The sequence below is a fragment of the Flavobacterium sp. 1355 genome (assembly GCF_017833415.1).
GTDB lineage: Bacteria > Bacteroidota > Bacteroidia > Flavobacteriales > Flavobacteriaceae > Flavobacterium.
Window position 1 is genome coordinate 1 of the sequence record NZ_JAFICC010000014.1, and the last position, 57,671, is coordinate 57,671.

At 34.0% G+C, this 57,671-nt stretch carries 55 protein-coding genes and 1 tRNA gene (1 of these 56 running past the window's edge); 28 read left to right on the plus strand and 28 right to left on the minus strand.

The features are described from left to right. The first annotated feature begins 226 nt into the window (after positions 1-226). Positions 227-1,843, plus strand: coding sequence for an alkaline phosphatase PafA (pafA, locus tag JOD96_RS17630; RefSeq protein ID WP_209565551.1), 1,617 nt, complete (start codon positions 227-229; stop codon positions 1,841-1,843). Between the two features lie 112 nt (positions 1,844-1,955). Here pafA and ald read toward each other — a convergent pair whose 3' ends face one another. Then, positions 1,956-3,074 (minus strand): alanine dehydrogenase, encoded by a 1,119-nt coding sequence (gene ald / locus JOD96_RS17635; RefSeq protein WP_209565552.1) that lies wholly within the window; start codon positions 3,072-3,074, stop codon positions 1,956-1,958. A gap of 189 nt (positions 3,075-3,263) precedes the next feature. Here ald and JOD96_RS17640 point away from each other — a divergent pair, with 189 nt between their 5' ends. Next, complete coding sequence (locus JOD96_RS17640) at positions 3,264-3,722, plus strand: Lrp/AsnC family transcriptional regulator (protein WP_041516998.1); 459 nt, start codon at positions 3,264-3,266, stop codon at positions 3,720-3,722. Positions 3,723-3,789: 67 nt separating this feature from the next. Here the strand turns inward: JOD96_RS17640 and JOD96_RS17645 are convergent, their stop codons facing one another. Beyond that, the gene (locus JOD96_RS17645) at positions 3,790-5,238 is read right to left on the minus strand and encodes a glyceraldehyde-3-phosphate dehydrogenase (RefSeq protein ID WP_209565553.1); all 1,449 of its coding nucleotides are present in this window, start codon (positions 5,236-5,238) and stop codon (positions 3,790-3,792) included. A 207-nt stretch (positions 5,239-5,445) separates the two neighbouring features. Beyond that, complete coding sequence (locus JOD96_RS17650) at positions 5,446-6,846, minus strand: trypsin-like peptidase domain-containing protein (protein WP_209565554.1); 1,401 nt, start codon at positions 6,844-6,846, stop codon at positions 5,446-5,448. A 140-nt stretch (positions 6,847-6,986) separates the two neighbouring features. On the opposite strand from JOD96_RS17650, the gene dapF reads away from it, so the two are divergent. The 4 genes from dapF to JOD96_RS17670 all read left to right on the plus strand — a co-directional run bounded on the left by dapF (position 6,987) and on the right by JOD96_RS17670 (position 10,631). Beyond that, a complete protein-coding gene (dapF, locus tag JOD96_RS17655) occupies positions 6,987-7,769 on the plus strand; it encodes a diaminopimelate epimerase (protein ID WP_209565555.1) in 783 nt (260 codons plus the stop codon). A 110-nt stretch (positions 7,770-7,879) separates the two neighbouring features. After that, positions 7,880-8,413: a GNAT family N-acetyltransferase gene (locus JOD96_RS17660; protein ID WP_209565556.1), complete on the plus strand. Its 534-nt coding sequence runs from the start codon at positions 7,880-7,882 to the stop codon at positions 8,411-8,413. A 12-nt stretch (positions 8,414-8,425) separates the two neighbouring features. Beyond that, a complete protein-coding gene (mltG, locus tag JOD96_RS17665; protein WP_209565557.1) occupies positions 8,426-9,466 on the plus strand; it encodes an endolytic transglycosylase MltG in 1,041 nt (346 codons plus the stop codon). Positions 9,467-9,983: 517 nt separating this feature from the next. Continuing rightward, positions 9,984-10,631 (plus strand): peptidoglycan-binding protein LysM, encoded by a 648-nt coding sequence (locus JOD96_RS17670; protein WP_209565558.1) that lies wholly within the window; start codon positions 9,984-9,986, stop codon positions 10,629-10,631. A gap of 44 nt (positions 10,632-10,675) precedes the next feature. Here the strand turns inward: JOD96_RS17670 and scpA are convergent, their stop codons facing one another. The 10 genes from scpA to dnaA form a co-directional block, all read right to left on the minus strand. Next, positions 10,676-12,814 (minus strand): methylmalonyl-CoA mutase, encoded by a 2,139-nt coding sequence (gene scpA, locus JOD96_RS17675; protein ID WP_209565559.1) that lies wholly within the window; start codon positions 12,812-12,814, stop codon positions 10,676-10,678. A 224-nt stretch (positions 12,815-13,038) separates the two neighbouring features. Then, a complete protein-coding gene (locus JOD96_RS17680) occupies positions 13,039-14,403 on the minus strand; it encodes a methylmalonyl-CoA mutase subunit beta (protein ID WP_209565560.1) in 1,365 nt (454 codons plus the stop codon). A 17-nt stretch (positions 14,404-14,420) separates the two neighbouring features. Continuing rightward, positions 14,421-14,750: an FtsB family cell division protein gene (locus JOD96_RS17685; RefSeq protein WP_209565561.1), complete on the minus strand. Its 330-nt coding sequence runs from the start codon at positions 14,748-14,750 to the stop codon at positions 14,421-14,423. Positions 14,751-14,848: 98 nt separating this feature from the next. Beyond that, complete coding sequence (udk, locus tag JOD96_RS17690; RefSeq protein WP_209565562.1) at positions 14,849-15,457, minus strand: uridine kinase; 609 nt, start codon at positions 15,455-15,457, stop codon at positions 14,849-14,851. Positions 15,458-15,710: 253 nt separating this feature from the next. Further along, entirely contained in the window at positions 15,711-16,592 is an 882-nt protein-coding gene (locus tag JOD96_RS17695) for an SDR family oxidoreductase (protein ID WP_209565563.1), read from the minus strand. 74 nt (positions 16,593-16,666) lie between these two features. After that, on the minus strand, positions 16,667-17,794 hold the full coding sequence (locus tag JOD96_RS17700; protein ID WP_209565564.1) for a methionine aminotransferase: 1,128 nt from the start codon (positions 17,792-17,794) through the stop codon (positions 16,667-16,669). After that, positions 17,778-18,311, minus strand: coding sequence for an energy transducer TonB (locus JOD96_RS17705; RefSeq protein WP_209565565.1), 534 nt, complete (start codon positions 18,309-18,311; stop codon positions 17,778-17,780). Before JOD96_RS17705 ends, JOD96_RS17700 begins: the two co-directional genes overlap by 17 nt. Positions 18,312-18,322: 11 nt before the next feature. Further along, positions 18,323-19,036: an SAM-dependent methyltransferase gene (locus tag JOD96_RS17710; protein WP_209565566.1), complete on the minus strand. Its 714-nt coding sequence runs from the start codon at positions 19,034-19,036 to the stop codon at positions 18,323-18,325. Between the two features lie 62 nt (positions 19,037-19,098). Then, positions 19,099-19,566: a low molecular weight protein-tyrosine-phosphatase gene (locus tag JOD96_RS17715; RefSeq protein WP_209565567.1), complete on the minus strand. Its 468-nt coding sequence runs from the start codon at positions 19,564-19,566 to the stop codon at positions 19,099-19,101. A gap of 9 nt (positions 19,567-19,575) precedes the next feature. Beyond that, the gene (gene dnaA / locus JOD96_RS17720) at positions 19,576-21,003 is read right to left on the minus strand and encodes a chromosomal replication initiator protein DnaA (RefSeq protein ID WP_209565568.1); all 1,428 of its coding nucleotides are present in this window, start codon (positions 21,001-21,003) and stop codon (positions 19,576-19,578) included. Between the two features lie 187 nt (positions 21,004-21,190). On the opposite strand from dnaA, the gene JOD96_RS17725 reads away from it, so the two are divergent. Next, positions 21,191-21,595 carry an acyl-CoA thioesterase gene (locus JOD96_RS17725; protein WP_163394513.1) on the plus strand — a complete coding sequence of 135 codons (405 nt, stop codon included), beginning with the start codon at positions 21,191-21,193 and terminating at the stop codon, positions 21,593-21,595. 31 nt (positions 21,596-21,626) lie between these two features. Here JOD96_RS17725 and JOD96_RS17730 read toward each other — a convergent pair whose 3' ends face one another. The 3 genes from JOD96_RS17730 to ribD are packed head-to-tail and all read right to left on the minus strand — an operon-like array spanning position 21,627 to position 23,913. Further along, a complete protein-coding gene (locus JOD96_RS17730) occupies positions 21,627-22,259 on the minus strand; it encodes an IMPACT family protein (protein ID WP_209565569.1) in 633 nt (210 codons plus the stop codon). Between the two features lie 9 nt (positions 22,260-22,268). Further along, a complete protein-coding gene (locus tag JOD96_RS17735) occupies positions 22,269-22,871 on the minus strand; it encodes an HAD family hydrolase (RefSeq protein WP_209565570.1) in 603 nt (200 codons plus the stop codon). Further along, on the minus strand, positions 22,864-23,913 hold the full coding sequence (gene ribD / locus JOD96_RS17740) for a bifunctional diaminohydroxyphosphoribosylaminopyrimidine deaminase/5-amino-6-(5-phosphoribosylamino)uracil reductase RibD (protein WP_209565571.1): 1,050 nt from the start codon (positions 23,911-23,913) through the stop codon (positions 22,864-22,866). The genes JOD96_RS17735 and ribD overlap by 8 nt, the downstream gene beginning before the upstream one ends. Before the next feature lie 141 nt (positions 23,914-24,054). On the opposite strand from ribD, the gene JOD96_RS17745 reads away from it, so the two are divergent. Both JOD96_RS17745 and prmC read left to right on the plus strand, forming a co-directional pair. Continuing rightward, positions 24,055-24,552 carry a GNAT family N-acetyltransferase gene (locus JOD96_RS17745; protein WP_209565572.1) on the plus strand — a complete coding sequence of 166 codons (498 nt, stop codon included), beginning with the start codon at positions 24,055-24,057 and terminating at the stop codon, positions 24,550-24,552. A gap of 75 nt (positions 24,553-24,627) precedes the next feature. Further along, a complete protein-coding gene (prmC, locus tag JOD96_RS17750) occupies positions 24,628-25,482 on the plus strand; it encodes a peptide chain release factor N(5)-glutamine methyltransferase (RefSeq protein ID WP_209565573.1) in 855 nt (284 codons plus the stop codon). Between the two features lie 47 nt (positions 25,483-25,529). Here the strand turns inward: prmC and JOD96_RS17755 are convergent, their stop codons facing one another. Beyond that, on the minus strand, positions 25,530-26,774 hold the full coding sequence (locus tag JOD96_RS17755; RefSeq protein WP_209565574.1) for an ABC transporter permease: 1,245 nt from the start codon (positions 26,772-26,774) through the stop codon (positions 25,530-25,532). 181 nt (positions 26,775-26,955) lie between these two features. On the opposite strand from JOD96_RS17755, the gene hisS reads away from it, so the two are divergent. The 12 genes from hisS (at position 26,956) to JOD96_RS17815 (ending at position 37,709) form a co-directional block, all read left to right on the plus strand. Next, complete coding sequence (hisS, locus tag JOD96_RS17760) at positions 26,956-28,383, plus strand: histidine--tRNA ligase (RefSeq protein WP_209565575.1); 1,428 nt, start codon at positions 26,956-26,958, stop codon at positions 28,381-28,383. A 119-nt stretch (positions 28,384-28,502) separates the two neighbouring features. Next, positions 28,503-28,573, plus strand: a tRNA-Trp gene (locus JOD96_RS17765). Between the two features lie 351 nt (positions 28,574-28,924). Next, positions 28,925-29,503 (plus strand): nucleotide exchange factor GrpE, encoded by a 579-nt coding sequence (locus tag JOD96_RS17770; protein WP_209565576.1) that lies wholly within the window; start codon positions 28,925-28,927, stop codon positions 29,501-29,503. 89 nt (positions 29,504-29,592) lie between these two features. Then, positions 29,593-30,702 (plus strand): molecular chaperone DnaJ, encoded by a 1,110-nt coding sequence (gene dnaJ / locus JOD96_RS17775; RefSeq protein WP_209565577.1) that lies wholly within the window; start codon positions 29,593-29,595, stop codon positions 30,700-30,702. Between the two features lie 162 nt (positions 30,703-30,864). Then, entirely contained in the window at positions 30,865-31,794 is a 930-nt protein-coding gene (locus JOD96_RS17780; RefSeq protein ID WP_209565578.1) for an ABC transporter ATP-binding protein, read from the plus strand. Positions 31,795-31,870: 76 nt separating this feature from the next. Beyond that, positions 31,871-33,187, plus strand: a complete 1,317-nt coding sequence (locus JOD96_RS17785) for an ABC transporter permease (RefSeq protein WP_209565579.1) — start codon at positions 31,871-31,873, stop codon at positions 33,185-33,187. A gap of 113 nt (positions 33,188-33,300) precedes the next feature. Further along, on the plus strand, positions 33,301-34,464 hold the full coding sequence (locus JOD96_RS17790) for a sigma-54-dependent transcriptional regulator (RefSeq protein ID WP_115846916.1): 1,164 nt from the start codon (positions 33,301-33,303) through the stop codon (positions 34,462-34,464). Positions 34,465-34,509: 45 nt separating this feature from the next. After that, positions 34,510-35,172 carry a DEAD/DEAH box helicase gene (locus JOD96_RS17795; protein WP_209565580.1) on the plus strand — a complete coding sequence of 221 codons (663 nt, stop codon included), beginning with the start codon at positions 34,510-34,512 and terminating at the stop codon, positions 35,170-35,172. 49 nt (positions 35,173-35,221) lie between these two features. Beyond that, the gene (locus JOD96_RS17800; protein ID WP_245188442.1) at positions 35,222-36,007 is read left to right on the plus strand and encodes an alpha/beta hydrolase; all 786 of its coding nucleotides are present in this window, start codon (positions 35,222-35,224) and stop codon (positions 36,005-36,007) included. Positions 36,008-36,031: 24 nt separating this feature from the next. Then, positions 36,032-36,250: a putative signal transducing protein gene (locus JOD96_RS17805; protein WP_209565582.1), complete on the plus strand. Its 219-nt coding sequence runs from the start codon at positions 36,032-36,034 to the stop codon at positions 36,248-36,250. A gap of 124 nt (positions 36,251-36,374) precedes the next feature. Further along, positions 36,375-37,178, plus strand: a complete 804-nt coding sequence (locus JOD96_RS17810) for a Cof-type HAD-IIB family hydrolase (protein ID WP_209565583.1) — start codon at positions 36,375-36,377, stop codon at positions 37,176-37,178. Between the two features lie 3 nt (positions 37,179-37,181). Continuing rightward, positions 37,182-37,709, plus strand: coding sequence for a GNAT family N-acetyltransferase (locus JOD96_RS17815; protein ID WP_209565584.1), 528 nt, complete (start codon positions 37,182-37,184; stop codon positions 37,707-37,709). Between the two features lie 98 nt (positions 37,710-37,807). Here JOD96_RS17815 and JOD96_RS17820 read toward each other — a convergent pair whose 3' ends face one another. Further along, positions 37,808-38,326: a hypothetical protein gene (locus JOD96_RS17820; RefSeq protein WP_209565585.1), complete on the minus strand. Its 519-nt coding sequence runs from the start codon at positions 38,324-38,326 to the stop codon at positions 37,808-37,810. 484 nt (positions 38,327-38,810) lie between these two features. Between JOD96_RS17820 and mtaB the strand changes: the two genes are divergently transcribed. Continuing rightward, complete coding sequence (mtaB, locus tag JOD96_RS17825) at positions 38,811-40,145, plus strand: tRNA (N(6)-L-threonylcarbamoyladenosine(37)-C(2))-methylthiotransferase MtaB (protein ID WP_209565586.1); 1,335 nt, start codon at positions 38,811-38,813, stop codon at positions 40,143-40,145. A gap of 163 nt (positions 40,146-40,308) precedes the next feature. On the opposite strand, the gene JOD96_RS17830 is transcribed toward mtaB, so the two are convergent. From JOD96_RS17830 to JOD96_RS17860, 7 genes are all read right to left on the minus strand, one after another. Continuing rightward, positions 40,309-40,818: a hypothetical protein gene (locus JOD96_RS17830; RefSeq protein ID WP_209565673.1), complete on the minus strand. Its 510-nt coding sequence runs from the start codon at positions 40,816-40,818 to the stop codon at positions 40,309-40,311. Positions 40,819-40,947: 129 nt separating this feature from the next. Next, positions 40,948-41,664: a 3-ketoacyl-ACP reductase gene (locus JOD96_RS17835; RefSeq protein WP_209565587.1), complete on the minus strand. Its 717-nt coding sequence runs from the start codon at positions 41,662-41,664 to the stop codon at positions 40,948-40,950. Between the two features lie 115 nt (positions 41,665-41,779). Beyond that, on the minus strand, positions 41,780-42,367 hold the full coding sequence (locus JOD96_RS17840) for a phospholipid scramblase-related protein (protein ID WP_209565588.1): 588 nt from the start codon (positions 42,365-42,367) through the stop codon (positions 41,780-41,782). Between the two features lie 53 nt (positions 42,368-42,420). Next, positions 42,421-44,589: a vWA domain-containing protein gene (locus JOD96_RS17845; protein WP_209565589.1), complete on the minus strand. Its 2,169-nt coding sequence runs from the start codon at positions 44,587-44,589 to the stop codon at positions 42,421-42,423. A gap of 70 nt (positions 44,590-44,659) precedes the next feature. Next, positions 44,660-45,622, minus strand: coding sequence for a hypothetical protein (locus JOD96_RS17850; RefSeq protein ID WP_209565590.1), 963 nt, complete (start codon positions 45,620-45,622; stop codon positions 44,660-44,662). Positions 45,623-45,624: 2 nt separating this feature from the next. Beyond that, positions 45,625-46,125 (minus strand): RNA polymerase sigma factor, encoded by a 501-nt coding sequence (locus JOD96_RS17855; protein ID WP_209565591.1) that lies wholly within the window; start codon positions 46,123-46,125, stop codon positions 45,625-45,627. A gap of 291 nt (positions 46,126-46,416) precedes the next feature. Next, entirely contained in the window at positions 46,417-47,253 is an 837-nt protein-coding gene (locus JOD96_RS17860; protein WP_209565592.1) for a DUF6929 family protein, read from the minus strand. Between the two features lie 119 nt (positions 47,254-47,372). Here JOD96_RS17860 and JOD96_RS17865 point away from each other — a divergent pair, with 119 nt between their 5' ends. From JOD96_RS17865 to JOD96_RS17875, 3 genes are all read left to right on the plus strand, one after another. Further along, positions 47,373-48,254 carry a PPK2 family polyphosphate kinase gene (locus tag JOD96_RS17865; RefSeq protein ID WP_209565593.1) on the plus strand — a complete coding sequence of 294 codons (882 nt, stop codon included), beginning with the start codon at positions 47,373-47,375 and terminating at the stop codon, positions 48,252-48,254. Between the two features lie 193 nt (positions 48,255-48,447). Then, positions 48,448-49,905: a hypothetical protein gene (locus JOD96_RS17870; protein WP_209565594.1), complete on the plus strand. Its 1,458-nt coding sequence runs from the start codon at positions 48,448-48,450 to the stop codon at positions 49,903-49,905. Positions 49,906-49,999: 94 nt separating this feature from the next. After that, on the plus strand, positions 50,000-51,775 hold the full coding sequence (locus JOD96_RS17875; RefSeq protein WP_209565595.1) for a cytochrome-c peroxidase: 1,776 nt from the start codon (positions 50,000-50,002) through the stop codon (positions 51,773-51,775). Positions 51,776-51,870: 95 nt separating this feature from the next. On the opposite strand, the gene JOD96_RS17880 is transcribed toward JOD96_RS17875, so the two are convergent. Then, positions 51,871-52,398, minus strand: coding sequence for a hypothetical protein (locus JOD96_RS17880; protein WP_209565596.1), 528 nt, complete (start codon positions 52,396-52,398; stop codon positions 51,871-51,873). 187 nt (positions 52,399-52,585) lie between these two features. Here JOD96_RS17880 and JOD96_RS17885 point away from each other — a divergent pair, with 187 nt between their 5' ends. From JOD96_RS17885 to JOD96_RS17895, 3 genes are read left to right on the plus strand one after another with little or no spacing between them, the layout of a single operon-like run. Further along, positions 52,586-53,971, plus strand: coding sequence for an MATE family efflux transporter (locus tag JOD96_RS17885; RefSeq protein WP_209565674.1), 1,386 nt, complete (start codon positions 52,586-52,588; stop codon positions 53,969-53,971). 28 nt (positions 53,972-53,999) lie between these two features. Next, positions 54,000-54,227 carry a hypothetical protein gene (locus JOD96_RS17890; protein ID WP_209565597.1) on the plus strand — a complete coding sequence of 76 codons (228 nt, stop codon included), beginning with the start codon at positions 54,000-54,002 and terminating at the stop codon, positions 54,225-54,227. Between the two features lie 38 nt (positions 54,228-54,265). Continuing rightward, entirely contained in the window at positions 54,266-56,197 is a 1,932-nt protein-coding gene (locus JOD96_RS17895) for an LTA synthase family protein (RefSeq protein WP_209565598.1), read from the plus strand. Positions 56,198-56,265: 68 nt separating this feature from the next. Here JOD96_RS17895 and meaB read toward each other — a convergent pair whose 3' ends face one another. Both meaB and JOD96_RS17905 read right to left on the minus strand, forming a co-directional pair. Then, on the minus strand, positions 56,266-57,363 hold the full coding sequence (gene meaB / locus JOD96_RS17900; RefSeq protein WP_209565599.1) for a methylmalonyl Co-A mutase-associated GTPase MeaB: 1,098 nt from the start codon (positions 57,361-57,363) through the stop codon (positions 56,266-56,268). A 206-nt stretch (positions 57,364-57,569) separates the two neighbouring features. After that, on the minus strand, positions 57,570-57,671 hold the 3' portion of the coding sequence (locus JOD96_RS17905; protein ID WP_209565600.1) for an NAD(P)-dependent oxidoreductase. Its footprint extends 540 nt past the window's final position; the window shows 102 of its 642 coding nt (coding positions 541-642); its start codon lies beyond the right edge, outside the window; the stop codon is at positions 57,570-57,572.

The following is a 57,671-nucleotide window of genomic DNA, read 5'->3' on the forward strand; positions in this document are numbered from 1 at the left end:
ACTTCAAAAGCTCTATAGGGGTCATATAAAATTCTTAGATTGCAAAGTTCTTGTTTTATTTTGACATTTCCTCCCCAAGCTTTGTGCTTCATCCATGATTATTCTTATTTCACATCTGGATATAAATTATATCTGTTAAATTACAGTCAATTTTTTGTTTTAAATTATACTCAATTAGCCATTTTAAATGCTAATCTGTATTTTTGTATTAAATATATAATTAAGTATGAAAAAAAGTATTGTATTGTTGACATTGTTTGTTCTTTCAAATTTAAATGCTCAACAACGCCCCAAACTAGTAGTAGGTATTGTCGTAGATCAAATGAAAATGGAATATTTATATCGCTTTTCAGATGATTTCTCACCAAATGGATTTAAAAGATTAATGGATAATGGATATACTTTTCAGAATATGCATTACAATTATATGCCAACATATACCGCTCCGGGGCATGCTTCAATTTATACAGGCACAACGCCTTCTACTCATGGAATTGTAGGTAATGAGTGGTTTAGCAGAGCACTTGGAAAAGATATGTATTGCACTGACGATGCAGGAGTGAAAACGATAGGGGATGGAACAGTGGAAGAAGGAGCTATGTCACCGAAAAATCTTCAAAGCACTACAATTACCGATGAAGTAAGAATGGCCACCAATTTTCAAGGAAAAGTAATTGGAATGAGTCTTAAAGATCGTGGTGCGATTCTTCCTGCCGGGCATTTTGCAAATTGGGCTTTTTGGTATAGCAAAACAGGATCTTTTATTTCAAGTTCTTTTTATGGTGAAAAACTTCCAGAATGGGTGAATCAGTTCAATAATGAGAAACATTATATGCCTTATATAAATAAAGGATGGGATTTATATAAACCAGTTTCAGTATATAATGAAAGCTTACCTGATAACAATCCCTACGAAGGAAAATTATACGGAAGCGCAGCTCCTGTTTTTCCATATGATCTAAAGAAAATGTATGAAAAGAATGATGCTGGAATTTTAAGATCGACACCTTACGGAAATGATTTATTGGCAGAGTTTGCCATGAAAGCTATTGAAAAGGAAGAATTAGGAAAAGATAATATAACAGACTTTTTAACGGTTAGTTTTTCATCTACTGATTATGTAGGACATTTATTGGGGCCTCGTTCTATGGAGCTTCAGGATACTTATTTGAGATTGGATAAGACTATAGCTGACTTTTTAAATTATTTGGACACTACTGTCGGTAAAGATAATTATTTGCTTTTCTTAACAGCAGATCATGCAGGTGCTGAGAATGTAATCTACTTAAAAGACCGTAAATATAATGTCGATAACTATCCTTCAAAAGACTTTAAGAAAAGCTTGCAGGATTTCTCGACTAAAACATTTGGAACAGATTTAATTCTTAATTATTCTAATTTTAATATTTTCTTTAACAAACAAATCATAAAAGATAAAGGATTGGAATTAGCAAAAGTAAAACAAACATTTAAAGAGTTTTTGATTTCATTACCACAGATCAAAAAAGTATATACTGAAGAAGAGATTTTAGCAAATTCAGGAAATGATTATTATTTAGATTTCGTAGCAAAAGGATATGATGTTACTCAGGACGGTGACATCGTGGTAATTAATAAACCTGGCGATATGGAATATTCTACAACAGGTACTTCCCACGGAACTCTATACAGTTATGATACACATGTTCCTGCTATTTTTTATGGTTGGCATATTAAAAAAGGAGAGTCTTATGATAAAAAGGCTATTACTGAAATTGCCCCAACTCTTGCCCAAAAAATTAAAGTTTCTTTCCCTAATGGAACTGAGGCCAAAGTTTTAGAAGAAGTTTTGGATGAAAAATAATCTTAATATAAAACCTGCCTTGACAAAGGCAGGTTTTTTTGGTATAAAAAAAAGACCTTTCAGTTAAGAAAGGTCTTTTTAGATTTAGTAAGCACTTATATAATGCTGGCAACTATGCGTTTGCTAGCACTAATTCTTCGTTAAAAGGAAGATTCCAAGCTTCTGCAACTCCCTTGTAAAGGATTTTTCCATTCGCTACGTTTAAACCTTTTTTCAATTCTTCATTTTCAGCACAAGCTTTTTCCCAACCTTTATTTGCCAATTGCAATGCATATGGTAAAGTTGCGTTAGTTAAAGCTAAAGTAGATGTATAAGGTACAGCTCCTGGCATATTAGCAACACAGTAGTGTACGATATCATCAATAATGAAAGTTGGATTTTCGTGTGTTGTTGGAGTACATGTTTCAATACAACCTCCCTGATCAACTGCAACGTCTACTACTACAGTTCCCGGACGCATTAGTTTTAACATGTCGCGAGTAATTAAGTGAGGTGCTTTTGCTCCTGGAATTAAAACGGCTCCAACAATTAAGTCAGCATCTTTAATTGCTCTTGTAATATTATAATGGTTTGACATCTCAGTATTTACGTTTGCTGGCATAATGTCATCTAATTGACGTAAACGTGGCAAGCTTAAATCCATGATAGTAACCTGAGCGCCTAAACCAGCAGCCATTTTTGCAGCTTGAGTTCCAACAATTCCTCCACCTAATACTAGTACTTTTGCCGGTGGAACACCCGGAACACCACCTAAAAGTATTCCTCTTCCTTTTAATGGTTTTTCAAGATATTTTGCCCCTTGTTGAATAGCCATACGACCTGCTACTTCTGACATTGGAACTAATAATGGTAAACTGCGGTCTGTTTTTTCAACAGTTTCGTAAGCTAAACATACTGCTCCTTTTTGCAACATAGCATGAGTTAATTCTTCTGATGAAGCAAAATGGAAATATGTGAATAATAATTGATCTTTTTTGATTAACGGGTACTCAGATGCAATAGGCTCTTTTACTTTGATAATCATTTCAGCTATAGCATATACTTCTTCGATAGTAGCTAAAACTGTTGCACCTGCACTTGTATACTCCTCATCGGCAAAACCACTGCCTATACCTGCGGTAGATTGCACATATACTACATGTCCGTGTTTTTTCATTTCAGAAACACCAGCTGGTGTTAATGCTACACGGTTCTCGTTATTTTTTATTTCTTTTGGAACACCTATTATCATTTTTTTTATTTTTTGTAATTGTTTTACAAATCTACTGATAGAGAAGATATTATTGATAATTCACTAATAAATAAGAAAATATTATTTTATTTTATATTTTTACAGAAAAATATTCTTTTTTGATAGCTTTGAACTTCTTAAAAAAGAAAAAAAGACTAAATTTTACTAATTTAAGAAAACGTTTTCGTTATGGCTTTAGATGAAATTGACAAAAAAATCTTACGACTTTTGCAGGAAAATGCCCATTATACTTTAAAGGACATTGCAAATAAAATAAATCTGTCTCTTACGCCTGTTCATGATAGAGTTAAACGTCTTGAAAAAGAGGGCGTTATAGAGAAATATGTTTCGATTTTGAATAAGAAAAAATTAGGAAATAATCTCACCGTTTATTGTCAGGTAACCTTAACTAAGCAGACTTATGATACCTCTGAAGGGTTTAATCAATCGATTTTGAATTTGCCGGAGGTTGTGGAGTGTAATTACGTTTCCGGAAATTTTGACTACATGTTAAAAATTATAATTCCGGATATGGAAAGCTATCACCATTTTCATCAAAAAAAATTATCAATTTTACCAGAAGTTTCTTTGATTAATACTGTTTTTGTTATTTCTGAGGTAAAAAGCACAACTGTATTACCTATTTAAAATTAAAAGAAAACCACCAGAAAAACTGGTGGCTTGCAAAAAAATACTGTGTTGTAAGTAAGAAATATTAATAATAAGTAAACCGTCTAACTTTGGCAATGTATTTTGCTAAACGAATTACCTGATGACTATATCCGTATTCGTTATCATACCATATGTAGAGTACAATATTTTTCCCGTCTTTAGAAACAATTGTAGCGTTGCTGTCGTAAATTGATGGAGCAGAAGTTCCTACAATATCTGAGGATACCAATTCATTATTCAATGAATATTTTATTTGTTCTACTAATTCACCTTCCAAAGCGTACTTTTTCATTATTTTATTAATCGCAGCTATGGTGGTCGCTTTTTTTATTTCTAAGCTCAATACAACTAGCGAGCCATTTGGAACAGGCACTCTGATTGCGTTAGAAGTTAGTTTTCCTTCCAATGACGGCAATGCTTTTGCTACAGCACTTCCTGCTCCGGTTTCAGTAATTACCATGTTTAACGCAGCAGCTCTGCCACGACGATACTTTCTATGCATATTATCAACCAAATTCTGATCGTTAGTATAGGCATGAATAGTTTCTAAATGACCTTTTGCAACACCTAATGTATCTTCTATTACTTTTAAAACGGGTGTAATGGCATTAGTTGTACATGAAGCTGCAGAAAAAATATCAACTTGATCAGGATTATATTCATTATGGTTTACACCGTGTACAATATTTGGAACTCCTTTTCCTGGCGCAGTTAATAAAACTTTGCTAACCCCTTTTGAAATTAAATGTCGTTTTAAAGCTGCTTCTGTAGTAAAAGCTCCGGTATTGTCTATAACTAAAGCATCATTGATTCCATGTTGAGTATAATCTATTTCTTCTGGTGAATTTGCTGTAATTATGTGAACAGTTGTTCCGTTAATTATGAGGGCATTATTTTTTGAGTCAGCAATAACCGATCCCTGAAAGTCTCCATGAATTGAATCATATCGTAATAAAGAAGCTCTTTTCTCTAAACTATTAATATCATTTGTATCTCTTGTTACAATCGCTCTCAGTCGCAATTGATTTCCTTTTCCTGTTTTTGACATTAATTCTCGCGCTAGCAAACGGCCGATCCTTCCAAAACCATACAGAACAACATCTTTTGGCTGAATTTCTTCTGATGATTTTGCCTTTTTCAATTTATCAAGCACAAAATACCTTGCATCAGGATACTTTTCATCTTCTAGACGATATTCATAAGTTAATTTCCCCAAGTCCAATTTAGCAGGAGGCAGATCTAATGATAAAATAACCTGAGCTATTTCTACTGAATCAAAAATTGTGATTGGTTTTCCGACAAATTCACCGGCATATTGATGCAGGTTAATAATATCGCTGACATTTTTATCCAATAATTGATTTTTAAATAAAACCATTTCAATGGATTTGTCATACCATAAATCACTTATAATTTTAATTAATTCGACGCCAGCTCTTCTTCGGTCGACTTGCAATGATACCTCTTTTTGGTATAAAGATTTTTTTGTCATAATTGATAAATTGAAAAAAATAAAATGCTCACTATTTTAAAATTTTGCGCAAAAGTATCCATTTCAATCGATTTCGTAAACTATTTTAGCATTTATTTTAAAAATAAAAAAGCCACCTTAAAAATTTCTAAGATGGCTTTTTTGAGTTTTCAGGCGCAGTCTCAGTTTTCAGTTTTTGATACTGAAGACTTAAACTGAAAGCTGTGACTAAATGATGATTCTAAAAATTTCTCCATTTTTATTGATCATTTCAATACGGATACTTTGACCCTCATCCTTTTTACTTAAAAGTTTAGAAACAGTTTCAACATTGGTTGCTTTAATATTATCGATACTTAATATAATATTACCTTGCAATTCATTTTGATACTGCATCAAATTTTCATTGGTAATGTTTTTGATTTTTACCCCGTAATCAATTCGGAACTTTTTCTTGTCAGCCGCATCAATATTTTCGAGTTCAATACCTTTAAATTCAGTACTAAAAAACTCGTTTTTACTTAAAGTTACCGGAGCAACTTTTGATTTGCCTTCTCGGATGTAAGTTACTTGTACCACGTCATTTGGTCTTTTGGTATTTATATAGCCTGAAAGATCTGCAAAAGTTGATATATTTTGATTGTCAAGTTTTACAATAATATCTCCTTTGGTAAGACCTGCTTTTTGAGCTCCTGATTTTGGAGTAACTTTATTAATGTAAAAACCTTGTGTTTCAGAGATACCTAATTCTTTAGACGCGCTACTGTTTAATTCGCCGCCTTCAACGCCTAAGATTCCTCTTTGGACATTTCCAAATTCCATAATATCCTCAATAATTTTACGGGCATTATTTGATGGAACTGCAAAAGAGTATCCAACATAAGACCCCGTCATTGAAGAAATCATAGTATTAATACCAATTAATTCACCACGAGTATTAACTAATGCACCACCACTGTTTCCGGGATTTACAGCAGCATCAGTCTGAATGAATGATTGTATTCCGCTTGTATCTAAGTTTCTGGCTTTCGCCGAAACGATTCCTGCAGTTACTGTCGAATTCAAATTATATGGATTTCCGACTGCCAAAACCCATTCACCAACTTTTACACTGTCAGAATTTGCAAAAGCAGAGTAAGGAAGTTTTTCATCAGCATCAATTTTTAATAAAGCAATATCCATTTTAGAATCAGTACCAATTAATTTTGCTTTATAAGATTTTTTGTTGTTCAAAGTAATTTCAATTTCGGTGGCATCCTTAATAACGTGATTGTTCGTTACAATATAACCATCTTCAGAGATAATGACACCAGAACCCGTTCCTACTTGTTCCTGCTGTTGTTGGCCTCCATAGCCGTAGAAAAACTCCAACATAGGATTGCTGACTGTTCGACGAGAAACATTTTTTACGTGAACAACAGTATGAATTGTTTTATCTGCAGCTTCGGTAAAGTCAACTGTTTCAGATGCTAAACCAACATTTTTTCCGTATGATTCGGGGGCAAGAGTTACAACAGAATTTCCTTTTCCAAAAAAAGAATTGTTACTCTCAAATAATAACTTGTATGCACCAAGAGTAGTAGCACCACTCATTAATGATACTAAAAATAAGGTTGAAAATCTTTTCATAATTAGAATATAGGTTTAAGTTATTTGTACGTAAAATTAATTGAAAAAATTATTTCGTAAAATGGTTTAACGCTCTTTAACAATGATTAACATTTCATTAATTAATAGTTCGTACTTTTGCACTTATTAATAGGATAAAAATGCAAATAGAATTTTATAAATATCAAGGTACTGGCAACGATTTTGTAATGATTGACAATCGTACTAATTTTTTCCCAAAAGAAGATATCAGACTAATTGAACGTTTATGCGACAGGCGTTTCGGAATTGGCGCAGATGGATTGATCTTGTTAGAAAACGATTCTGAAACCGATTTTAGAATGGTTTATTATAATTCTGACGGAAATCAAAGTTCTATGTGCGGTAATGGTGGCCGATGCTTGGTTGCATTTGCCAATCAATTGGGAGTTATTGATGATAAAACTACCTTTATTGCAACAGATGGTTTGCATCATGCATCTGTTGGTGATGATGCCATTATTTCCTTGCAAATGATAGATGTTGATGAAATCCAGAAAAAAGATTCTTATACTTTTTTAAACACAGGTTCTCCACATCACGTACAAATTGTAGATGATTTAGAGCACTATAATGTGAAAGAAAACGGAGCAGCAATTCGTTATGGCGAATTGTATGGAGAAAAAGGGAGTAATGTTAATTTTGTAAAAAAAGTTGACGACAGTACTTTTTCACTTCGCACATATGAAAGAGGCGTAGAAGATGAAACCCTGGCATGCGGAACCGGCGCTACTGCCGTTGCGATTGCCATGAATGCTACAGGACAAACAGACAAAACTTCAATTAACTTAAATGTTGAAGGAGGAAAATTGGTTGTATCTTTTGATAAAATGGGCGATCATTTTTCGAATGTTTTCTTAACCGGGCCGGCAAAATTTGTTTTTAAAGGTACAATCGAAATTTAATTAATGATGTCAGTCTGAGCGTGTAGTCGAAGACAAATTCAATTTTAAAATCCCAAATTCCAAAATCTGCAGCTTAAATCTACAGTCTAAAATCAACAATCTAAAATTAAATGATCACACTCAAAGGCGATTCAGTTTATCTTCGTGCATTAGAACCTAATGATTTAGAGTTTGTGTATGCTATGGAAAATGATCAAAGCATTTGGGAAGTCAGTAATACACAAACACCTTATAGTCGGTTTTTGGTTCGCCAATATCTTGAAAATGCACATCAGGATATTTATGAAGCCAAGCAATTGCGTTTGGCAATTTGCCAGGACGAAGATTTTCCTGCTGTAGGATTGATCGACTTATTTGAGTTTGATCCCAAAAATAACAGAGCCGGAATTGGTATAGTGATTCAAAATAAAGAAAACAGAAGCCAAAATATTGGTTCTGAGGCATTAGAGCTGTTAATCAAATATTCTTTTCATAATTTGAATCTCCACCAATTATATGCAAATATTAATGTAGGAAATGTAGCAAGTATAGCTCTTTTTACTAAATTTGGATTTGAGAAAATAGGAATTAAAAAAGATTGGATTTTGCTAAATGGCCACTATCAAGATGAAGCAATTTTTCAATTAATCAATAAACAAATTTAAAAATTTTTAGCTTTGAGTATAAAAAAAATTATCACGTTAAGTGCCGTTGCCGTAATTTCAGTTTTAATGATTTACGGATTTATTTTAATTAGCAAAATTTTTAGTGCAAACACTAAATTCGAAGAAAAAGAAGTCTATGTATATGTTCCGACAGGAGCAGACTATACTGATGTTAAGAAAATACTGGAACCTTATATAAAGAACTTTGATAATTTTGAAATGGTAGCCAATAAAAGAAGCTATCCTGAAAATGTAAAATCGGGTCGTTTTTTACTCAAAAAAGATATGAATAATATCGATTTGGTTCGTACTATGCGTTCGAATGTTCCTGTAAAATTAGCGTTTAACAATCAGGAACGTTTAGAAAATTTTGCGGGCAGAGTAGGTTCAGAAATCGAGGCAGATAGCTTATCACTAATGAAAGCCATTAAAGATTCTACTTTCTTAAAAGAAAACGGATTTAATGAAGAGAATGTTTTTGCCATGTTTATTCCGAATACTTATGAAATTTACTGGAATACATCGGCAGAGAAATTCAGAGATAAAATGATTAAGGAGTATCATAATTTCTGGACAGCAGAAAGAATTTCAAAAGCAGAAAAACAAGGATTAACTCCAGTTCAGGCTACAATTTTAGCTTCAATCGTTCATAAAGAATCAGTTAAAAAAGACGAAAGACCGCGTATTGCAGGAGTTTATTTAAACCGTTTGCGTTTGGCAATGCCTTTGCAGGCAGATCCAACGGTTATCTACGCATTAAAACTAAAAGCGAATGATTTTGATCAGGTAATAAAAAGAGTTTTTTATAATGACTTGATTATGAAATCGCCATACAATACTTATGTAAATGTTGGGCTTCCTCCGGGACCAATTGCAATGCCTGATATTACAGCACTAGAAGCAGTTTTAAACCCAGAAAAACACGATTATATATACTTTTGTGCAAGTATAGATCGTTTTGGTTATCACGAGTTTGCTTCAACCTATGAGCAGCATCAGATAAATGCAAAAAAATATTCAGACTGGATTGCAGGTCAGGGAGTAACAAGATAAAGAGTAAGAAATAGATAAAGAAAACCGGAGCCATAAGCTTCGGTTTTTTTATTTAAGTGAAAATTTGTCTTTATGAACTTCGTATTTTAAGTATAAATTTTTATGTGTTTTAATTTGAAATAACAATTCCTTAAACTTAAATTTGCTTTTTTGACAAGAAAATTAATTTTAATAACCTTTTTGTTTTGATATTTTAACCTTAAAATGAAAAAAAAAGTTACTCAATAATTCAAAATAAGCTTAAAAAACATTCTTTATTGTAAGTTTTTTATTTCATTTTTAACATAAATGCTAAAAATTTGATAAAAATGATGTTTTTCGAAATTTTTTTTTCAGCTTTTGAGAACAAAAAATGATTTTGTCCAATCTCCCGAAAAGTGCATCAATAAAGGGCTGAAAGAAATATTTTAATTTTAGAAAACCACTAAGTTATTGTAAATCAGTATTGTTTCGTATTTCTTATCTTTGCACCGTAGAAATTTCAAAAGGGTGACAGCGTTTTGAAGAAAAACAATTTATGATAAAGAAATGGTACTATTACACAAGTTTGATCGTTATTATTACATTTTTGAGCCTGGGTTTTAAACCCTTTAATCTAAAAACCAAACCTTGGTTTTTAATAGAAAAAACAGATGGATCCGAATACTTACTTCCATCTCCAGAAAAGGATGATTATCCTAATTTAAATTTAAATATCCCATACACCGGAAATCATCTTATAGGTTTTAAAGAAGCAGTTGCTTTTAAGGAATCTCAGGGGAAATACCGGTTAGTGAATTCCTTAGGATATATGGGGAAATACCAATTTGGTTCTAAAGCTTTGAGAGCAATTGGTATTGAAGACGACAAGGCCTTCTTAAAAAATCCTGCATTACAAGAAAAAGCTTTTATTGCGTTACTATCCAAAAACAAATGGATTTTGCGTTATGAAATTCAAAAGTATGAAGGAAAAGTTATTGATGGTATTGAAATTACAGAATCCGGAATTTTAGCTGCTGCCCATCTTGGAGGAGCAGGATCAGTAAAAAACTTTTTTAAAAACAAAGGGAACAGACATTTTAGAGATGCCTATGGTACTTCTTTAAAAAGTTATCTGAAAGCCTTTGGAGGTTATGATCTCTCTTATATTGAAGCAGATAGTAATGCAACAATCAACAAAGTCTAACAAGTCAAATAAAAACCTGCTTTTAAAGCAGGTTTTTCATTTTTTTAATCGATTAGGATGTCAAGAATTTTAATGGCAGCTTCACTAATTTTTGTTCCCGGACCAAAAACAGCTACAGCTCCGGCATCAAATAAATATTGATAATCCTGAGCCGGTATTACGCCTCCGACAATTACCATAATATCTTCGCGTCCATGTTTTTTAAGTTCTTCAATTACTTGAGGCACCAGGGTTTTATGACCAGCAGCCAGTGATGATACACCTAAAATATGTACATCATTTTCAACAGCTTGTTTGGCAGCTTCAGCAGGAGTCTGAAAAAGCGGACCTATGTCTACATCAAAACCAACATCGGCATAGCCTGTTGCTACTACTTTCGCACCGCGGTCATGTCCGTCCTGACCCATTTTGGCAATCATAATTCTCGGGCGTCTTCCTTCTTGTTTCGCGAATTTATCGGCTAATTGTTTAGCCTTTTCAAAACTCTCGTCGTTTTTTATTGCTGCACTGTACACACCGCTAAAAGATTTAATTTGAGCCTTGAATCTTCCAAAAACACTTTCAAGAGCATCGCTGATTTCTCCTAAAGTTGCTCTGTTCCTTGCAGCTTCAATTGCGATTTCTAATAAGTTGCCTTGTCCTCCTTTGGCACAAACGGTTAATTTTTCTAATGATTGATTTACTTTTTCAGTATCTCTGTTTGATTTTATTTCTTCAAGTCGTTCTATTTGTTGTTTACGAACCATTTGATTATCAACGTCCAGAATATGCAACGGATCTTCTTTTTCTAACCTGAATTTATTTACGCCAACAATAATATCCTGACCGCTGTCTATTCTTGCCTGTTTTCTCGCAGCAGCCTCTTCAATTCTTAATTTTGGAATTCCTGCTTCAATAGCCTTTGTCATTCCGCCCAGCTCTTCAACTTCCTGAATTAACTTCCAGGTATTTTCTATAAGTTCATTTGTTAAACTTTCAACATAATAGCTTCCTGCCCAGGGATCTACTGTTTTTGTTATTTTAGTTTCTTCCTGCAAAAAGATTTGGGTATTTCTGGCAATTCTGGCAGAGAAATCTGTTGGTAAAGCAATAGCCTCATCTAACGCATTGGTGTGTAAAGACTGGGTTCCGCCAAAAGCTGCAGCAGTTGCCTCAATACAAGTGCGGGCAACATTGTTAAAAGGATCCTGCTCTGTTAAGCTCCATCCGCTTGTTTGGCAGTGTGTCCTTAGCGCCAGTGACTTATCACTTTTAGGATTAAATTGTTGTATTAGTTTTGCCCAGATCATTCTGCCGGCCCTCATTTTTGCAATTTCCATAAAATGATTCATGCCAATTGCCCAGAAAAAAGACAAACGTGGAGCAAAATCATCAATTGTCATCCCGGTCGAAAGTCCTGTTCGTATATATTCCAAACCATCTGCCAGGGTATAAGCCAATTCAATATCGGCTGTAGCTCCGGCTTCCTGCATATGATATCCAGAAATAGAGATAGAATTGAATTTTGGCATTTTTTTGCTTGTAAATTCAAATATATCTGCAATAATTTTCATTGAAGGGGTTGGAGGATATATATAAGTATTTCGAACCATGAATTCTTTCAAAATATCATTTTGAATTGTGCCTGAAAGTTTACTTAATTCAACACCTTGCTCCTCTGCAGCCACAATATAAAATGCCATAATAGGTAACACGGCACCATTCATGGTCATTGAAACTGACATTTCATCTAGCGGAATCTGATCAAATAATACTTTCATATCTTCGACCGAATCAATCGCAACTCCGGCTTTTCCAACATCGCCAACAACTCTTTCATGATCAGAATCGTAACCACGGTGAGTTGGCAAATCAAAAGCAATCGAAAGACCTTTTTGCCCGGCAGCAAGATTTCTTCTGTAAAAAGCATTACTTTCTTCTGCAGTAGAAAATCCGGCATATTGGCGAATAGTCCACGGACGGCGGACATACATAGTAGCGTAAGGGCCGCGTAAATTTGGTGCATATCCTGCTCCAAAATCAAGAAACTCTAAATCTTCTATATCTTTTTCAGAATAGTTTTTTTTGAGCTCGATTCCTTCGGCTGTGGTGAAGTTTTGAGTTAAAGGTTCTGAGTTATGCGTCAGTTCGTTTAACTGCTCACTTTTAACTTCCAGCTTTATATGTTTAAGGTCTTTTCTCATTTTATTTATTAGATGACTAACGAAGATTCTTAAGAGCGCTAATTATATTATTCATTATCAAATAGTAAGGTAAGTAATAAAATAATATAGCTAAAAGCATACTTGTGATTGCTATAAAAATCTTTGTATAGTTTTTATATGTAATTCCGATTGTGAAATAAACTAAGCAGGTGATTATCATTACTAATGATAGTATCCAAAAAATGATGAAATAAATTCCCATTTTATTCTTGCTCTAATCTTTCCTGTTCCATTTTTTCCGCCAGTCTTTTTTCTATTATTGGCGTAATTAAGGTTTTTCTTGGTTTAATTTTTACAAAAGGAAACAATTCTAAATCGTGTTTCATTTTATCTTCCTTATTAGGATATTTATTAGTTCCAAGCAAAACTTCTTTTTTAGAATCGAATAGTGCTTGCTCTTTGTTGGCACTTTCCTGAATTTTCTTTTTTATAGTTCCGTCATTTAAAAGCTTTAAAAAACCGCCATTAGCTTCAATATCTTTAAATAACGTGAGACTTTTTTCTGCCAGTTGCATAGTTAAACTTTCAATATAATAACTTCCGTCAGCAGGATTATTTACTTTATCAAAATAGCTTTCATGTTTTAAAACCAATAATTGGTTTCTGGCAATTCTGTCTCCAAACTCATTGTCTTTGTGATACAAAGCATCATAAGGCAAATTGGCGACTGCATCTGCACCGCCAAGAATTGCAGACATGCATTCTGTAGTGGTACGAAGCATGTTTACATTATAATCATAAATAGTTTTGTTGCGTTTTGTGGGAGTGGCCAATATGTGACATTTTAAATCGGGATTATATTCATTTGCGATTAAATTAAAAAGCATTCTTAGGGCACGAAGTTTAGCAATTTCGAAAAAATAATTTGTTCCCACCGAAACCTGAAAGACAATTTGTTTTGGAGTAGCAATCAAACGATTCAGATATTCATTTGCATGTGCAAGACTGTAAGCAATCTGTTGCGTAATATTTGCTCCTGAATTTTGATATAAGCCTAAATCTATGCTTACTAAAGATAGATTTGTAGTTGATTTTGAAATAATATCAAGAGTTTCAAAATTATTTTTATCAGCAGTAACAAACCAGTTTCCTTCTCTTGCAAAATGGCCAATCGGATCCAGATTACAATAAAATACAGCTTTTTTTTGTATTGAAATTGAGTCTAATAACTTTACGAAATCGATTGAAATAAATTTCAAATTAAAGTAAACGATTCTGTTTTCTAAAGGAAGATTTTGTAATAATTTCTGAACGTCTGTTTTTTCGTTTTCAATAGTAAAACGAAGGTTTTCTGCTCCTCGTTCAATTGTATTTAGAGCTCTTTGGGCAGATTTTTCTACATCATAAACAAAAATGTTCTGACAGATTTTAAAATCAGCAGCTTTTGTTTCTACAGAAGCAACTTTTGAGAATTCATCTCTATGGTAAAAAGGCTTTACCTGAATATCCTCAGGAGAATTCCAGATTACTGTTTCGTTGTAATCTGCTCCATCCAATTCAAACTGAATTTTTTGTTTCCATTGTTTGGATGAAACCGGGTTAAAATCTTCGAATAGGGTAGTAGGCATTTGCTGGTTTTTTCTGTTTATTCTTTAGTGTCTTCGATGGTATCACCTTCAAATTGAATGATATATATGTCCTCGCTGTCTTTTTTCATAAAATACTTTTCGCGGGCATATTTTTCTATTTGCTCAGGATTTTTAAGCTGTTTAATCTGTTCCTGATCTTTTTTGATTTCTTCCTGATAATATTTTTTATTGTCCTGAAGTTCATTGATCTGATCGTCTAAGAAGCGATGATCAAAATAAGAGTAATTATCCAAAAATAACATCCACACTACAAAAAACAACAAAACCCAAACATATTTATTGCCAAGAAATTTGAACCAGGATTTATCTTTGTATGGATTTTTCATTTTAGCTTTTCAATTTTTAAAAACCAATATCCTTTTATAAAAAAGGATATTGGAGCGGGAACTCTCTTTATTTTTATGGAATAAATTTACAATAAAAATTATAAAATTCGCTGATTAATTACAGCACGTACAACATCAATTGCTACAGTATTATATTTATCGTTTGGTATAATGATATCTGCAAAAGCTTTTGATGGTTCGATAAATTGCTCATGCATAGGTTTTAATGTATTTTGGTATCGGTTTAAAACCTCGTCGATATCACGCCCGCGTTCTGAAATATCTCTTTTTAAACGACGGATTAATCTTTCGTCAGAATCGGCATGAACAAAAATTTTAATATCAAAAAGTTCACGCAATTCAGGATTTGTTAAAATTAAAATTCCTTCAACAATCATAACTTTTCTGGGATGCGTAGAAACAGTATCGTCAGTTCTGTTATGCTGTATAAAAGAGTACACAGGCTGGTCTATTGTTTCTCCGGCTTTTAAAGCTCTCAAATGTTTTTCCAACAATTCAAAATCTATGGCACGGGGATGATCAAAATTAATTAATGCTCTTTCGTCAAACGACAAATTATGGGTTTCTTTGTAATACGAATCCTGAGAAATTACTCCAACTTCCGTATCAGGTAATTCATTCATGATTTGGTGTACAACTGTTGTTTTTCCACTTCCTGTTCCTCCTGCAATTCCAATAATGAGCATAAAATTGATGTTATATATTTATGTGGCAAAAATAATAATTTAAGTGGATTGTCTAAACATATTACGCTATTTAACCATATAAGTAATGTAAGTAAATTTAATCAACAGGATATTCAGGTAAAACAGTACTTGGCTGAAGTTATATCACTTATATGGTGAAAAAGATAAAAAAATCCCGACAGCAATGCAGTCGGGATTTGGTGCAATCAGTATAGTTTTAATAAAATATTCTGAATTTAGTAAGCACTTGTAATTATTTATTCTTTTTTGCTTTTATCATCATTTCAAGCTGATCCCAAAGTTCTTCAGGAATTGCTTCTAATAAATTAAATTGTCCAGCACCTTTCAGCCATTCACCACCATCAATGGTAATAACATCGCCATTTATATAAGCAGAAAAATCAGAAACTAAATACGCTGCTAAATTGGCCAGTTCCTGATGATCTCCAACTCGCTTCAAAGGAACTTTTTTTGCCATGTCGAACTTTTCAGCAAGATCTCCCGGCAATAATCTGTCCCACGCACCTTTAGTAGGAAATGGACCCGGAGCAATCGCATTAGAACGAATTCCGTACTTAGCCCATTCTACAGCCAAACTTCTTGTCATTGCCAAAACTCCTGCCTTTGCCGTAGCGCTTGGAACTACATAAGCAGAACCTGTCCAGGCATAAGTAGTTACAATATTCAAAATTGTTGCCGATGTTTGTTTGCTGTCAATCCAGTGTTTTCCAAAGGCAAGTGTACAGTTTTTAGAACCCTTAAGTACAATATCGATAACAGTATCAAAGGCATTTGCAGATAAACGTTCTGTTGGTGAAATAAAGTTTCCGGCTGCATTGTTTAAAAGAACATCTACTTTGCCAAAAGCTTTTAAAACTTCCTGGAGCATATTTTCTACTTCTTCATAATGACGAACATCACATTGAAGCGGTAAACATTTTCCGCCAGTTTCACCTTCCAGTTCAGTTGCAGTAGTTTTAAGTTTTTCTAAATCTCTTGAGGTGATTGCTACCTGAGCGCCCAATTCTAAGAAATATTTAGTCATGGCTTTTCCCAAACCACTTCCGCCACCTGTAACCACAATGACTTTGCCTTTTAAGGCATCATCACGTAACATTTTATCTGTATAGCTCATACTTTTCTTTTTTACAATATTAGTTAAATAAAATAGGATGCATGCATAATAATGTTATAAAATTTTGAAAAATTTTATATGTTACATAATTTTTTGGCTGCTGACTCTAAAGTAATATCATCTTTGGCAAAACAAAAACGTATTAAATTCTGGTCTTTGTGATCGGAGTAAAAGGTTGAAATTGGAATTGCAGCAACACCATGATCTGTTATTAATTTTTTGCAGAATGTAACATCGTCTTCGTCTGAAATAGCAGCATAAGAAGCAACCTGAAAATAAGTTCCTTCGCATGGTTTTAATTCAAATCGGCTGTTTTTTAATAGTTTCTGAAAGTAATCTCGTTTTTCCTGATAGAATTTTCCTAATAGGCCCACATTTACAATATCTAAATATTGACTAATTGCTGCCTGAGAAACACTATTAACACTGAAGACCAAAAACTGATGTACCTTTTTTATTTCTTTCATCAAATATTCAGGCGCTATTGTATAGCCTATTTTCCAACCCGTAATGTGAAAAGATTTTCCAAATGATGAAACCATAACACAGCGATCTAAAAGAAAATCTTTGGTATGGGCTGAAATATGTTTTTCTTCAAAAGTGATGTATTCATACACTTCATCAGATAAAACAAGAAGATCAGGATGTTTAGAAAGTACCCTTTCTAATTGTAAAAAATCATCTTCTTTAAGAATTTTTCCTGTAGGGTTATGCGGATTGTTAATAATAATCAGTCTGGTTTTTGAAGAACAGGCTTTTTCAATCGTATCCCAGTTTGGGGTATAATCATCGTTTAAAGCAACTCTGACCGGTTTTGCATTACAAAGCAATACGGGAGATTCGTAAGAATCATAACTCGGGTCCAGAATAATTACTTCATCACCAGATTTCACCAAAGCCAGAATTGTTGTAAAAATTCCCTGGGTTGCTCCGGCAGTTACTAAAACTTCTAAGTCTGGATTTATTGTTCGTTTATAAGAATCGAAAACTAATTTCGCAATCTGGTTCATCAAAGGCGGATAACCTGCCATTGGTGTATACTGATGTACATTTTCTTTTGCCAGATTCGCCAAAATATCCGTCAATCTCTCATCAACAGGAAAATTTGGAAATCCCTGCGAAAGATTTATCGCATTGTATTCGGCAGCCATTTTTGACATTACCGTGAAGATGCTTGTGGTTACGTTAGGGAGTTTGCTCATAATATACATCTATTGGTATCGTTAAATAGTAACGAACTCTAACAAGTTTGTTGTTATGTGTTGCAGGAAACCATTTGGGACATTTCTTAAGAACGCGAATTGCTTCGTCTCCTGTGCCAAATCCTATATCTCTTGTAACTTTTATATCACTGAGTGAGCCGTTTTTTTCTACTACAAAATTTACATCAACTTTTCCTGTTAGTCCTTCTTCTTCAGGATATTTATAATTAAACCTAATAAATTTTTGAAGTTTTGCAATCCCTCCCTCAAAATCAGGTTTTACATCAATTGAGTCAATATCATATATTTTGGTGTCCTCTTTTATTTGGACTTTATTATTATTATTATTATTATTATTATTATTAGTTGTAGTTGTTTCTGAAACAGAGTCGTCAAAGTCATTTTCTTTAGAAATATTTTGTTCTGTTTTTTTGTCTTTTGAAGTTTTAGTTTCTGTGGAAGAATGACATTGTGTGAAACAGATCAAAATCAAAATTAGCATTGAAATCTTTTTCATTATCGGTTCAATTACATTTTATGAATAATAAAAATCGTTGGTCTGTTATGTAAGTCTACTTTTAATTTTTTCCAATCCGAAATTTTCATTGTCTTAATGAATTCCGTTGGTAATGTAATGTCAGTTGCAATACATAAATGTGTTGACGGATTTACGATCTGTAGAATATCTTCTACTAATTTATTATTCCTATAAGGAGTTTCAATAAAAATCTGCGATTGGTTTTTGTCCTGAGATAATTTTTCAAAATGTTTTAATGCCGATTTTTTTTCGTCTTTATCAATAGGTAAGTATCCATTAAAAGTAAAGCTTTGCCCGTTCATTCCAGAAGCCATCATGGCAAGAAGAATAGAAGAAGGGCCTACTAAAGGAACAACCTGAATTCCTTTTTCGTGTGCCAGTTTTACAATTACAGCACCGGGATCAGCAACACCTGGACAGCCGGCTTCGCTCATTAATCCCATATTTTTTCCTTCTAATAAAGGTTTTATAAAATCTAAATGCTCGCTCGGTTCTGTTCGTTTGTTAAGTGTAAAAAGAACTAATTCAGATTGTTTTTTTTCCGGGTAAACCGCCTTTATTGATTTTCTGGCTGTTTTGTCATTCTCAACAATATAATGATCTATAAGTTCGATACTTCTTTTTACAGTTTGTGGTAAAACATCCATAGGGTCGCTTTCGCCCATTGTAGTTGGAATTAAATATAGTTTTCCCAGAAGTTTCATTGGTATGTTATTTTAAATTAAAAAATTCAATTATCTCATTTTCTGAAACAATTGAATTTATATTATCCGTGTTTTTTAATAAGTTTTTCTGCAATCAAATCAGTTACTTCGTCCAGCATTTGATAAACGTTATCAAATCCATTTGCAGTACCATAATAGGGGTCCGGTACATCGACATTTTCGTTGGGAAATAATTCGTTTAGGATAAGACTTACTTTTGCTCTGTGTTCGGGAGTTTTTGCAAGATGAATAACATCGCGGAAATTAGAATTGTCCATTACAAAAATGTAATCAAATTCATCAAAGTCAGAATTTTTGAATTGTCTTCCTTTTTGGTTGCTAATATTTATGCCATTTTTTCTGGCTGTTTCTATAGAACGTTTGTCAGGACAATGCCCAACATGCCAGGAACCAGTTCCTGCGGAATCAACTAAAAATTTATCCTGAGGTAATTTTGATGCCAAGATGCCTTCGGCCAAAGGAGATCTGCAAATATTCCCCAAGCAAACCATTAAAATTTTTATCGACATGATTCGCGTTTATAGCGTTAGCTTTTTGTTGATATCCTCAACAAATTTCTTGAATTGTTTGTCTGTAGAAACTAAATTGTCAACTGTTTTACAAGCATGTAATACAGTAGCGTGATCGCGGTCGCCAATTTGTGAACCTATGTTTGCTAAAGAAGCTTTTGTGAATTTCTTTGCAAAAAACATAGCCAGTTGTCTTGCCTGTACAACGTGCCTCTTTCTTGTTTTAGATTGAAGTGTTTCTATATCAAGCTGAAAGTAATCTGAAACAATTTTTTGAATATAATCGATAGAAATTTCTCTCTTAACGTTCTTAACAAATTTCTCTACTACACTTTTGGCAAGCTCAATAGTTACTTCTTTTTTATTAAAAGAAGATTGGGCAATTAACGAAATAATTGCACCTTCTAATTCTCTAACGTTAGATTTAATATTACGGGCAACATATTCTAAAATGTCTTCCGGCATATCTACACCGTCACGATATAGTATGTTTTTTAAGATTGAAATACGGGTTTCATAATCCGGCTGATGTAATTCTGCAGATAATCCCCACTTGAAACGCGACAATAAACGCTGTTCAATATCCTGCATATCAACAGGAGCCTTGTCAGACGTTAAAATTACTTGCTTTCCGTTTTGGTGCAAATAGTTAAATATGTGAAAGAATACATCCTGAGTTCCGGATTTTCCAGATAAAAACTGAACGTCATCAATTATTAAAACATCAATTAACTGGTAAAAGTGAATAAAATCATTACGATTATTCTTTTTTACCGAATCGATATATTGTTGTGTAAAAATCTCGGCAGAAATATATAGAACTGTCTTTTCAGGATATTTGTCTTTTACTTCTACACCTATCGCGTGCGCTAAGTGTGTTTTCCCTAAACCAACTCCTCCAAAAATCAATAGTGGGTTAAAAGAAGTTCCTCCGGGTTTATTGGCAACAGCCATACCTGCAGAACGCGCCAAACGGTTAGAATCTCCTTCAAGAAAATTATCAAAACTGTAATTGGCATTTAACTGCGATTCAATTTTTAAATTTCTAATTCCCGGAATTACAAAAGGATTTTTAAGCTCAGGATTTAGGTTTTTAAACGGAGCATCAACCTCTTGCGGTTTCATCGGCACTCTGTTGGCACTTGGCAGCTGCTCGGTAAACGGCTGTTTATTGCCATAAGTGTTTTCCATTTTAATTTTATAGAGTAACTTTGCGTTTTTTCCCAGTTCTTTGGTAAGCGCAACTTTCAATAATTTTACGTAATGTTCTTCTAGCCATTCGTAGAAAAATTTACTTGGTACTTGAATATATAACGCATTGTCTGTTAGCTCAACTGACTTGATTGGTTCAAACCAAGTTTTGTATGCTTGATCTTGAATATTGTCTTTTATAAAGGACAAACAGTTTTCCCATACCGATTGAGCAGTTTTAGTCATAGATTCAAATAAATTTTTTTATTATTGATAAAGATTCTCCTAATAAAAAAGGAGCAATTTTATTCCGAATTTCGGGATAACAAATATGTGAACAAATTTCTGTAAAAAAAAATAATTTGGCCTCTAATTTTATAAAAAAATGTTGTAAGGCAGGTTTTAAAAACTAATTTTTTTTAATATATAAATAATGAAAAATCATCAAACTCAAGTACGTGTCCGTTACTCTGAAACTGATCAAATGGGAGTTGTATATCACGGAAATTATGTCCCGTATTTTGAGATAGGACGCGTGGAATGGCTTAGAAATAAAGGGATTTCGTATAAAAGCATGGAAGAAAGCGGTATTGGCCTGCCAATTGTATCCATGCAGATTAATTATAAAAAATCGGCGCGTTATGACGAGCTTCTTACTATTCATACCACTTTCAAAAGTCAATCATCTGTTAAGATTGAATTCGACTGCGAAATCTATAACGAAGCAAACGAGTTATTAACAACTGCAGTGTTTATTTTGGTATTTATTTCCTTAAAAACGGGTCGTCCTACAGCACCTCCGGATTATATTTTAGAGTTATTTAAAACCTTAGAATAATTGTTAAATCCGAATGGAATTTAATACTGATTTATAGCATTTTTATGTCAATTTCAAACATTAAATCAAAAATGTCGAATATCATTTCGGCATTTTTTTTTCTTGTTTTTGCGACAATTTTGCCTATTGGTAACCCAGAATTTTCATCAATTTCCATTTCCTGAGAAACGATGTCCAGTTTTTTTTCTTTAATTACACGCATCACCTTATTCATGTTTTTGTAATCAAAAGAGATCAAAAAATGTACGTCGATTGTTTTTTCAACAATTTCAGAAATCTCAAGAGCCATTTGTGCTGTAGTTTTATAAGCAGCGATTAATCCGCCAACACCCAGCTTGGTTCCGCCAAAAATCCGAACGACTACTACTAAAACGTTTGTTAACCCAAAAGATTGTATCTGGCCATATATTGGAGCCCCGGCCGTATTGCCAGGTTCGCCATCATCATTTGCACGATAAGAGATTTTCGGTGCAGTACCCAATTGATAGGCATAACAATAATGTACGGCGTGCGGGTGTAGTTTTTTTAAAGATTCGATAATTGGCTTTACTTCATCTTCGCTTTGTAGTGGGAAAGCATAACCAAAGAATTTGCTTCCTTTTTCTTTAAACAGCACTTCTTCAGACTCAGAAGCTATAGTTTGATACGTATCGTTATATTCCAAAAGTAAATTTTAAAGTATTTTTTTCTCAAATAAATCAACCACATCTTCTTTACCAACTTGTAAATTCCATACATGAAATCCAAGTGCAGCGGCAGAATCTGTGTTTTCTTTTTTGTCATCTACAAACAAAGTTCGTTTAGGAGACAATTCGTGTTTATTAATTAAGTATTTAAAAGAATCCGGATCCGGTTTTCTTTTTCCGATTTCAAATGAAAAATAAACCTTTTCAAAACATTGGTAAAAATCACTGTAAAAAGAAATTCCACTTTTATTTTCAAAAGTTTCAATATGGATAGAATCAGTATTACTCAATAAAAACAAACGATATTTGCCTGAAAGCATTTGCAGGAATTCTAAACGGTACAATGGAAAATCGGCCAATACGGCATTCCAGGCTGTCAGAATTTCTTCTTTAGAAGCGTTTGGAAGTTGTTTTTGAAAGCCCTCCAAAAAATCATCATGTGAAATTTCTCCAACTTCAAACATAAGATTCAGGCGGGCAAATTCAGAATTCCACTCTTTCATACCTAATTTCTCCAATCCCGAAATCGTAGCTTGTTTATCTAAATTGATAAAAATATCTCCAAAGTCAAAAATTATAGTATCAATCATGATTTCTAATTTGTATTAATTCATCACTTCCGATATTGATCTTAGACGAAATTCCCCCTGAAATCATTGGAGCTTTTGTTCCTTTTCCAAAAGAAATACTTCCTTTAAAAATCCGTGCTTCATCCCAGGCATTCTGATCTATAAAAGTCTGTAAAGTCTGTAAACCGCCTTCTATGATAACAGACTGAATTTGGTTTTGATATAAAATTTCTAAAATTTGAGGGACTATATTTTGGCTAAAATCAATTATCTCAAAGGTAGTATTTTCTTTTCCGCTGACAATTTCAGATTTTGTAAATACAATTGTTTTAACACTGCCATCAAAAACAGAGCTGTTTTTAGGAATTCTGCTATTTTGATCCAAAACAATGCGTACAGGATTGTTTCCGCTCCAGTCCCGAACATTTAATTTTGGGTTATCATCAATCACGGTTTGTGTTCCTGCTAAGATCGACTGTTCCTTACTTCGCCAATTATGAACCAATTGCCTTGAATAAGTATTGGTGATCCAGACTGGTTTTCGGTCCTGATTATTTTCTTTTTCAGGAGCCAGAAACATATCCAGGCTTTCTGCCCATTTTAATATAATATAAGGACGTTTTTTTTGATGAAAAGTAAAAAACCTTTTGTTGAGTTCATTGCACTCTTCTTCTAAAATCCCAACAGTAACATTAGAGCCGGATTCGATTATTTTCTTAATTCCCCTTCCGGCCACTTTTTCATTAGGATCTACAGTTCCTACAACAACATTCGGAATTTTATGCTCTATGATCAGATCGCAGCAGGGAGGCGTTTTTCCAAAATGGCTGCACGGTTCTAAACTGACATAAATAGTAGCTTTTTTTAATAATGACTTATCTTTTACAGATCGTATGGCATTTACCTCTGCATGTGGCTCACCGGCTTTTTTATGCCAGCCTTCGCCAATGATTTTATCCTCGAAAACAATTACACTGCCCACCATAGGGTTCGGATATGTTGTCCCGAAACCATTTTTGGCCAGCTCAATGCAACGTTTTATATATTTCTCATGTATGTTCACAGTGCAAAAATAAGTTATTTTTAATTTTTTGTGCGAATAGTAGCGTGATAGTTATATAATAGTTGTGAAACAATCCAAATAGTTATGAAACTATCGGAAAAGTATTTTTATTTTTGTATAGATATAATGTAAATAAAGGAAATGAAAAATTGGATTATCAGAAAAATAAAGAAAGAAGATAATAAGGCTGTTGCTGCATTAATAAGGTCAGTTTTTGATGAAATGGAAATTCCTAAAGTCGGAACTGCGTATGAGGATCCTTATCTGGATTTGATGTTTGAAGAATACAATAAACCTCAATCCGTTTATTTTGTTGTTGAAAATGATGGTGAAATTGTTGGCTCTGCCGGAATCGCACCTTTGGAAAATGGTGATCAGAAAATTTGCGAATTACAGAAGATGTATTTTTTACCTCAGACCCGAGGTTTGGGCATAGGAAGTGCCATGATGGAAAAATGTCTTCAGGAAGCAAAAGCTTTTGGTTTTGAAAAATGTTATATCGAAACAATGCCTTTTATGCACGCGGCTCAAAAACTTTATAAAAAATCGGGTTTTGAGTATTTAGATGAACCGATGGGATGTACCGGGCATAATTCTTGCCCTGTATGGATGCTGAAAGATTTACAAAATGAATTGTAACAAAATTTGTTTGTAGAATACTTATTTGTGGATTGCAATTGGCTTTAGCCTAAAATTAATGCTCAAACACCCAAAATGAAAATTAAACAATATCGCACTCAGTTTATACAGGAATTATCTCCTTTTTATGATGCATATGAAGCAGAAAGTTTTTTTTACCTGATTCTGGAAAATAAACACAGGTTAAGACAAATTGATCTTGCGCTAAATCACGAACTGACTTTTAGTGAGTCTGATTTTGTGGTTTGGGATTCTATTTTGGAAAAATTAAAAAAAGAAGTTCCGATTCAGTATTTATTAGGGAAAACTCATTTCTATGGTTTGGAATTCGATGTAAACGAAAATGTTTTGATTCCGAGACCCGAAACTGAAGAATTGGTAGAATGGATTATCAATGAAAATTTAAATACTGCAAAATCCAGAAAACTTAAAATATTAGATATTGGGACAGGAAGCGGATGTATAGCAATTTCATTGGCTAAAAATCTTCCAAACGCTGACGTACATGCAATTGATGTTTCTAAAAAAGCTTTGGAAACTGCCAAATGGAATGCCTTAAGTAACAAAGTAAATGTTACTTTTATGTATAAGGATATTTTAGAATTAGAAGCACTAAAATGTGATTTTGATATTATAGTTTCAAACCCGCCATATGTACGTAATTTAGAAAAAGCAGAAATCAAAAAGAACGTACTTGATTACGAACCGCACCTTGCACTTTTTGTAGACGATAATGATGCATTGATTTTTTATAAAAAAATTGCTTTACTGGCAAAAAAGAATCTTGCAGAAAATGGTCAGTTGTATTTTGAAATTAACCAATATCTGAGTAAGGAAATGACAGATTTGCTGGAAGAAATGAATTTTAAAAATATCGATTTAAGAAAAGATATTTACGATAACGACAGAATGATAAAAGGCACTCTCTAGTTTTTAGCCAATACTTTGGCTCTAAACAAATTCCTTAAATATTACAATTATTCATAACGCAAAGCTTCAATCGGGTCTAATTTTGAAGCTTTTATCGCAGGATATAAACCAGAAACAATTGCAACCATAAAACTGGTAGCAAAAGCTGCAAAAATGGCCATCCAGGGAATTACGAATGGAAATCCCATTCCCGATGCAAAAGCAAAACCAACCAGTAAGCCAAGAATAATACCTACGAGACCGCCAATCTGGCCAATCAGTAAAGTCTCAATAAAAAACTGAGTAGCGACAGTAGTTCTTTTAGCTCCTAATGCTTTGCGGACTCCTATTTCGCGTGTGCGTTCTGTAACCGAAACAATCATGATATTCATTAAGGCAATAGAAGAACCAAGAATTGTTATAATGCTGATAATCCAGGAAGCATAGCCCAGATATTTGGTAATTCCCAAAATTCGGTTTATTAAATCATCGCTTCGTCCTACGCCAAAGTTATTGTCACGAACCGGACTTAGTTTACGAACCCTGCGCATAGTACTTATTGCGTTGTCTACTGCATCGTCTAAAAATTCTTTTTTGCTTACCATTACACTCATCGTATAATTTATATTTGGTGCAGTAAATAAAGAGCGCGCTACCTGAATTGGTATTAAGACTCTTAAATCCTGACTGTTTCCAAACGTGGAACCTTTTTCTTTTAATACCCCAATAACTTTAAATCTGGCACCGCGAATTGAAATTATTTTATCAATTGGATTGACATCTTTTAGCAAACCTTTTTCAAAATCAGATCCAACAATGCAGGAATAAGTATTGTTATCGATGTCAAATTGATTAAAACTTCTGCCTAAATTAATTTCTAAACCAGAATTACCTATAAAATGTTCGTCAACACCTACAATAGTAATTTCCGGATCAGTTTTTTGATCTAAATATTTTACCTCTGCATTAGAAGTTGCTGTAAAAGAAAGAGATGTTTCGGTAAGAGGGTATTTGTATTTATTCTTGAAAGCCACTGCTTCCGGGTAAGAAATGATTGGATTTATAATTTCTCTTTCATTCCCGCCACGATTTTTAACATTGCTTTCATATTGATTAATGTTGAAAGTGTTGGCTCCCATTGATGCAAAATTGGTCGAAATCTTATTTTCTAATGCCGTTACAACAGTCAGGATTCCAACAAGGGCAGTAATACCGATAGCGATAATTAATACTGTAAGAATGGTTCGCAATAGTTGGGTTTTGATTGAACCAAACGCAATTCGGATATTTTCTTTGAATAATTTTAGCATCATGACCAATTTGTCACGAAAATACGGTTTTTGTTACAAGTTTGTCTTTCAACTGTCATTATTTATTTTAAAAAATAAGATATTTGCAGACGATTAAAATCAAAAGAAATAATGTTAAAGAGTTTTAGATGTAAAGGTTTCAAAAAAATCTAAAATCTAAAATCAACAATCTAAAATATAAAAGATGGCTTCAAAACCAAGCATACCACAAGGAACAAGAGATTTTTCGCCAGCAGAGGTGTCAAAACGTCAATATATTATTCAGACGATAAAAGCTAATTTTGAGAAATTTGGTTTTCAGCCAATAGAAACTCCTTCGTTCGAAAATTCAGATACCCTGATGGGGAAATATGGAGAAGAAGGGGATCGTTTGATTTTTAAAATATTGAATTCAGGTAATTTTTTCTTCAATAAAAATAAAATTGAATTACCGGAATCTATTGAAGCCCTGCAAACTAATTCTGCCGAAACCATCGATTTAAATCAAAGAATTGAACTGAATAAATTTACAGGAAAAATTTCTGAAAAAGCATTGCGTTACGATTTGACAGTTCCGTTTGCAAGATACGTAGTACAGCACCAAAACGAAATTGAATTTCCTTTTAAAAGATATCAAATTCAGCCGGTTTGGAGAGCTGATCGCCCGCAAAGAGGACGATACAGAGAATTTTACCAATGTGATGCTGATGTTGTAGGTTCAAAATCATTATGGCAGGAGGTAGAATTGGTTCAGTTGTATGACGCTGTTTTTACTTCTTTAGGTTTAGAAGGCGTAACTATTAAAATCAATAACAGAAAAATATTATCCGGAATTGCCGAAGTCATTGGAGCTTCAGATAAATTAATTGATTTTACAGTCGCCTTAGATAAACTAGATAAAATTGGTGAAGATGGTGTAAAAAAGGAAATGATTGAAAAAGGTATTGCAGAAGAAGCTCTGGTTAAAGTGCAACCGCTTTTTAATTTTACAGGAACTTTTACAGATAAAATAAATCAACTTTCTGATTTATTAGCTTCATCAGAAATTGGAATGAAAGGTGTTGAAGAGCTTAAATTTATTTGTGACAATGTTGCAGTTTTAGGATTATCAACAGCGATACTAGACCTTGATGTGACTTTGGCACGCGGTTTAAATTATTATACAGGAGCAATTTTTGAAGTGGCGGCACCAAAAACCATAAAAATGGGTTCAATTGGCGGAGGCGGAAGATACGATGACTTAACGGGTATTTTTGGTTTAAAGGATATGAGTGGTGTTGGAATCTCTTTTGGTCTGGATCGTATTTATTTGGTTTTAGAAGAATTGCAATTGTTTCCTGAAACTGTGTCAGCAACTTCAAAAGCAATATTTATCAATTATGGTGATAAAGAAGCTTTGTATGCTTCACAGGCAATTCAGAAATTGAGAAAAGAAAATATAAAAGTAGAATTGTATCCTGATAATGTAAAAGTGGGAAAACAATTTCAATACGCCGATAAACGCCTGATTCCGTTTGCTGTAATTGCAGGCGATCAGGAAATTGCATCGAATTCTTATTCGCTTAAAAATTTAGTTTCGGGCGAACAGGTTTCTGTAGATTTTGAAGGATTGAAAAATGCTTTGTTAGGTTAATTGTTTGGAACGAAGGTTTTTGCCGAAACTGTACAGATTTAAAGGGTTTTCTTTTTAAATCTCTGCCTGAAATAGTTGCCAGGGACGGAAAAAAACTTTTAATTTGCCGACCTTAAGTTACGGGCGTAGTTCAAGGGTAGAATAGCGGTCTCCAAAACCGTTGATGGGGGTTCGAATCCCTCCGCCCGTGCAATTAGCAATGCTTATTAAATCTTTGTAAGGGACTTTAGAGGATACAATAAAATAGAATAAAAAAAGCTTCGCCTAAATGCAGACGAAGCTTTTTTTTAATATAAGGTAAACTTGAATTAATAATTATTTATAAAGCCGAGGCTAACCCTTAAATTCAATTTTGATAGGTAACAATTTAGTTTCCAACTTTGGAATTCAAATATACTACAAACTCAAACGTAATAGTCTTAAAATTATACTAAATTTTTTAAGTGTATTTTTGTTTTTAAAGTGCTCAATTTAAATATAGTGACAATTTGACATTTTAAAAGATTTGGCAGTACTTTTGCAATCTAAAAGAAGAATAAAAATGAAGTTTAAGAATATTTTTAAAAATAAAAGTAATATGACTACGGAAAATACAGAATTCGATCAGGAATTAGACGATGTAACGTTAGAGAACAATGCCAACGGAGAACAGTTAATTGTTGAAGAATTAAGTGTTGAAGAGCAATTGGCTCAAGACTTGGCAAAGGAAAAAGATAAGTTTTTGAGATTATTTGCCGAATTTGAAAATTACAAAAAAAGAACTTCAAAAGAACGTATCGATTTGTTTAAAACTGCAAATCAGGAAGTTTTGTTAGCCATGCTTCCTGTTTTGGATGATTTTGACAGAGCGACAGTAGAAATCAACAAGTCTGACGATGACAATTTGAAAAAAGGAGTAGAATTGATTCACGAAAAACTAAAAAGCACTTTGGTTGCAAAAGGTTTAGAGCAAGTTGAAGTAAGAGCGGGTGATGCTTTTAATGCTGACTTTGCAGAAGCAATTACTCAAATTCCTGCACCTTCTGAAAAATTGAAAGGTAAAATTGTTGATGTTATAGAAAAAGGATACAAATTAGGAGACAAAATTATTCGTTTCCCTAAAGTAGTAATCGGAAACTAAAAAGAAAATTAGATTCCTGAGCTCAATTAATAAAATTGAATTTTGGAATTTATCCAGATAATTATCAGGATTGGAATTTAATCTAAATTATGAAAAAAGATTTTTACGAAATACTTGGCATTTCAAAAAATGCCGATGCTGCCGAAATTAAAAAAGCGTATAGAAAAAGCGCGCTGAAATATCACCCTGATAAAAATCCGGGCGACAAAGAGGCAGAAGAAAACTTTAAACTGGCGGCAGAAGCGTATGAAGTTTTAAGTGATCCGAACAAAAAAGCTAAATACGATCAATACGGACATCAGGCATTTGATGGTTCCGGAGGATTTGGCGGTGGTCACGGCGGTATGAATATGGATGACATTTTCAGCCAGTTTGGTGACATTTTTGGTGGCGGATTTGGAGGTTTCGGCGGAGGCGGAGGCGGTCCTCGTCGCGCCAAAGGAAGTAATCTTAGAATTAAAGTTAAATTAACTTTAGAAGAGATTGCAAATGGAGTTGAGAAAAAAGTAAAAGTAAAACGTAAAGTTCAGGCAAAAGGAGCTACATACAAAACTTGTACTACTTGTAATGGTCAGGGTCAGGTGATGCGTGTTACAAACACCATTTTAGGAAGAATGCAATCTGCATCTACATGTCCGACTTGTGGTGGTTCTGGACAAATTTTAGATAAAAAACCTTCTGAGGCAGATGCTCAGGGAATGGTAATAGAAGATGAAACAGTATCAATAAAAATTCCTGCCGGAGTAGTGGACGGAATGCAGCTTAAAGTTTCTAACAAAGGAAACGATGCACCAGGAAACAGTATTCCAGGAGATTTGATTGTTGCCATTGAAGAATTAGAACACGAATTCCTGAAACGTGAAGGAGAAAATATCCATTTTGACTTGTATATTAGTTTCCCTGAAGCTGTATTAGGAGTTTCTAAGGATATCGAAGCCATAAACGGAAAAGTTCGTATTAAACTGGAAGAAGGAATTCAGTCTGGAAAAATCTTAAGATTAAAAGGAAAAGGTATTCCAAGTATCAACGGTTACGGAAGTGGTGATTTACTGGTTCACGTAAATGTTTGGACTCCAAAAACATTAAACAAAGAACAAAAGCAATTTTTTGAAAACGCTTTAAACGACGATCACTTTGCTCCGAGTCCTGAAAAATCAGAAAAATCATTTTTTGAAAAAGTAAAAGATATGTTTTCATAATCGGACTTTTTCTAAAATGTTAAAATAATTTTAAAAAACCCATCCTAAGATAAATATAGGATGGGTTTTTTGTTGAATAGTAATAAGTTTCGCTTCGAATTATTTACTTTTACACACGCAGACCGCAAAAGGTCAAACTGACGCAGAAATTCTAAAAATAGCATGAGCAACTTACTCGAAGTACATAAAGTCGTAAAACAATACGGCGACTATGTAGCGCTTAACGAAGTTTCATTAAATGTTCCCAAAGGAAGCATTTATGGACTATTAGGTCCTAATGGAGCCGGAAAAACTTCTCTGATTCGAATTATAAACCAAATAACGCTGCCGGATAGTGGTGAAGTGATTTTGGATGGAGAAAAATTACAGCCAAAACATGTACAGACTATTGGATATCTTCCGGAAGAAAGAGGTTTATACAGCACAATGAAAGTGGGAGAGCAATGCCTGTATCTGGCACAAATGAAAGGACTTTCTAAAGCTGAAGCTAAAATACAGTTGGAATATTGGTTCGAACGTTTAGAAATTCAAGGCTGGTGGAATAAAAAAATCCAGGAACTTTCTAAGGGAATGGCGCAAAAAATTCAATTCGTGGTTTGTGTTTTGCATAAACCAAAGTTGTTGATTTTTGATGAGCCTTTCTCCGGTTTTGACCCTGTAAATGCCAATATCATTAAGGATGAAATTCTGGCATTAAAAGAACAAGGTTCAACAATTATTTTCTCGACGCACAGAATGGAAAGTGTAGAAGAACTTTGTGATCATATTGCCCTAATCCATAAATCAAACAAATTAATCGAAGGTAAAATTGGCGATGTCAAACGCCAGTTTAAAACAAATAGTTTTGAGGTCGGAATTCTGACAAACAATGTAGAAGGCTTGATGTATGACATAACACAAAAATTTACCGTTTCACAGGCCAATTTCAAAACGCTTAATGACGATTTAAAATTAAATATCGAAATAGGAAATGCTGCCCCAAATGAATTACTAAATGTTCTGACACAACGTGGACAAGTAACTCATTTTGTAGAAAAAATTCCGAGTATAAACGATATTTTTATTCAAACGGTTACTGAAAATAAAAAATAAAATTTCAAAAAATAAATTCCAAATTCCAATTTAGAGTTGATAAATTGGAATTTGGAATTTGAAAATTAAAATATTTATGAGCATCATTTCGCTGATTATAAAAAGAGAATTTATTGCCAAAGTCCGCAATAAATCTTTTGTTGTCATGACATTTTTAAGTCCGTTATTGTTTGTGGCCATTGCAGGATTTATTGGTTATCTAAGCTCGATGAAGGCAGAAACCAAACGAATCGCAATTCATGATGAAACAGGTTTGTTTGCAGATGATTTTGTCAAACAGAACAAAAAAGACGCAGAATATAAATATCTGAATTTATCAGAAATAAGTGTAACGGCATTAAAGGACAGTATAGCCAAAGAAAATTTTAGCGGTTTACTGGTGATTCCAAAAACAAATAACGAAAAGGATCTTGAATCAAAAATTGATTTTATTTCCAATAACAGTCCAAGTATTTCCTTTATTGAAAACACTCAGGATGTAATAGCTTTAAAAATTACCAAAATCAATTTAGAAAAAGCCAAACTCGACACTTTATCAATTCAGAAAGCGCAGGCAAATGTAAATATTCATCTGGCTAAAGCATCAGGAGAAGAAAGTTTAAAAGGCTTAAATGAGATTAAAATAGGGATTGGCGGCGCATTTGGTTATCTTATCATGATGTTTATTATCATTTACGGAAACATGGTAATGAGAAGCGTCATAGAAGAAAAAACAAACAGAATTATCGAAATTATTATTTCGTCTGTAAAGCCATTTCAGTTAATGATTGGTAAAATTGTCGGAACTTCTCTTGCCGGATTACTGCAATTTACAATCTGGGCAATTATAGGTTTGGGGTTAATGTTTGCCGCTTCATCATTTTTTGGTGTAAATGTTGGCCCAACAGCTAGAATTTCTCCCGAAATGATGCATTCAGCCCAACAGGAATTCTCGGGTTCAGCACAAATGTATATCACCGAATTATGGAACCTGCCAATTGCCAGTATTTTAATTGGTTTTGTAGTTTATTTTATCGGAGGATACTTTTTATATAGTTCATTTTATGCCGCAATTGGGGCAGCAGTAGATAACCAGACAGATTCCCAGCAGTTTCTTTTACCGATTATCATGCCGCTTATTTTGAGTGTTTACATTGGTTTTTTTACTGTAGTAAACGATCCACACGGTACAATAGCTGTCGTGTTCTCAATGATTCCGTTAACATCCCCAATCGTAATGCTCATGAGACTTCCGTTTGGAGTGCCGTGGTGGCAAATAGTGATTTCGGTATCATTATTGTTTGCAACCTTTTTCCTTGTGGTTTGGTTCGCAGCAAAAATTTACCGCGTCGGTATTTTAATGTACGGCAAAAAACCAACATGGAAAGAATTGTATAGATGGCTTAAATATTAACTTTTAAAGTTGCTAAGTTACTAAGGTTCTGAGATGCTAAGATTTTCTTAGTTTCCTGATAATAAAAGCCCTTAGAACCTTAGCAGCTCAGAATCTTAGCACCTTAAAAAGAAATGAGTAAAATATTAATTATAGAAGACGAAGCAGCGATCAGAAGAGTTTTGGTGAAAATTTTATCTGAAGAAAATGACACTTATCAGGTTGATGAAGCCGAAGACGGTGTTGCAGGTCTTGAGAAAATAAAAAACAACGATTACGATTTGGTTTTATGTGACATTAAAATGCCAAAAATGGACGGTGTTGAGGTTTTAGAAGAAGTAAAAAAAATAAAACCAGAGATTCCGATGGTTATGATTTCCGGTCATGGCGATATGGAAACGGCAATTCACACCATGCGTTTGGGAGCTTTTGATTATATTTCAAAACCACCGGATTTAAACCGATTATTGAATACAGTTCGTAATGCTTTGGATAAAAAACAACTTGTAGTTGAAAATAAAATCTTAAAGAAAAAAGTCAGCAAAAATTACGAAATGGTTGGCGAAAGCGAAGCCATCAGTCATATTAAACTAATGATTGATAAAGTAGCCCAAACCGAAGCCAGAGTTTTAATCACAGGTCCAAACGGAACCGGAAAGGAATTAGTGGCACATCAATTACATGAAAAAAGCGAACGTGCTAATTTTCCTTTGATTGAAGTAAACTGCGCCGCTATTCCGAGTGAATTAATAGAAAGCGAATTGTTCGGTCACGTAAAAGGCGCTTTTACATCGGCAGTTAAAGATCGTGCAGGAAAATTTGAAGCAGCAGACAAAGGAACTATTTTCCTAGATGAAATAGGTGACATGAGCCTTTCGGCGCAAGCCAAAGTACTACGTGCACTTCAGGAAAGTATGATAACCAGGGTAGGAGCCGAGAAAGATATAAAAGTTGATGTGCGCGTAGTAGCGGCGACCAATAAAGATCTGAAAACAGAAATTGCAGAAGGTCGTTTTCGTGAAGATTTGTACCATAGACTAGCTGTTATTTTAATCAAAGTTCCGCCATTGAATGAAAGACGGGATGACATTCCTGCTTTGATTAGACACTTTGCCGAGAAAATTGCTTCAGAACAAGGAAATGTTGTTAAAGTATTTTCGCAGCCAGCCATAAAATTATTGCAGGAATATGATTGGACCGGAAACATTCGTGAGCTCCGAAATGTAGTCGAAAGGTTAATCATTTTAGGCGGAAACGAAATTTCTGAAACCGACGTAAAAATGTTTGCAAGCAAATAGTGATTCTGGAATCTAAATTCTAAAATCATAAATCTAAAATAGAAAATGAAACTAAAAAAAATAAACGAGAAATTACAAGACGCATTAATTGAGAATGGATTAACTGAAGCAAACATATTGCAGCAGGAAACTTTTTCGACTATAAAAAGCGGTGCCGACTGTATTGTTCTTTCTCCCGCAGGAAGCGGAAAATCAACTACAATAGTGCTAAATGTAATTCAGCAATTGGCAGGAAAAGTAGAAGAATCTCCAAGGGCTTTGATTATTGTAGAAGACAAAACGAAAGTTTTGGAAATGGTAGAACTTTTTGCGAAATACGGAAAATATACTAACCTTGAAGTTTATGGTGTTCACGACAAAGGAGATATGGATTACGATAAAAACTATATTTCAACCGGAATAGATGTTTTGATTGGGACACCAAATAAATTGAGCGATATGTTTACAACCGCCGGTTACAACGTAAATCGTTTAAAAATGTTTATTCTGGATGATGCAGATCCGATTTTGAAACTGCGTCACGAAACCAAAATCATGCGTATTTCTAATAGTATCACCAAAGTACAGCGAATTATTTTTGCAGAAGAACTGACAGAGCGTATTGAAATTCTGGCAGATAAAATGTTGCTGGAACCTTTTCTTTTTGATATGGATGAAGAAGGAGATGAAGAACTTGACGAAGAAGAAGATCAGATTCAAGAGGAGTAAATCGGAATCATAAATCTACATGGAAATATTAAAAACGCTTAAATTTTTAATGATTACACTCTTAGTATTTTTTGTTGCTGTTTATATCCTGGTTATTTCTTATGTGTATTTTAATCAGGTAGGAATGATTTTTCAGAGCGCATCGCTCCCAAAAGACTATCAGTTTGATTATCAACAGCAATATGAAGAATTAAATATTAAATCTTTTGATGAAGTAAATCTCAATGGATTATTATTTAAAGCAGAAAAATCAAAAGGCTTAGTTTTTTATCTTCATGGAAACGCAGGAACTTTGGAAACCTGGGGAAGGATTGCTAAAATTTACACCGATTTAGGTTATGACATCTTTATTCTGGATTACAGGAGCTTTGGAAAAAGTGAAGGGGAAATAAAGGACGAGGAACAATTAAATAAAGATATTGCCATCGTTTACAAAAAATTAGGGCAAAGATATCCTGAAGATAAAATCATTATAGCAGGTTATTCAATTGGGTCAGGGCTGGTAGCTGTATTGGCATCTGCAAACAAACCAAAAGCCGTAATTTTACAATCACCCTATTATAGTTTTAGTGAATTGTCGAGCAGCAGAGTTCCGTTTTTTCCAAATTTCATAAAAAAATTCCGTTTGGAAACTTATGAATATCTGGTAAAAATAAAAGCACCAGTTTATATTTTTCATGGAATGGAAGATCAGTTAATTCCATATTCAAATTCAGTTCGATTGAATGAACTATTAAAATCCAACGGGCATTTTTATCCTTTAAAAAATCAGGAACATATTGGGATGAATGAAAATCAGGATTTTCAAAACCACTTAAAAATAATATTGAAATAAAAATAATAATAAAAAATAAATGTCATGGGATTAATGAAGGTGTTTTCAGGAAGCGAAATTTTAGCAATTGCCTTACAGGAAAAATTAGAAGCAGCAGGTGTAGAAACAGTAAAAAAAGATAATATTCAATCTGCCAGACTAGCAGGCTTTGGCCAGACAGATTTGGCCGTTGAGGTTTTTATTCAGGAAACAGATTTTGCAAAAGCAAATCCGGTTATTGAAGATTTCAGAATGAATATTTAAGAAAGGCCTCAGTCTCAGTTTTCAGTATTAATAAAGGAAACCGATTGATGTAAAATAAGGAAAAGTAATCAGTCTCAGTCACAATACTGTCAGCTGAGACTGCGGCTTAAAACTAAAAAAAAGTATGCAATACAAAATGCTGGTGCTCGACATGGATGATACCTTGTTGACAGACGATCATAAAATTTCAGATTTAAACAAAAAAGTGCTTTTGGAAGCGCAGGCAAAAGGGGTTTATGTTGTACTGGCTTCAGGCCGGCCGACATCTGCAATGACAGCTTACGCAAAAGAATTAGAACTCGATTTAAATAATTCCTATATCATTTCGTTTAACGGTGCTGTAATTAGTACCGTAAAAGAGGATCTTGTTTTTTTTGAACAAAAACTGACCGTAGAACAAATTCATGATTTATACGATTATAGTGTAAAAATGAAAACACATATAATCACTTATCTGGATGGTGAAATTATCAGTGAAACCGATTCTGAGTTTATTGATATCGAAAAAGAAATTACAGGATTGCCGCATCGAAAAGTTGCAAGCTTTAAGGAAGCTGTTGACAGGCCTGCCGTAAAATGTATTTTATTAGAAGAGCCTTCTTATTTGAAAGAAGTAGAAAAAAACTTAAAAAGTGCAATGCCTCATTTGAGTGTGGCCATGTCTAAGCCTTTTTTCTTAGAAGCAGCTCAAAACGGGATTGACAAAGCGAATAGTTTAAAGCTTTTGGCTGAAAAGCTGAATATCCATCAAAGTGAAATTATTGCCGTTGGAAACGCCGGAAATGACCTGACAATGATAGAATATGCCGGATTGGGCGTTTGGGTTGATAATGTAACTCCGGAATTGCGTGACAGAGCCAATTTAATTGTCGCATCAAATAATAATGACGGAGTTGCTGAAGTTGTACAGCGTTTTATTTTAAATTAAACAATGAAAAAGCCAATTGAAACAGAACGTTTGATTTTAAGAGAGTTTTTGCTTTCTGATGCTGCTAGTATGTTTGAATTGGATTCTAATCCTAATGTGCATGTTTTTGTTGGTAAAAAGCCAGTTACATCTATAGAACAAAGTATTGCCTCTATTAAAAATATACAACAGCAGTATAAGGATTTCCAAACAGGCCGCTGGGCTGTAGTTCTCAAAGAAACCAACGAATTTTTAGGCTGGTCTGGAATCAAGTTTGTCAATTATAAAATTAATAACCACCAAAATTTTTATGAATTAGGTTATCGTTTTATTGAAAGGCATTGGGGAAAAGGATATTCAACAGAAGCGGCAAAAGCTTTTGTACAATATGCGTTTAATGAAATGAAGGTTGAAAGTCTTTACGCTTACGCAGATGAAGGAAACGAAATTTCGCGAAATATTTTGGAGAAACTGGGTTTTCGTAACAGAAATTCTTTTGAATATGAAGACGAAATGCAGGTTTGGTATGAATTAAAAAATCCAAACCTATAAATTAATTACTAATAAGTGAATCCCAAATCTTTTTAAACTGTTAAGATTTAAAAAGATTTGGAAAACAGCTCATAGTATATAGTTCTGAAATATGATTATTACTTTTTAGCTACAGAAACAAAATATTTATTTCCGTCACCCATAGTTAATTTTACACGCTCGTCACAAAGATCAATTGCAAAATTTACGCTTTCATAACAACTACAGGTAGTATTTTTGTCCTTAGACATTTCAGTTTTACAATTATTATTTTTAAAAGTTGCCAACTGTGGTGTGTATAAACTTACTAAATCCGTTGAAGCTGTTACTAATGAAATAATGCTTGCAGAATTATTGTTTGTAATTCTATATACAATTCTGTCTGTATAGTTTACTTCATTTACCATTACTTTACGAATATAAGTATAAGCAGTTGAGCCTTCGCCCGGTTCTTTTACTTCAAACTTGAAACCAACTGCACGAATAGCAACATCAAATTGTTGCTGCGAGTTTAAACTTGCCCAATTCGTTAAAGTACTAATAGAAGGAAATGGATTTGCGGCTGGAGCACTAGTTTGCGCTTGCGCACTAAATAAGGTTAAAAACATCAAGCAGATTGTGGGTAAAAATGCTTTCATAAAGTGGTATTGTATTATAATTTTTGCCTACTCTCTTTGGTTTTCGGCTTTCCCATTTCATTTTGTAACACAAAACAACAACATAACGAGTAAAATTCAAAATTGTTATGTTTGAATTATTAATTAATTAACCAAAGCTATTTAAAATTCTCAAATAACAATCAATTCAACTAAAGAATTTTAACAAAAGTAAATGTAAGATTTTTTTAGTTTAAAAAGCAAAAAAACGTATTTAATCGATGAAATTTGCATTTAATCGATTATTTGTCATTTAATTCTTATTATTGTGCAAACTGTATGATAATCTTGAAGATTGATTTGCTGAAATTTCAGCTAAAAATACAATTTTTTGGCATCTCAAAAAATTAATTTACTTTCAAAATATCAGGATGAAGTCGCTTATTGCCTTTCTTTTACAGAAATTTGTTTGTAAATTTGCAGCCTTAAATTTTTTGACAACGATTTCATTGATTTAAGATACATTATGGAAAATAGAAAAAAAGTTGCCTTTTACACGCTGGGTTGTAAACTGAATTTTTCAGAAACCTCTACAATTGCCAGAAGCTTTAATGACGAAGGATTTGACCGTGTCGATTTTGAAGATGTTGCAGACATCTATGTAATCAATACCTGTTCGGTTACAGAGAATGCCGACAAACAATTTAAGCAGGTTGTAAAAAAAGCAATGAAACTCAATGAAAAAGCTTTTGTGGCTGCTGTTGGGTGTTACGCACAATTAAAACCGGAAGAATTGGCAGCTGTCGATGGTGTTGACTTGGTTTTGGGTGCTACCGAAAAATTTAAAATTACCGATTACATAAATGATTTAAGCAAAAATGACATGGGCGAAGTACATTCATGTGAAATTGCTGAAGCCGATTTTTATGTTGGAAGTTATTCAATCGGAGACCGTACCCGTGCCTTCTTAAAAGTACAGGACGGTTGCGATTATAAGTGTACTTATTGTACAATTCCTTTAGCAAGAGGGATTTCAAGAAGTGATGCCCTTGAAAATGTTTTGCAAAATGCCAAAGAGATTTCAGCTCAGAATATCCGTGAAATTGTTTTGACCGGAGTAAATATCGGAGATTACGGAAAAGGGGAGTTTGGGAATAAAAAACACGAACATACTTTTCTTGATTTAGTTCAGGCTTTAGACAAGGTAGAAGGAATTGAGCGTTTAAGAATTTCATCAATTGAGCCAAATTTGCTGAAAAATGAAACTATAGATTTTGTTTCTAAAAGTAGAACTTTTGTGCCTCATTTTCATATTCCGCTGCAATCCGGAAGCAATGATATCTTAAAATTAATGAAACGCCGTTATCTACGTGAAGTTTATACAGAACGTGTAAATAAAATTCGCGAAGTAATGCCGCACGCCTGTATAGGCGTAGATGTTATTGTTGGATTTCCAGGAGAAACAGATGAGCATTTTCTTGAAACATATCATTTTTTAAATGAAATGGATATTTCTTATCTGCATGTATTTACGTACTCTGAAAGAGATAATACAGAAGCAGCAGATATGGAAGGTGTTGTCCCGTCAAACGTAAGGGCAAAACGAAGTAAAATGCTTAGAGGACTATCGGTAAAAAAGCGTCGTGCTTTTTATGAAAGCCAATTAGGAACAAACAGAACAGTTTTGTTTGAAGGCGAAAACAAAGAAGGATACATTCATGGTTTTACAGAAAATTACGTAAAAGTAAAAGCGCCATGGAACCCTGAATTAGTAAATACATTACAGGAAATCAACTTAACAAAAATAGATGAAGACGGAAGTGTTCGTTTAGAGTTTTTGAATAAACTGGAAGAAGCTTAAAAATAAATATATTCAAAGTATTGTCATTCTGACAAAGGAAGAATCACACTAGTAATTCTGCATGCTTAATCGCCAATCTTTGTCGAATTACTAGTGTGATTCTTCCTTCGTCAGAATGACAAAAGAAAGGCTCTTTATTTAAAGGGCTTTTCTTTTTTTATAACTATTTCTGATTTTCAGAAACAACCAATTTCAATGAATTAATATAATCGGTATCAAATTCTATAACTCTTATTTTTTCGGGATTAAAACTGAGTTCACCACCAAATTGTCCTTTTGTGTCCAAAAAGTCAATGATAAGTTCTTCATCATTCAGTTCGATCAATTTCCCTAAATAGGCAGATTTGGCAGATTTTTTTGAAATTTGAAAGATTCCATATTTCTCTGCTAAAAAACTAATAATAGTAGCCAGATCTTTTATTGGGATAATATCATCAGAATTAGTTTTTAATCCCTTTAAGCGAATAATTTTTTCGGTAAAAGCCAAATCCTGGTCTCTGTTTACAACCAGGATATTTTTATTTCTTAAAATTACAAAACCGTCCAAAATAAAATCCACAGGATTATTTCGAAGTAAAATCCAATCGTCTGAATAGTCTATAAGAAATCCGGTAAAAATTTCTTTTTTGTCTACAAATTCTATTTCAATTAATTGTCTTAAATATTGTTCCATCATAATTGTTAAAATTCAAATTTTAAACACCAAATTCCAAAATGAGCTTGCTTCACTATCGTTCAGGTCTAAATTCCAATTGCTGTGTAAATTGGAATTTGGAATTTGAAAAATTGGAATTATTTTTTTTTAAGGATTAGTCGACCAGATGCTGCTGTTTTTAATAAAAACCCTGCGATTTAATTTTAAGTGCGCAATAATCAATTCTGCCATATCTTCCGACTGCATTACTTTTTCAGGGTTACCGTCTGTCAGGTTTAGGTCTTTTGCCATATCTGTTGCAACAGTACTCGGCGTTAAGGCCGTAACCCGAATATTGTGTTTTCTCATTTCCTGCATCAAAGAATCAGTTAAACCCAAAACAGCAAATTTAGAAGCACTGTAAGCACTTGTCAAAGCGTTTCCGTTTAATCCGGCAGTTGATGAAATATTAATTATATCTCCGGTTTGTCTTTCGATCATATTCGGAATAATGGCGCGTGTGGTATAGTACGTTCCCATTAAATTTACCTGAATAATTCTTTCCCACGCTTCTGGTTCTAATTCTAAGAATTTTCCAAAAGAAGCAATTCCGGCACTATTAATTAAAATATCAATATTTTTGAATTCGGCTAAAGCTTTTTCTGCTGCTGTATTGATAGAATGAATGTCTGACACATCGGCTGAAAGTGCTAAAGTTTTTACACCCAAATTCGAAACCTCCTCTGCCAATTGGTCAATATCGGTTTGGGTTCTTGAAACTAAAATCAGGTTTACACCTTCTTTTGCCAATGCAATAGCAATGGCTTTTCCAATTCCTTTTCCTGCGCCCGTGATAAAGGCGTTTTTATTTTTTAAGTCGGTCATGATTGTATTTTTAGAAATGCAGAAAGCATCATTTTAAGTCTATACAAAAATAAGCTTTTGCAAACTAAAATGATGCTTTCAAATGCATTCTTAATCTAAGTTTAACAACTTTTGATTATTCTTTCAGAACCATATCGATACACATTACAGCTCCTAAAATCAATTGTCTTAACGGGCTGTCAGCAGCTACGGTTTCTTCAATATTCAGAACATAATTATCAGCACTTGTAAAAAGTTCTTTACCCATTCCGGCCCATTTTTTGGTTACCTGGGCAAGTTCTTTATTTTCATGAGAAAATTTAAAATCCCATCCTGTCCATTTTCCCTGAAGCGTTGCAACCGGTTTTTCATTTTTGTCAAGGATATCAAACTTTCCGCCAATCGAAAAGAATTTTTGTTTGAAAGTCCCCACCAGACGATCTTTTTCATCCAGGACTTCAACAGTCGATCTGAATATGGCAATGCCTCTTCTTACCGTAATTAACTTCTCGCCGGAAGCAGTTGTAATTTCAATATTAAATGGTGTTGCTCTTTTATAATCTGTAAATCGAAGTATTTTAGTGAAAAAACCAAGATTCTTTTCTCGGCAGTTCATAATAATTTCATTGCTTTCAGGATTGTAAATGTCGAAATTGTTAGCAGCTTTAAACATTCCGACATGCTCTTTTACTAAAAATAGATTTTGGCTTAAAATTGGATTCATACGGGTATAAAATTAATTTTTTAGAATAAGAACCAAATGTAATAAAATATTTATTAATTATACTGCTTGCAAGTTTCAACAAGACGAATAAATTCTGCTTTGTAACCTTCGCCGTCATTTGAGTTTCCTTTTCTGGCCAATTTTAAAATTTCCTCAGAAGATTTCTCAGTAATCAATTTAGAATCTCTGAGCTTCAGACCGAACCAGGCTACGGCCGAACTAAATTTCATATCGTCACTAGCTTTCTCGATAGCAATCGATTTATTTTCAATAACCTGTACCATTTCGATACTTTTATCACCGTCAGGTTTTTTATAACGGAATTTTATTGTTGCCAATTCATTACTGTAATTACTTGAATTCATTTCTGTTTTAGTGTATTTCAAATCATCGGGCTGTACGGCCAAATAATTACTTTTTACACCAGCCGGAATAATTTCATACAGAGCTGTTACGGTATGATTACTTCCTAATTCCCCGGCATCAATAGCATCATTTTTAAAATCTTCGGCACGAAGTTTTCTGTTTTCATAACCAATCAAACGATATGCCTGAACTTGTTTCGGATTAAATTCAATCTGGATTTTTACATCTTTTGCAATGGCAAACATAGAACCTTTAAATTCTTTTCCTAAAAAACGGTTTGCTTCCTGAATATTATCGATATAGGCATAATTTCCGTTTCCTTTATCAGCCAGGATTTCCATTTTGCTGTCTTTGTAATTTCCCATTCCGTAACCCAAGCAAGTCAGGAAAACGCCTGTTTTTCTTTTTTCTTCAATTAATTTCTCCATATCAGAATTAGAAGTGCTTCCCATATTAAAATCACCGTCGGTTGCCAGAATGACACGGTTGTTTCCATTCTTGATAAAATTTTCTGTCGCAGTTTTATACGCCAGCTCGATTCCTGCACCTCCTGCTGTGCTGCCTCCGGATTGTAATTTGTCTAAAGCATCAATAATTGTTTTTTTCTCATCGCCGGAAGTTGGAGGTAAAACCATTCCTGCAGCGCCGGCATAAACTACAATTGCTACTTTGTCTTTTGGTCTTAACTCGTTTACCAGTATTTTTAAAGACTGTTTTAATAAAGGCAGTTTATTGATGTCACTCATAGAACCCGAAACATCAATCAGGAAAACAAGATTAGAAGCCGGTAAATCTTCTGTTGGAATGTTTTTTCCCTGTAAGCCGATTTTCAAAATTTTATTATTTGAGTTCCAAGGAGAATCACTTACTTCTGTGTTGATAGAAAATGGATTTTCGTCTTTTGGCTGCGGATAAGTGTATTTAAAAAAATTAACCATTTCTTCAACACGCACAGCATCTTTTGGAACTTGCTGACCATTGTTTAAAAAACGTCTGATATTGGTGTAAGAGGCATTATCGACATCTATAGAAAATGTAGAAAGCGGCGCTGTTTTTGGACTTTCAAAAGCATTTTCAACAAAAGTATCGTAATCTTCCTGGGTGGGTTCAGCAGGAATTGGGGTAATGCTATTTAGTTTTTTATCTAATTCTTTTTCTGAAAGGTTTTTATAAAGCTCATTTTTGGTTGTAATAACCACAACACCATTTGATGCTTTACCGCCATAAACTGAAGTTGCAGCCTTGTCTTTTAAAACCGAAACATTATCAATATCGTTAGGGTTAATTTTAGCTATTTGATTTGAATTTGCCGGAACACCATCAACAATATAAATAGGTTCGTTTTTTGGCGATACAGAGGTGTTTTCTTGTATTACAACAGTGGGAGCTGGCATAGTAGTATATCCCATATTATTTTGAACCTGAATTCCCACAACTTTCTCCTGATTCATTTCAGAAGTTTTCATTTTAGCTTTTTTTCTTTCAGCACGTGCATAGCTTCGATCTTCATATTCAGAATCACTGCTTCCATAACTTACAACAACAACTTCACTTAAAGTTTGAAAATCAGGTACAAGTTTTATATTTATTATTGTTGAGTTTTGAACTTTCTGTCTTTGGGATTTGTATCCAATATAATCAAAAAGCAGCATATCTCCTTTCTGTGCCAGAATGCTGTATTGCCCGTCATAATTGGTTATTGCAGTTGCTTTTGAGTTCAGGTTTGTAATGTTTGCGCCTGGAATTGGCATCGTGGTTTCATCAGAAATGACTCCTGTAATTGTTTTTTGCTGTGCCATGGCTGTGAAACATATAAACATAGCAATGGCTGATGAAATAAGTTTTAGACTTTTCATGATAATAAGTTTTAAGATTAGAGTTCGGATTTAGCTTTGTCAAAGCTGCAGACTTTGACAAAGCTTAAAATTATTTTTTTGGAGTAGGTTTTCCTGTTCTTGTAGTAATGATAACAACTCCTTTTTTCCCTCTTTCGCCATATTTTGAAGTGGCTTCAAGATCCTGTAAAATGGTTATGGTTTTTATTTCCTGTTTATCCAAAGGCGCATATGGGCTCGTTGGGTTTTTGCCAAATAAATCATTTTCAGAATAATAAATACCGTCAATAATATACAGAGGTTCATCTAAGATTACCAGCGATTCCACATTTTCTGGATTAAGATTAGGCAGTTCTTCCTGCATCATTTTATCCCGCTTAACATCATCACTGTGAGCCATTGCATTTCCGTTCAGAATAACCAATGGTGCACTTTTTTTAGCTCTCAGAGATTCCTTTTCAGAATCTGCAATTCGATAAGGTTCTTTTTTAGCCGATTTTTCAGATTCATAACTCAGTGCTTTGTCTCTTGTGACAGAATCTTTTTCTACAAAATATCCGTAAGAAGTTGATGGTGCAGAAGCTGGCATCTCATTATAAACAATTGTTGGAGGTTCATAAACAATTGCATCAGTGTTTGGACTTTGAATTTCATGAATTGCAACAGGAGATTTTTGGTTAATTTGATTTTTTATAATTTCTTCGGCCTCTGTTTTTGAAACTATTCCCGAATCCTCAGAAATCGCAATTTGATTTTTTTCTGAAGCCGATTTTTGAACTGGTTCTTTCACAGCTTCGTTATTAACAACTTCATCAGAAATTTTAATGTTTGCATTTTTGTCTGTTCTTAAGAACTGAGAACCAACAGAGATTATTAATAAAAGAGAAGCAGCAATGGCAATTTTTTTCCATAATGCGATTGTTTTTTTAGCCTCTTTTTTGTCCAGTTTTTCTTCCACACGTGACCAGACTTTTTCCATTGCCGGAAAGTCTTTAAACTCCGCGTTTTGCGAAGCTTCTTTTATTTTATCGAATAATTTATCTTGATTGTCCATGACTATTTTGCTTTTTGATAATACAGTTTATTAACCAGTTCTTTCAGTTTGGTCTTTGCAGCATTCAATTGTGATTTTGAGGTGCCTTCGGAGATCTTCAGCATTTCGGCTATTTCTTTGTGCCCGAAACCTTCTATAACAAAAAGGTTAAAAACAGTTTTACAGCCATCGGGAATATGGTTTAATAAATTAAGCAAATCTTCTTCTTCTAATGTATTGAGTTCGTCAACAGAAGGCTGCGAAAGCAGTTTTACATCATCGAGATACATATTAAAGTTGGTATTTTTTTTAATTGATGCCAAACAGTGATTTACTGTTATTTTTCGTGCCCAGGCTTCAAAAGCATACGCTTCTTTTAGCTGATCAAGTTTGGTAAAAATGGTAAAAAACGAATCGGCGAGTGCTTCTTCAATTTCTTCTTCCTTTTTTAAATATCTTTTGCAAAGGCGGTACAACTTTGGAGCCATGTATTCGTACACCTGACGCTGGGCATCGCGGTGCATTTTTTTACAGTTAGCTATTTGAGTTTCGTTTATCACAATTGGTGTCTTTCTTATATAGAGAGCGAAAAAGATAAAAAGGTTGGAATGAAGATGAAAAAAGTTTTTTTTAAGGTTCAAAGGAACAAAGGTTTCAAGTTACAAAGGTTTTATTACAGAGCCGCATAGCAGTGCGTTTCTGTGTTAAATCCAGAATTGAAATGCTTTGTGTTTCTCTGCGTAATTCTTTGCGAATCTCTGCGAAATAATTTTACCGCAAAGATTCGCAAAGAATTACGCTAAGGATCGCAAAGTTTATTTAACGGGCAACGTCAACTTAAAAATCTTAGTGTCCAAAAGATCAGTGTCATTATCTTCACAAAGCAAAAACTCAATTTTGTTGTTTTCTTTTTTGTAAAAAGTCAAACCTTCAAACTTATTGGTTGAAGTTATTTTTTGAGTAAAATCGATTTTCATGGTTTTAAGGTCAATCCGGCCGATGAAACTTCCTAAGATTTCGCCGTCATCGTAAGTCGATTTGGTGTCTTCGGCGGTGGAAAGAAAATAGATTTTATCTTCGACTAAAACAGCATCGGTAAAACTGGAACGAACGCCTTTTATTTTTGGCAGTTTATAATTGGTTGCTACCAGGGCAAATTCTTCACCTAAACTTTTGGCATGAATGGTAAAAATGGTGTTTTTGTTAGAAATTCCGTTTCCGCGATTGAATAAATACCAGTTTTCTCCATCAAAAATAGCGCCTTCTAAATTAAAATCTTCCGGTTTAATCTCTCCGAAGCTTTGCATTAAAGCGTAAATATCTGTTAGATTGTTTTTTTGTAAAACGGTCTTATTTTTCAAATCGAACTCTATCATTCTGTTTCGGTTTTCTGTCGAACCGGAACCAAAAACATAAAGTGTATCGTTGTGATGCGTTAGGGACTCAAAATCGGGTTTTATGTTTTTTGGAATATTTTGTGTCGGATTATCAATTAAGGGATGTTGGTTCAATTGCTGATTCTGCATATTGTACTCGTATAAGAATCCGCTGTTGTCACCAATGATATAAAGAGAATCACTGTTGTAGAATAATCCTGATGCAGAACCGATTCCGATAATTTGAAATAATATTTCTAATGTAAATTTTTCCATGAAGTGTTGTTTTGAAATCTAAATCCTGATTGCAATAAAAGTATTACAATGAATAGCAAATTCGATAGCTATCGGAATTCGTAAAATTAGTATATTTATGATATAAAAATGAAAAAGATATGAAATCGATAGATCCGAAGGATTTTAAAGTTACAGAAGAAATAAAGTTATCAAAGATTCCGACTCTGCTTGACATTCAGGCCACTGATGATGAGAAAGATGAAAAACTGGACAATGTACGGGAAAAAATTAGCAGTTTGCAGGAAGTAATGTATGCCTATAATAAATACAGTGTTTTAATCTGTCTTCAGGGAATGGATACTTCTGGAAAAGACAGCCTGATTCGTCAGGTTTTTAAAGAATTTAACCCAAGAGGAGTTGTAGTTCATAGTTTTAAAACACCAAATTCGACCGAGCTGGAACATGATTATTTGTGGCGGCATTATATTGCTTTGCCAGAAAAAGGAAAAATCGCTATTTTTAACAGAACACATTATGAGAATGTGTTGGTAACGCGTGTGCATCCTGAATTTATTTTAGCCGAAAATTTACCCGGAATAAATTCAGTTGAAGATATAAAACCAAAATTCTGGGAAAAAAGAATTGAGCAGATTAATAATTTTGAAAAACATATTGCTGAAAACGGAACAATTGTAATAAAATTTTTCCTGCACCTGAGCAAAGAAGAACAACGCCAAAGATTATTGCGCCGTCTGGAAGAAGGAAAACACAATTGGAAATTTTCTCCCGGAGATCTCAAAGAACGCGAGTACTGGGACGAATATCAGAAATATTATGAAGAAGCTATAAACAGAACTTCTACAGAACATGCGCCATGGTACGTTGTTCCTGCCGATGATAAAGAAATGGCACGTTATATCGTAGCCAAAATTATCTGGGAAGAATTGCAGAAATATACCGATATCCAGCAACCGGAACTGGACAAAAAAATAAAAGCTAATTTTGAGCTTTATAAAAAGGAATTAGAAAAAGGGTCTTAAAATTTAAGACTCTTTTTTTTGTTTAATGTTACCGTTACTTTATGAGTGTTTTGCAGTACTAATTTAATGTTAATTTTTTAGTTCTTAAAAATGCATTTGGGAGTAGTGTTTTGTCCTTTTGATAATATCAGAATAATTATTAGTTAAAGTGTAAGGGGTTACTTTGTAAAAAAATAAAAACCAACTTTGACTAATGAAAAAAATTATTTTACCTCTATTCATTCTGGGATCATTGATTACATCATGTAACAATAATGATTCTAAAGACGAAACAGAAACAACTACAGCTGTTGTTTTGAAGGATCATTCTGTAACGCCAGCTTTATTAAAAGCACAGGCGGGTTTTGAAAATTTAAAAATTTATTCCCTTTTTGGTTCAGATGATGTTTTTCCGGACAGTCCAAATTATGTTTTTGGAGGTTCTGCAGATGGTTCTGGTTTATTGAAAAACGCTGATGGGACTTTTACTTTTTTAGTAAACAATGAAGACAATTTTGCGGTTTCAAGAATTACTTTGGACAAGACATTTAAACCTACAAAAGGAGAATATTTATTAAACTCAAGCGGAGGAACGTGGAGACTTTGTGGTGCGACAATGGCTACAGTAGAAGAAAATGGTTTTGGACCACTTTATTTAACATGTGGTGAATCTGGAGAAGAATCCCGTACACACGCATTAGACCCTTACGGAAGCGCCGGTGCTGCATCTGTATCAAAAGAACTGGCTGGATTTGGCCGTTTAAGTGCTGAAAATGCTTTGCCGTTGCGTACTTCTGCTTACAAAGGAAAAACGGTTGTTGTTATTGGAGATGACGACTCAGGAACTTACGGAGGACAGGTTTTTATGTATGTAGCAAATGCTGTTGGAGATTTAACCGGAGGTTCTTTGTACATGCTAAAAAGAAACGATGATAACCAAAGAGAAAAAGACATGGAGACAGGCAAAACGTATCCTGTTTCTTTCGTAAAAATCGATAATCATACTACTTTAACAGGTGCTCAGATTAATGCATCAGTAAATACTTTAAAAGCAATTAAATTTGGTCGTGTAGAAGATTTGGATTACCGTAAAGGCGGTAATACTGCAGATCGTGAATTGTATTTTAACGTAACCGGACAAGATATTGCCACAACTAACGCTGATGGCTCGAGAACGAAATATGGTCGTGTTTACAGACTAAATCTTGATGCTGCAGACCCATTAAAAGGAACTCTTGAAGTTATTCTTGATGGTGATGACCGTTCTGGTGTTGCGGGTAAATTCCAAAACCCGGATAACATTTGCGTTACTAAAAACTACGTGTATGTTCAGGAAGATGCAAACGGATACGGTGACGAAACTCACGATGCATATATCTATCAGTATAATATTGCTACAAAAGCTTTAAAAGTTGTGTTAGAATTAGATCACCATCGTACAGCAACTGATGCTGCTAAATATAATGTTGGGACGATATCTAAATTCGGATCTTGGGAATATGGCGCTTTGATTGATGTTTCTGAACAACTTGGCATCGATGATACTTTTATGTTGAGTGTACAGCCACATACCTGGACAGGTGCAAAATACAAAGGTGTTGATGGAGGAACAAACCGTCCAAACGAACAGCAGGCAAGTCAGATAGTCGTTATTAAAGGTTTAGCAAGATAAATTTTTTAAGTACTTACAAAACAGCAATCCACTATCTCACATTGAGGTAGTGGTTTCTGTTTTTTAGATCATCTTTTTAATTTTTTAGTAGATCATGAAAAAAAATCATTGTTTATTCTTTCTGATATTATTATTTGTCAGCTGTCAGAAAACAAGCAAGCATCAGGAAATAAATAAAATGTTTCGGAGCGATATTAATTTATTGATAAAAAAAGTAGCCAAACTTAAATATTCTGTAGAATCAGATTTATCAGAAACGTTAATTCATACACAATTTCTGGAAGCGCATCAAAGTTACAAACGGGTTGAGATATTAAGTGAATATTATTCCCCTGCAGTTTCTAAATCTATAAATGGCCCGGCAATACCTGAGTTTGAAGAAAGTGATAATGTAACTGTTCCTCCCGAAGGGTTTCAAGTTATCGAAGAATTAGTTTTTCCGAAATATGACAGAAAAAGTAAAGAAGAACTGATTCAGCAATTGGGCATTTTATCGGCTAATTTAATTCGTTTAAAAAAAGTTTCAAATTCTAATGAATTAACCGACGCACACGTTTTTGATGCCATGCGATTGGAAGTCTACAGAATCATAACTTTAGGAATTACAGGGTTTGATTCTCCTGTTGTCCTGAATTCACTTCCGGAAGCTGAGGTTTCCTTAGTAACTATCGAAAAATATTACCGTGTTTATTCACAAAATAAATCGGTTTCTAATGCTAAGACAGCGTATGCTATTCTGGAAAAAGGGAAAAAATACTTAAGAGTAAACAGAAATTTTAATGCTTTTGACCGTGCCTATTTTATTAAAGAAATTGCTAATCCCTTAAGCAAAGAACTTCATAAAACTCAAATCGAATTAAAGATTCCTTTTATGAAAGAACAAAGGGGACTAAAAGCTAGTGCTCAAACTTTATTTGATAAGGAAGCATTTGATGCAGAAGCTTTTTCTGGTTTTCCGGATTATAAAACAACACCCGAAAAAATTGTTTTGGGTAAAAAATTGTTTAATGACCCTGTTTTATCAGGAAACAATACGCGGTCATGCAGCTCTTGTCATCATATTGAAAAAGCATTTACAGATGGTTTAGAAAGAGCAGTGTCTTTAGACGGAAAATCAATGATCCAGCGTAATACGCCCACACTTAATAATATTGCTTTTCAACGTGTGTTTTTTGCAGATTCAAGAGTCAGTTATCTGGAAGATCAGGCAATTGCCGTTATTAGGAATGAAAACGAAATGCACGGATCTTTAGAAAAATCAGCTTTGGAAATTCAAAAAAATGAAGAATATGTAAACCAGTTCAGGAAAGCATTTCCACAAGGAAAAATAAACGAATTTGCAATCAAAAATGCCCTGGCATCTTATATTCGTTCACTAAGTCATTATGACTCAAAATTTGACGAATATATGACGAATAAAACAACGTTTACGGCAGATGAAAAAGCTGGTTTTAATTTGTTTGCAGGAAAAGCAAAATGTGCTACCTGTCATTTTATCCCGCTTACCAACGGAACTGTGCCTCCTAATTTTGATAAATCTGAAAGTGAAGTTCTGGGAGTTCCTAATAAAGAGAAAAAATTAGACGGTGACCTGGGCAAGTTTGTTATTACGCAGGCTGCCATTCATAGGTTTTCTTTTAAAACGCCCACTATCAGAAATATAGAACACACAGCACCTTATATGCACAATGGTGTTTATAAAACTTTAGAGGAGGTGATAGATTTCTATAATGATGGAGGAGGTTTGGGGCTCGGATTTGAAGTGCCGAATCAAACGCTGCCTGAAGACAAACTGAACCTGTCAGTTAAGGAAAAAAAGCAATTGATTGCCTTTATGAAAACATTGACAGATAAAAAATATTCAAACTAAAAGAAAATCAAAACAGATAAAAAACCCAAAACCCGACAGCCTATGAGCAACTGCCGGGTTTTACCAAAAACAAAAGAATAAAAATGAATGTATTTTTACAAGTCAAAACCGTAGGCAAGACGTAATGCTACCTGGTCAGTTTTGAAATCGTGATAACCTTCGTAACGTACACTGATATCAATGTATTTGTTAGCATAACCAATTCCTGGAGCCCATAAGAAGGTAGTTTTGTCGTATCCGTTTGTAACAGCGAATCCGGCACCAAGCTCACCTAAAACATAAAATTGATCTTCCCACACAAAAGCTTTAAAACCAGCTTTTGCAGGAATAAAACCAAGGTCTTTTATGTCATTTCCGTTGACATCATCCCCATTAAATAAATTTGTAAAACCTGTAGTTAGGGTCAATGATGTTCTTTTAGACAAATCATATTGTAAACGAACGTCTCCGCCAAGTGACCAATCATAATCACCGTCTGTTGGTATACCACCATTTAGTCCAAAACCTAATCTAAATCCCTGATCGTAATTCTTAACTTCTGTGTCCTGAGCGAAAGTTGTGTTGGCGTATAAAAAAGCAATAACTGCTAGGCATAAAAATTTTAATTTTCCTGATTTCTTCATGACAATTTTTTTTGAATTATTAATGATGTAAAATTATATTCTTAGCCTTTGGGGTTCGTTATATAATTTTTACCAATTGTTATATAATCTCAGGTTTCTGGCAGATTCTTAATTCTTGCTTATATTTTTAATAATAGAATAGAATTCAATGCTTCTAAGTATCTTTGTCGGCTCAAAAGCACACAAATTGAATTTAGCCCAATACACAAAAGAGTTTTCATATAATTTAAGATTAGCATATCCGGTTATATTAGGAATGGTAGGCCATACCTTAATAGGAATTGTTGATAATGTCATGGTTGGAAAATTAGGAAGCACCGAACTTGCTGCTGTTTCTCTGGGTAACAGCATGATTTTTATTGCAATGTCATTAGGAATTGGGTTTTGTACAGCGATAACACCAATTGTAGCAGAAGGCGACGCTCAAAAAGATGATGCAAAAATACGTTCGGCATTTCATCATGGGTTATTTTTATGTTCAATTTTAGGAATACTGCTATTTGGCACAGTTGTTCTGGCAAAGCCAATAATGGAAATGCTGGAACAGCCCGCCGATGTTATTGTGTTAGCAAAACCATATCTTGACTGGGTTGCTTTTTCACTCATTCCTTTAATACTGTATCAGGGATATAAGCAATTTGCAGACGGTCTTTCGCTTACAAAATATTCTATGTATGCCATGATTATGGCAAACGTCCTGCACGTAGGAATTAATTATATGCTGATTTACGGTATATGGTTTTTTCCGAAAATGGGTATTATCGGTGCAGCGCTTGGAACGGTAATTTCCAGAATATTTTTGGTAATGTTCATGCATATCATGCTTTCAAGAAGAAATGATTTAAAACGTTTCTTTCAAAAATTTAGCTTTAGCGAAATTAGAAAAGAGACCATAAAAAAAATTATAAGCATAGGCTTTCCCTCAGCCATGCAAATGCTTTTTGAGGTAGTATTGTTTACAGCATCAATATGGCTTTGCGGTAATATTGGTAAAACCAGTCAGGCGGCAAATCAAATTGCCTTGAGTATGTCTTCTCTAACCTTTATGGTTGCAATGGGATTAAGCGTAACTTCGATGATCCGGGTGGGTAACCAAAGAGGGCTGGCAGATTATAAAAACCTTGTAGTTGTGGCACGTTCTATTTTTTTACTTGCCATTATAGTAGAAGCTTTTTTTGCCCTCGCATTTATTGCTTTCCATAATTACCTTCCGTATGTGTTTTTAAATATGGAAAATAGCGGGCAGCTTGTAGATAATACGGAAGTTATAAGTATTGCAACAAAGCTGCTCTTAATAGCAGCGGTTTTTCAAATTTCAGACGGGATTCAAGTTGTGGTTTTAGGTGCGCTGCGAGGCCTGCAGGATGTAAAAATACCAATGTATATTACATTTGTAGCATACTGGATAATTGGCTTTCCCGTATCCTATTATTTAGCAGAATTCACAACCTTAAAAGCACAGGGAGTATGGATAGGACTTTTGGCAGGACTAACTTCGGCCGCAATATTCCTCTATATTCGTTTTCATTACTTAACAAAAAAATTAATCAATAATTCATTTCCAAATAAGTAAATTTGGAACTTTAAAAAAATAAATTAATATGGAATTACCTAAATTTTTACTTGGAGATAATACTGATTTTCCAGACGATATTTTTATCGTTCACCTTGATTATCCACGTTTTATAATCAATTTAAAAGATGATGAAGTGGAGTTTCTGGAAGAAGCTGAAGATCTTGATGAGGCCGAATTAAATGCAGAAATGGAAGGTTTGATTGAAAAAGCTAATGATTTTTATGATCGCGAAATAAATCGTTACGAAGAGTAACTTTTTGTTTAACTATTTTCACGCTCTAATTCTTTTAAATGAAAAAATTAAGTTTTTTAAAACCCGTTTTTAATTTTATAGCAATCGGATTGCTAATCACTACTTTGAGCAGAATATTTTTATTCTTTCTTTTTAGAGACAGAGTACTGGAAACACCAAATTTTTGGTATATTTTTCCAATCGGTCTTAGAATGGATTTAATATTACTATGTTATTTGTCTTTTCTTCCGGCTCTTTTGATCACTTTTCTTCCGGCAAAGTGGCTTAAATTTACCAATAGATTTCTGGTCATTTATAGTTTTCTATTTCTGTTTCTGATTCTTTTTGTAGAATTGGCTTCTCCCGATTTTGTAAAACAATATGACACTCGTCCCAATAAGATTTTCTTAGATTACCTTATTTATCCAAAAGAGGTAGCAGGAATGCTTATGAAGAGTTATATGACTTCGATAATTATAACTTTCTTAATCTTGGGAGTTGTATTGTATTTTGCTTTCAAAAACGGAAAAAAACTTTTCTATACAACCGCTACAGATTATAAATTCAAATTAATCGTATTTCCATTAATCGCTTTTTTATTATTTTTCGGAGCACGTTCAAGTCTGACTTCTAAGCGTCCTATAAATGCCAGTAATGCTGTTTTTTCTACAGATCAGCTAACTAATACGCTGGGATTAAATTCATTTTACACAGTTGCTTTTGCGGCTTATTCCATTAAAAATGAAGGCAACACCAAAATGTATGGAAAAATGGATGAAGCCGAAGCAATAGCGCGCGTAAAGAAATATATGATTGCAGGATCAGGCGACTTTACCGATAAGGAAATTCCGTTTCTGCATGTTCAGCAGCCTGATACAGTGGTTAAGAAGCCATATAATCTGGTAATCTTTTTACAGGAAAGCCTGGGAGCAGAGTATGTTGGAATTTTAGGTGGAAAACCCTTAACGCCAGAGTTTGATAAATTATCAAAAGAAGGTTTGTTGTTTACCAATTTATATTGCACAGGAACAAGAAGCGTGCGCGGAATCGAAGCAGTGGTAACAGGGTTTCTGCCTTCACCTTCAGAAAGTGTTGTAAAACTGGGGAACTCTCAACAAGGATTTTTTACTCTTGCAGATGCCTTAAAACAAAAAGGATATTCAACCAGCTTTATTTATGGCGGAATGGCGAATTTTGACAATATGGCTTCGTTTTTTAACGGAAACGGTTTTCAGGATATTGTAGATCAGTCAGATTTTGACTCAGATGGCAATAAATATGCTTTCAAAGGAACATGGGGATATTCAGATGAAGATTTGGTTACAAAAGCAAATAATTATTTTAAAACAAAAGGAGATAAACCTTTCTTTTCTCTGATGTTTTCGACTTCAAATCATGAACCATTTGAGTATCCGGAAGGAAGAATTAAACCTTACGATAAAAAAGCGGCAACAGTAAACAATGCAATGAAATACGCTGATTTTTCGATTGGAAAGTTCTTTGAACTGGCTAAAAAAGAAGCTTATTTCAAAAACACGATTTTTATCGTAATAGCAGATCACAATACAAGAACTTACGGAAAAAACCTGGTACCGATTAATAAATTTCACATTCCCGCTTTAATCATGGGACCAGGAGTTCAAAAAGGTTCTGTTTACAGCAAACTGGCAAGTCAGATAGACATTCCGCCAACATTACTGGCGTATTTGGGAATCCCGTTTGAAACTCCGATGGTGGGTAGAAATTTAAATAAATTAAGTCCATCTGTTCCGGGAAGATCGATTATGCAGTTTAATGATATCAATGCATTCAGAGTAGAAAATCAAGTTGTTATTATGCAGCCAAATTTGAAACCTCTGCAATTTGAAATCAAAAATGATACAACTCTTATTCCTGTAAAACTAAACGAGGAGTTGGCAAAAGATGCCTTGGCACATGTGATTACCGCAGGAAATTTATATAAAGAAAATAAGTATAAGCTTCGTAAATAGGTTCAAAGGCTCATAGAAGCAAAGGTTCAAAGCGTTAAAGATTTTTACTCTTTCCCTTTGAACCTTTGCTACTTTGTCTCTTTACTAAAATACAATTTTAATAATTCCTTTGCAGCTGCAAAAGGTGAAATTTCATCATTTTGCACTGCTTTTTTATTTTGTTCCAGTGCTGAAATTATTTCAGGCTGACTGTAAAAACTATGTTTTAATTGTTCATTAATAGTTTCCATCATCCAGAAATGATTTTGGTCCTTTCTTTTTTCCTGAAAGTATCCTGTATTATTTGTCATTTCAAAATAATCAGAAATAGTTTCCCAGATTTCAGAAATTCCATCTTTTGTGATTGCGCTGCAAGTTGTGACTTTTGGCTGCCAGTTTGATTTTTTGGGAGGAAATAAATGCAATGCCCTGTTAAACTCCAGTTTCGCCTGATTGGCCTTTTTGATATTATCGCCATCGGCTTTATTGATTACAATAGCATCTGCCATTTCCATAATGCCGCGTTTTATTCCCTGAAGTTCGTCGCCTGCCCCCGAAATTTTTAGTAATAAAAAAAAGTCTACCATACTGTGAACGGCAGTTTCACTTTGCCCGACACCCACGGTTTCAATAATAATAGTATCAAAGCCTGCAGCTTCGCACAAAATGATAGTTTCGCGTGTTTTTCTGGCAACACCGCCCAAAGTATCTCCGGAAGCGCTGGGTCTTATGAAAGCATTATCATCTTTTACCAATTCCTCCATTCGGGTTTTATCACCTAAAATACTTCCGTGCGAAAGAGAACTGCTCGGGTCAACTGCCAGAACTGCCACCTTTTTATTCAAAGCAGTCAGAAACTTTCCAAAAGCTTCAATAAAAGTGCTTTTACCAACACCCGGAACACCTGTAATTCCAATTCGGATTGATTTTGTAGAGTAGGGCAGGCAGCCTTTTATGACTTCATTTGCTTTCTCAGTATGGTCGGGATTTGTGCTTTCTACCAAGGTAATGGCGCGGCTTAATGCTGTTCGGTTTCCGTCAAGAATACCACGAATCAATTCTTCAGCCGAAGGTTGTTTTTTTCTGTTTTTCTGGATTTGACTGATAGCAGAAATATTGGTGATTTCAGGAGGCGAAATCCCAGCTTTTTCGTGCAGGCTGCTTACTTGTTTTTTTGAACTCGACAAAACGTATTTTTTGGTTACGTAAAAGTACAGAAAACAAAAACAGTTTCAAAAAGTTAGTGTGCCACGAATTTTTTTGTCATCCGACGAAATGATCACACATAGGATTCCGCATAGTAAGTCGCCAATCTTTGCCGGGTTTCTGGTGTGGTTCTTCCTTCATCAGGATTACAATTAGTATTTAGTAAAAAATTCGTGGCAGAAAAAAATTAATAAGCAGCAGTAAATCTAACCTGATGGTGTTTTTGATTTTCTGCCTCATCAGCAATTACGACTGCCAAATCTTCTACAGACAGAATACTTCTTTGTTC

Coding starts and splice junctions, on each gene's coding strand:
- JOD96_RS17820 (WP_209565585.1), bottom strand. CDS start 38,326: ATGAAAGCATTTTTACCCACAATCTGCTTGATGTTTTTAACCTTATTT.
- JOD96_RS17845 (WP_209565589.1), bottom strand. CDS start 44,589: ATGAAAAGTCTAAAACTTATTTCATCAGCCATTGCTATGTTTATATGT.
- JOD96_RS17870 (WP_209565594.1), top strand. CDS start 48,448: ATGAAAAAAATTATTTTACCTCTATTCATTCTGGGATCATTGATTACA.
- JOD96_RS17830 (WP_209565673.1), bottom strand. CDS start 40,818: ATGGAACAATATTTAAGACAATTAATTGAAATAGAATTTGTAGACAAA.
- JOD96_RS17755 (WP_209565574.1), bottom strand. CDS start 26,774: ATGATGCTAAAATTATTCAAAGAAAATATCCGAATTGCGTTTGGTTCA.
- JOD96_RS17685 (WP_209565561.1), bottom strand. CDS start 14,750: ATGAAAAATCCATACAAAGATAAATCCTGGTTCAAATTTCTTGGCAAT.
- JOD96_RS17855 (WP_209565591.1), bottom strand. CDS start 46,125: ATGCACCGCGATGCCCAGCGTCAGGTGTACGAATACATGGCTCCAAAG.
- JOD96_RS17890 (WP_209565597.1), top strand. CDS start 54,000: ATGGAATTACCTAAATTTTTACTTGGAGATAATACTGATTTTCCAGAC.
- JOD96_RS17725 (WP_163394513.1), top strand. CDS start 21,191: ATGAAAAATCATCAAACTCAAGTACGTGTCCGTTACTCTGAAACTGAT.
- JOD96_RS17795 (WP_209565580.1), top strand. CDS start 34,510: ATGAAACTAAAAAAAATAAACGAGAAATTACAAGACGCATTAATTGAG.
- JOD96_RS17815 (WP_209565584.1), top strand. CDS start 37,182: ATGAAAAAGCCAATTGAAACAGAACGTTTGATTTTAAGAGAGTTTTTG.
- JOD96_RS17805 (WP_209565582.1), top strand. CDS start 36,032: ATGGGATTAATGAAGGTGTTTTCAGGAAGCGAAATTTTAGCAATTGCC.
- JOD96_RS17650 (WP_209565554.1), bottom strand. CDS start 6,846: ATGAAAAGATTTTCAACCTTATTTTTAGTATCATTAATGAGTGGTGCT.
- JOD96_RS17785 (WP_209565579.1), top strand. CDS start 31,871: ATGAGCATCATTTCGCTGATTATAAAAAGAGAATTTATTGCCAAAGTC.
- JOD96_RS17670 (WP_209565558.1), top strand. CDS start 9,984: ATGATAAAGAAATGGTACTATTACACAAGTTTGATCGTTATTATTACA.
- JOD96_RS17875 (WP_209565595.1), top strand. CDS start 50,000: ATGAAAAAAAATCATTGTTTATTCTTTCTGATATTATTATTTGTCAGC.
- JOD96_RS17660 (WP_209565556.1), top strand. CDS start 7,880: ATGATCACACTCAAAGGCGATTCAGTTTATCTTCGTGCATTAGAACCT.
- JOD96_RS17880 (WP_209565596.1), bottom strand. CDS start 52,398: ATGAAGAAATCAGGAAAATTAAAATTTTTATGCCTAGCAGTTATTGCT.
- JOD96_RS17850 (WP_209565590.1), bottom strand. CDS start 45,622: ATGGACAATCAAGATAAATTATTCGATAAAATAAAAGAAGCTTCGCAA.
- mtaB (WP_209565586.1), top strand. CDS start 38,811: ATGGAAAATAGAAAAAAAGTTGCCTTTTACACGCTGGGTTGTAAACTG.
- JOD96_RS17715 (WP_209565567.1), bottom strand. CDS start 19,566: ATGTCGATAAAAATTTTAATGGTTTGCTTGGGGAATATTTGCAGATCT.
- JOD96_RS17895 (WP_209565598.1), top strand. CDS start 54,266: ATGAAAAAATTAAGTTTTTTAAAACCCGTTTTTAATTTTATAGCAATC.
- JOD96_RS17700 (WP_209565564.1), bottom strand. CDS start 17,794: ATGAGCAAACTCCCTAACGTAACCACAAGCATCTTCACGGTAATGTCA.
- JOD96_RS17710 (WP_209565566.1), bottom strand. CDS start 19,036: ATGAAACTTCTGGGAAAACTATATTTAATTCCAACTACAATGGGCGAA.
- JOD96_RS17640 (WP_041516998.1), top strand. CDS start 3,264: ATGGCTTTAGATGAAATTGACAAAAAAATCTTACGACTTTTGCAGGAA.
- scpA (WP_209565559.1), bottom strand. CDS start 12,814: ATGAGAAAAGACCTTAAACATATAAAGCTGGAAGTTAAAAGTGAGCAG.
- JOD96_RS17680 (WP_209565560.1), bottom strand. CDS start 14,403: ATGCCTACTACCCTATTCGAAGATTTTAACCCGGTTTCATCCAAACAA.
- JOD96_RS17800 (WP_245188442.1), top strand. CDS start 35,222: ATGATTACACTCTTAGTATTTTTTGTTGCTGTTTATATCCTGGTTATT.
- JOD96_RS17865 (WP_209565593.1), top strand. CDS start 47,373: ATGAAATCGATAGATCCGAAGGATTTTAAAGTTACAGAAGAAATAAAG.
- hisS (WP_209565575.1), top strand. CDS start 26,956: ATGGCTTCAAAACCAAGCATACCACAAGGAACAAGAGATTTTTCGCCA.
- JOD96_RS17705 (WP_209565565.1), bottom strand. CDS start 18,311: ATGAAAAAGATTTCAATGCTAATTTTGATTTTGATCTGTTTCACACAA.
- JOD96_RS17780 (WP_209565578.1), top strand. CDS start 30,865: ATGAGCAACTTACTCGAAGTACATAAAGTCGTAAAACAATACGGCGAC.
- JOD96_RS17860 (WP_209565592.1), bottom strand. CDS start 47,253: ATGGAAAAATTTACATTAGAAATATTATTTCAAATTATCGGAATCGGT.
- udk (WP_209565562.1), bottom strand. CDS start 15,457: ATGCTCATTATTGGAATTGCAGGAGGAACAGGAAGTGGAAAAACAACA.
- JOD96_RS17745 (WP_209565572.1), top strand. CDS start 24,055: ATGAAAAATTGGATTATCAGAAAAATAAAGAAAGAAGATAATAAGGCT.
- JOD96_RS17770 (WP_209565576.1), top strand. CDS start 28,925: ATGAAGTTTAAGAATATTTTTAAAAATAAAAGTAATATGACTACGGAA.
- JOD96_RS17835 (WP_209565587.1), bottom strand. CDS start 41,664: ATGACCGACTTAAAAAATAAAAACGCCTTTATCACGGGCGCAGGAAAA.
- ald (WP_209565552.1), bottom strand. CDS start 3,074: ATGATAATAGGTGTTCCAAAAGAAATAAAAAATAACGAGAACCGTGTA.
- pafA (WP_209565551.1), top strand. CDS start 227: ATGAAAAAAAGTATTGTATTGTTGACATTGTTTGTTCTTTCAAATTTA.
- JOD96_RS17840 (WP_209565588.1), bottom strand. CDS start 42,367: ATGAATCCAATTTTAAGCCAAAATCTATTTTTAGTAAAAGAGCATGTC.
- dapF (WP_209565555.1), top strand. CDS start 6,987: ATGCAAATAGAATTTTATAAATATCAAGGTACTGGCAACGATTTTGTA.
- dnaA (WP_209565568.1), bottom strand. CDS start 21,003: ATGACTAAAACTGCTCAATCGGTATGGGAAAACTGTTTGTCCTTTATA.
- JOD96_RS17695 (WP_209565563.1), bottom strand. CDS start 16,592: ATGAGCTATACAGATAAAATGTTACGTGATGATGCCTTAAAAGGCAAA.
- prmC (WP_209565573.1), top strand. CDS start 24,628: ATGAAAATTAAACAATATCGCACTCAGTTTATACAGGAATTATCTCCT.
- dnaJ (WP_209565577.1), top strand. CDS start 29,593: ATGAAAAAAGATTTTTACGAAATACTTGGCATTTCAAAAAATGCCGAT.
- JOD96_RS17790 (WP_115846916.1), top strand. CDS start 33,301: ATGAGTAAAATATTAATTATAGAAGACGAAGCAGCGATCAGAAGAGTT.
- JOD96_RS17735 (WP_209565570.1), bottom strand. CDS start 22,871: ATGATTGATACTATAATTTTTGACTTTGGAGATATTTTTATCAATTTA.
- JOD96_RS17645 (WP_209565553.1), bottom strand. CDS start 5,238: ATGACAAAAAAATCTTTATACCAAAAAGAGGTATCATTGCAAGTCGAC.
- JOD96_RS17810 (WP_209565583.1), top strand. CDS start 36,375: ATGCAATACAAAATGCTGGTGCTCGACATGGATGATACCTTGTTGACA.